Raw genomic sequence first — 54,468 nt, forward strand, 5'->3', positions numbered from 1 at the left:
CAGTTGCGTCCCAGACGCGAGCTTTGAGCGGTGCTTTCTGTCGTTTCAGATTTCTTCTCCCCACAATAAAACCACCCCCCCTTGTTAAGGGGGGCTAGGGGGGATCGAGATATGTGCAGCCTCATAAAAAATTGGTATTAGTTTTATATCTTAGATTCATCTGTGGAGTCAATTCTTTAATCTAAAATCTAAAATCTCAAATCGATGGGATCGGAAGAAGTCGCGCTTTCGCCGGACAACTCCGACTGCGATTGGCTGCTGTAAAACCGCTGGCTCATCCCTAAAATTACTTGTTTCATTACCCAATACAAAGCAGCAATTACTAAAAAGGTTACAGCCATTACTAAAACCGGACGCTTGCCAATCAAATCGTTCATTACGGTGTTAACCAGCGCATCGGGGTTAGTCAGAATGTCCCAACTGTTGAAGCGGATAAATCGCCCTAAATAAATGCCGATCGCCGAAAGTGCGTGTATAGTTATCTCCGTTGCCAGGATAAACTTACTCCAACCCTGTTGCTTCAAATAGTAACCCAAATTCATCACCGACAGCACGTAAGCTCCAAATCCCGCCAGCATAAACACCAAATATTGCGGAATCAAAGCCAATGTAACCACCCACACCGAGTTCCCCTCTTTAATCTGCTCGATCAGGTGAATGATATCAGTTAAAACGTAGGGCGCATTGGGCAAAAATGCGATAAACGCGAAAAAACCGCCCCACCAGCGGAGAGAGCGAACTCCGCGCTGCCGCAGTACCCAGATATCTACAGCCATCAGTGCGAGTGTAATGACGATCGCCCCCAAAATGTAAGTTTTGCCCACATCTTGCACAATGTGCTTCAGATAGGCCAAAAAATGGCGCGTGCTGGGCAAAAAAGTAGCGCCTAGGAGAATGCCCGTAGCCCACATCAGCCAGCGCGATCGGGGTTTGCGGAACAGCCAAAAACTCAGGCCCAGCGGTACTAAAGCCAAAAACAAATTCCAAGACATCCAGCGGACATTGTGTCCCATTGCTTCCAGCGCTTCCAGGATTAATCCCATCATGTCAATTTTTATACAGTTAAAGGTTTGATGCAGCACCGCTTCCTTAGCAGCTTCAATCTATCTTAGTCGTTAATTTGTAGGGTGCGTCAGCTTATGGCTCCTGGCTGTGCGCCTGAAAATCAAGAACTGCTGACACAGCCTAGCAGTGTGGAGTCAATCGATTTTAGATTTTAGATTTTAGATTTTAGATTTTAGAATTGAAGCATTGACCCCACGGATAAATTCGGGGGCGCCTTTATCGGATACAGGTTTTTTATTTCTGGACGGATGAATCCGGGGGCTTGTACCCTAGATGCTTTCGGTCAATCTCAAATCTCAAATCTCAAATCGACTGACGCACGCTACTACTTATACACTTTGTCGATCGGAATCTGAATCCTAAAAGTCGTTCCGCATCCTATGGACGAAATACACTCAATCTTGCCGTTGTGCTTTTCCACCACAATCGAGTGCGCGATAGACATTCCCAACCCCGTACCTTTCCCCACAGCTTTTGTAGTAAAAAACGGGTTGAAAATTCGATCGACTATCCCCTCTGGAATGCCCGTACCGTTATCGGAAATTTCCACCATTACAGTGTTCTGGGCCGTTACAAAAGTGCCAATAACAATCCGACCGCTCTTTGTCTCTGATTCGGGAACCGATAACTTTTGATATCGTTCTTCAATAGCATCAATTCCATTAGCAATAATATTCATAAACACCTGGTTCAGTTGGCTCGCATAGCACTCCACCAGCGGCAGTTTCCCGAACTCCTTAATTATTTCAATTTCCGGGCGGCTGTCCCGACTCTTCAAGCGGTGCTGCAAAATTAACAAAGTGCTTTCAATTCCCGCGTGAATATCGACCGGCTTCATTGCCGATTCGTCCAGCCGCGAGAAATTTCTGAGAGACAACACAATTTGCCGGATGCGTTCGGTTCCTACCTGCATCGAACCCACCAGTTTTCTTAAATCCTCAGCCATGAAACCCAAATCAATCTCTTGAATGCGATCGACAATTTTTGAATTAGGTTCGGGATACTCCTGTTCGTAAAGAGTCACCAGATCGAGCAACTGTTTTGTATACAGGTTGAGATAATCAATGTTAGCGTGAATGAAGTTAACGGGATTATTAATTTCGTGAGCAATGCCAGCAACTAATTGCCCCAAAGAAGACATTTTTTCAGTTTGAATGAGCTGAGTTTGAGTAGATTGCAATTCTAGCAGCGCTGACTCTAAATCTCGAGCTTTTTCTCTTTCTCGCGACTCGCTTTGTCGCAGTGCTTCCTCTGCTTGCTTCCGAGTCGTAATATCCTGGGAAACTCCAATTATTACCTTAACCTGAGCGTCCCCATTCCTACTAAAAATAGTATCCCGACTTTGCAGCCACAAAAATTGACCGTCTGCTGCCAGCATCCGGTACTCAATTTCCCTAGTTTCGCCATCTTCAATTCCTGCAAAGCTGGCGTGATATTTCACGATTTTAGGCAAATCTTCGGGGTGTATTAACTGAGGTATGAGTGACGAATCCATCGCTGTAATTTCGTCGCTGGTATAGCCCAAAAGCGCGAGCAGTGAATTATTAGTGTAGATATTCCGCTGTTCTTCCAAGTCGTAGAGATACAAAATACCGGGAGTAGCATTGGCTACTTTTTGAATGAACTGCTGGCTTTCTTGCAAAGCTAATTCAGCTTGTTTGCGATCGGTAACATCAACGGTGATGCCGTCCCAAAGAATATCGCCGTTTTCTTTAGCTTCAGGACGCGAATTTGTTTGAAACCAGCTAATCTTTCCTGAAGGCAGTACCAGCCGTCCTTCCCACTGCCAAGGTTGCAAAGTTTGCGCTGAAATAACGACAGATTCGTCATAATTTTGGCGGTCTTCGGGATGAACCAAATCTATTAGCAAAGCCGAATTTTGCATAACAGCTTCTGGTTCTAACTCAAACATTTCTAGGGAACCAGGACTCATGTAAGGGAAGCTAACAGAGCCATCTGCACGCAGCAAACATTGATAAATGATTCCCGGCAAATTTGCCGACAGCTTTTGGAATCTTGCTTCGCTTTCCCGCAGTGCTTCCTCTGCTTGTTTGCGCTCAGTAATGTCAGTAATTGAACCAACCATGCGGACTGCTTTTCCAGATGCGTCCCACAAAGCTTGTCCCCGACTCAATATCCATTTGTAGGCGCTATTGTAGCACCACAAACGGTATTCGGTGATGTAATGCGGTGTTTTTCTCTCCCAGTGTTCTTGAAGGAGTTGCTGAGAAATAGCTAAATCATCTGGATGTAAACTCTTCTGCCATTTGTTATTGTAATCGCTAATGTCACTATCTTCGTAACCAGTGATTTCCTTAAAGCGATCGGACACAAAAAGTTCTTTTGTTTGTAAGTCCCAGTCCCAAATGCCGTCATTGTTGCCTTTGAGCGCTAACTGCCAGCGTTCTTCAGTTTGCATCAATTGAGCAGTTCTATCTTTGACTCTATTTTCTAGTTCGTGATTGAGCTGTTTGAGACTTTCTTCTGCCTGGTTGCGTTCGATCGCAATTCCTGCTAAATTCATGGTCGCTTCTATTAGTTGCAGATCGATAATTGGGGGGTGGCACGGTTGGGAATAATACATTCCAAAAGTTCCTAAAACTTGACCCTGAGATGATAAAATAGGAGTAGACAAGCAAGCTCTCAGTCCAAAACTCAAGGCTAAATCTCGATAATTTTCCCACAAAGGATCGCTGGCAATATCTGTAACGAGCACCTGTTGGCGGGTAAAGGCAGCAGTGCCGCAGGAGCCTGCATCCGGGCAGATGGCTCTGCCATGAATAGCAGCATTGTAACTGTCGGGTAAACTGGGCGCGGCTCCGTGCAGCAAATGTTTGCCGTCTGGAGCTAGAAGCAATATCGAACCGATGACATCTCTAGATTGCTGTTCGATTATTTCAACTAAAGTATTTAAAGTATCGCCCAGAGGAGCGCCCTTAGCAATCATTTCTAAAATTTGTTTTTGACCGGCCAACCAACTTTCAGCTTGCTTGCGCTCCGTAATATCGCGGGCTATCCAAATAACAGTGTTTTCCTGCATTGGCGAAATGTTAGCGACAAACCAAACTTCTTGGTTGTCAATTTGCAGGCTGTATTCTATGGAATGGGTCTGTTTTTTGTCGGCGGTAAGTTGAATTTGACTGAGGAAAAAATCTGCTGTTTCTGGTGGCAGGATATCGTGCAAAGTTTTGCCTATAAGTTCCGCCGACGGTTTGTATAAAAATTCTGGATTTGTGGGCACAATTTTCAGATAACGTCCCTCAATATCAATGACAAAAATTACGTCGTTCATGGCTGCGAACAAAGCCCGCAATTCTGATTCTGAAGCTTGCAGGGCGATTTCAGCTTGTTTGCGATCGCTAATATCCGTCCCGATACCAAGCAGTCCTGCCAAATTTCCCTTCGCATCTAGTAAAGGTTTATTTGTCCACGCTATCCACGCCCTTTCTCCATTGCGGCGGATGTTTTCATTTTCGTTTTGGAAGTATTTTTCCGGCTGTGCCAAACAGTCTCGAATCATTGCCGCGAGGTCACTTTCGGATAAATCTGTTTCCGGTATAATTGTGCCGATCGCACTTTTGCCGATAATTTCTGATTCTGAATACCCGAAAAAAGTTTCAGCAAACTCGTTAAAAAAAGTAATCTTGCCTTCACTGTCTAACTGCACAATCATGCTGTTAGCATTCTCAACGAGTTGTCGGTACTTAGCTTCGCTCGAACGCAGTTTCGCACGGCCGTACACCCAGCTAAAAACCCCCACCCCGCTCAAAAGTGCCAGCAAGTCGCCTCCAAAGAGCAGCCACCCCCGAAACGGCGAATTCGCAGGCCATCCTCCCGCCGGAATTGCTGCCAACTGCCAGGAACCGTTGGGCAAAGTCACTTCCAGCAGCACGGGATTGTCCTGAAAAATTGACTCGTCACCGAAAAACACAGGGCCGGATGCTCCCTTCCCGTCTTTGCCCCGCAGAGCGTATTGCAGCTTCGCTGAGGAGTCGTTGAGTCCTGCTTCCTCAATCAGGGAATTTTTGTCGATGATCAGGGCTGTCAAGCCCCAGTAAACTCCTGTTTCGGGATCTGCACCGGAGGGTGTGAGAAAAATGGGCGATCGGCTGACGAACCCCACGCCCCCCCCTAATAATTTCACCGGCCCGGCAAGCAAAGTTTTTCTGCTGTTGAGGACATCTTTGACCATTTGCCGCTCTTCGGGTAGCGCCGTCAAGTCAACCCCGATCGCCGATTCATTTCCCTCCTGCGGATAAATGTAAGCCACCGTCGTGCCTTTAACTAAAGTTATGGCGCGAATGCCCGATTGCTGTGCTACCAGAATTCTCGCCGTCGCTGCAAACTCGGCTTCGGTGATGTTTGGGTTGTTGGAAATGTAAGCCACCAAACCCCGCATCAGAAATAGCCGGGAATTTAAAGAGCCTTCTAGCTTAGAACGGACTGTGCTGAGCCGATCGAGCGTGGTAGTGCGGTTGTGCTGCAAAAATCGTTGTTGTTCCGATCGGTCTAAAATGCAAACTCCGACCAAAATTGCTACTGATGCCGAAATTGCTGCTAAATACGGTGAAATTTGGAATTTTTTAACCTTAAAGTATTCCATCTGCCGGCAGTTAAAGTATATTTTTAAGTCTTTAGATAGATTTAGTTTAGTTTGATTTCTCTACGCAAGTGCAAGATTCCGACCCTAACGGGCTTTTGGCAAGCCCGCCCGAGTTTTGTGTGCTGTGGAACGCCCGTCGCCGATCGCTGGGGATCGGGTAGGATGCGCGCACCGGGAGTACGGTTCCGGCCCGATCGCGCACCCGAAAAACGGGATTTATTGGTTAAAATAAGGTGAGCAATAATTTTTTTCAGCCCTGGGCGCGAATCATTCATAGAGGCAATTTAATGCAGGAACAGTTGATGGAAGCGATCGCACCTTACCGCGATCGCGTAGATTATCTAGAAGTTCGGCTCGAACAAAGCGAGTCAACTGCAATTAGTTTTCGCGGCCCTCAGTTAGATGCTGTCAACCGCAGTTTCAGTCTCGCCGGCGGCATCCGCGCCTGTCACAAAGGCGGCTGGAGTTTTGTAACTTTTAACGGTTTAGCTGAGTTAAAAGATCGCATTGAAGAAGCTGTCGTTCAGTCTCGTTTGGTTGGCAGCGAAAAAACTCTACTAGCAGATGTCACCCCGATTCAAGATTATGTAGCGGTGGAATTGGGCCGCGATCCCCGCTCTATTACTTTAGCAGAAAAACGGAAATTGCTCGAATCTTACAACCAGTTGCTGTTAGATTACGACCCGCGAATTCAGACGACAATGGCCGGTTACAGCGACAGATTCGGCATTACTTATTTTGTGAATTCTCAAGGTACTTGCATCGCTCAAGAGCGCTTGGACGTGACGGGGCGTTTCGGGGCGATCGCCCGCGGCGAGGGCGGTGTCGTCCGCCAAGGGTTTGAGTCGATTCACTCGCGATCGGATTACGATGTCTTGACAAATATTGAAGATCGTGTTAAAAGTGCTGCCGTTCGAGCTGTAAGCCAACTAGAGGCAAAATCGGTGAAAGGCGGTCAGTATCCGGTGATTTTAGACCCTTATTTGTCGGGGGTTTTTATTCACGAAGCTTTCGGGCATTTGTCGGAAGCAGACGGCATTTACGAAAACCCGAAAATGCAGGAATTGTTGACTTTGGGCAAGCCTGTGGCGATCGAACAATTGAATGTAATAGACGACGCAACTGTGCCGGGATTGCCGGGAACTTTGAAATACGACGACGAAGGTGTGCCGGCTCAGTGCAAGCATTTAATTAAAAATGGAGTTTTAGCAGCGAGAATGCACAATCGCGAGACTGCGGGCAAAATGGGCGAAAGTCCGACGGGAAATGCCCGGGCTCTGAGCGCTACTTTTATGCCTTTGGTGCGGATGACTAATACTGCGATCGAGTCTGGCGAACATTCTTTTGACGAAATGGTTGCCGACATTGACGAAGGAGTGTATGCAGTGCGGATGTTGGGAGGACAAACCAACGGCGAAATGTTTACCTTTGCCGCGGCTCAAGGGTTCATGATTCGCAACGGTAAATTGGCCGAACCGGTGAGCGATGTCACCTTAAGCGGTAATGTATTTCAGACTTTAAAAGATATTGAGTCGATAGGAAACGACTCAGTTTATGCCTACGGCGGTTGCGGCAAAGGCGGCCAAAGCGGTTTGCCCGTAAGTGTCGGCGGCCCCCATTTGCGGATTAAAAATGTCGTCGTCGGAGGAAGATAATCCTTAGTCATTAGTCATTAGTCATTAGACCTCTTGCAAAAATAATTAGGACGGGCAAGATGCCCGTCCCACAAAAAACATTTTTCCTTGTGGAACGGGCATCTTGCCCGTTCCAAAATTTGATTAAAAGGACTTTTGCAAGAGGTCTATTAATTATTAGTTCAAAACTTACGCAACTGGCACGTGGTGAAGGCGCGATCGCGCCCTCACCCATCACCTTAACCAGTCCGAGACATTAGACCTCTTGCAAAAATCCTTTCATCAATTGATGGAACGGGCTCTCCGGCCCGTTCCACAAGAGTTGTTTTTTCTTGTGGAACGGGCCGGAGAGCCCGTTCTAATTATTTTTGCAAGAGGTCTATTGACAAGCTGACAACAACTCAAAATTTACTACTGTCTTTCACTCGCGCTGAGTGCGATGCCGTTACCAAAGGTGTAAATTTCCGCACATCAATTCGCACAACGAATAAGCTTAACTTTTACTGATTTCCCGTTCTTTTAGCCAATTTTATTCCCCTTAACTCGCCTTCATTTGTACCCGCTCGCGTTGCCTAATGGGAATCTCAATCACAAATTCTGCACCCCCATCTGGCTGCGATAAACACTTCAAATCTCCGCCGTGCTTATCCACCACAATCTGATAGCTGATCGATAACCCCAAACCAGTTCCTTGACCCACAGGTTTAGTTGTGAAGAAAGGACTAAACAGCCGCGTTCTTACCTCGCTCGTTATCCCCTGCCCATTATCTTTAACACTTATTCTTACCCAATCGCGATTCAGAATAGAAGTACGAATCGTAATCGTACTAGGCTGGTTTTTTATTTGCTCCGGGCTGCGTGTTTTATCATAGTGATTCAAGGCATCAATTGCATTGCTCAGCAAATTCATAAATACCTGATTCAACTGACTGGCATAACATTCTATTTTAGGCAAATCTCCGTATTCTTGAATAATTTGAATAGGTGGACAATCAGGCTTAGGCTTGAGCCGACTCTGCAAAATGACTATAGTGCTGTCGATTCCCTCGTGAATATTAACGGGTTTCATGTCAGCTTCGTCAAGGCGCGAGAAGTTCCGCAACGTCAGCACAATCTGACGGATACGTTCAGCCCCTACTTTCATCGAAGATAGCATTTTAGGCAGATCCTCTCTGATAAATTCCAGCTCTATTTTCTCAATTAAAGCTTCGATTTCAGGATGATTATAGGCATCATGCTGCTGGTAAAGCTTGATTAAATCCAATAGATGCTGAGTGTACTCATTAACATAAGTTAAGTTGCCATATATGAAGTTAACAGGATTGTTAATTTCGTGGGCAACACCGGCAACAAGCTGTCCTAAGCTAGACATTTTCTCAGTCTGAATAAGCTGAGCTTGGGTGCGCTGTAAATTTTCGAGTGCCATTTCTAGTTGAATAGCTTTTTCTCGCTCTCGCGCTTCCGATTGCTGCAATTTCTCCTCTCTTTCTTGGCGGGAGCGCTCGTTTTCCTTTAGCTGTTGTACGTGGGACAATGTTTTGTTAATTGTAATTTCTAAATCCTGAAAATTTATAGGCTTAGTCAAAAAATCAAAGGCTCCGGCGTTCATCGCCTTTCTAATATTTCCCAAGTCGCCATAAGCCGATATAACTATTGTTTTGACTAGGGAAGCTATCTGATTAAGTTTCTCTAGCAAAGTGATACCATCCATAACTGGCATATTAATGTCAGTCAGCACAATGTCTATATCCGGTTGTTCTTGTAACTTTGCCAGCGCTTCTACGCCATTATACGCAAAAAAAACCTGGTATTCTTCCGCACGGATCTTTTTTCTAAATTTCTGGCAAATTAGAGATTCTAAATCTGGCTCGTCATCCACAAACAGTATTTTTGCTGACATATTGCGATATTTTTCGGTCGGATGCGACATTTTTTGCCCCTTGCATTGATTAACTTATTTGAGTAATATTTATATACTTTAAGTTTATTATATATTATTGCAATAGTCATGAAAAAGCTGATTTCTACAATGGCAAACCTAACGGCTGTAATAGGCTCTGAGTTTGGTAGAGGGCGATTTATTAGCTCAAATCGAGTTCAGCCTTAGTTTGTCTGATTGGAATTTCAATCCAGAACTCCGCTCCTTCCCCCACCTCTGAAACACATTTCAATCTGCCCCCATGCTTTTCCACTATAATTTGGTAGCTGATATAGAGACCCAAACCAGTACCCTGACCTACAGGCTTAGTAGTAAAAAAAGGTTCATAAATACGGTCTTTCACGTCTGCGGCCATTCCCAGCCCGTTGTCCCGAATTTTAATGACGACACGGGAATTTTCCTCTAGCAGAACAGTGCGAATAGTAATGGCGTTCTGGACATCCGAGATGTCATCTAGTGACCGTTGTTTATTGTACTCATTCAAAGCATCAATCGCATTAGAAAGAATGTTAATAAACACCTGATTTAGTTCTCCAGCATAGCATTCCACTAAAGGCAGATGGCTGTACTCCTCAAACACTTGAATCTTTGGACGCGATGCCGTTGTTTGAAGTCGATTATCCAAAATCAGCAGGCTGCTTTTGATCCCTTCGTGAATATCAACAGACTTTATGTTAGCTTCATCCAGCCTTGAGAAGTTACGCAAAGACAAAACAATCTTGTGAATGCGGTTAACGCCACATTTCATCGAAGCCAGAGTTTGGGATAAATCTGCTATCATAAATTCTAAATCTATGGCTTTGATTTCAGCTTCAATCTCAGAACAGGGTGGGTTGTAGTGCTGCTGATAGAGATTTAGCAGGTGGGTTAGGTTGTTGATATAATCACTGACGTGGCTGATATTGCCATAGATAAAGCTAGCAGGGTTGTTAATTTCATGAGCAATTCCCGCAACCAGTTGACCCAAAGAAGACATTTTTGCGGTCTGAATTAGTTGAGCTTGGGTCTTTTTTAGCTCTTGCATAGCTTGTTGTAAATCCTGAGCTTGTTCTCTAGCACGAGCTTCTGATTCCCGCAAGCGCTGGTTTTCTTTTAAGTGTTGCACCTCACGCAGCGTTTTGTTGATGGTAATCTTTAAATCCTCCAAATCTATCGGCTTGGTTAGAAAGTCAAAGGCACCTAATTTCATGGCATTTCTGATATTTTCCATGTCGCTATAGGCTGATATAACTATTGTTTTCAGGTGTAGGTCTATTTGATTAAGTCTAGATAGTAAAGTCAGGCCATCCATTTCAGGCATATTAAGGTCGGTCAATACTATATCGATATCCGGGTGTTCTTTCAATTTTTCCAGCGCTTCTACACCATTACGAGCAAAAAAAATCTGCCATCCTTCCGTGCGGATATTTTTTCTAAATACCTGGGAAATTACATATTCTAAATTTTCTTCGTCATCTACAAACAGTATTTTTGTTGACATATTAGTCTCTCAGTTGCTAGTAGAACCCTGAAGGGAGAAGGAGATGATGGGAAGGGACCAATTGCCAATTACCAATTATGTTTTATGGTGAATTTACTCCAAATTGATTATTTTATTTTTCAGGCTATCAAAATTAACGGGTTTAGTAATATAGTCATCAGCTCCATAAGCGATTGCGGTTTGGTAATTTCTTTCATCTCCATAAGCGGTAATCATAAAAACTTTTAGATCGGGAAACTTTTCTTTGATAATTCTCAGCAGTTCTATGCCATTCATTCCTGGCATATTAATATCGGACAAAATCAAAACAATCGACGCTTCTTTATGATTTTCTAAGTAGTCCAATGCCGCCTCTGCTGACAGGGCAAAATAAAAGTGGATTTGCCCTGCTTTGATTTCTTTTCTAAATTTTTGAGTAAACAAAGACTGAATATCTTCCTCGTCGTCTACAACCATTACTTTCATTTTTTTACTCCTGAATCTCTGCTATTTTTTTCGGCAATGTGATGATAAACTCTGTGTAATTTCCTACTTCTGTTTCGACTTTTAGTTCTCCGCGATGTTGCTGGACGACAACATCGTGACTGATAGAAAGACCTAAACCAGTACCTTCTGCTGGTGGCTTTGTCGTAAAAAATGGATTGAAAATTTTATCGAGTACCTCTGGCTTTATACCTGCGCCATTATCGCGAATGCGGATTTCAATTCGACCGTCCAGATTTCGAGTTTTTACGTCAAGTATAGGTGAAAATTCTGACCCCATTTCTTGTTGCTTTTTATGGGCTGCATAGCAAGCATTGCTAATAATGTTAAGAAACACCCGACCTATGTCTTGTGGCACGACCTCTACTTCGCCAATGTCATTGTCATAGTCGGTTTCTATGGTAATGTTAAAAGCTGTTTCTTTAGCTCGCATCCCGTGATAGGCTAGATTGATATATTCGGTCAATAAGCTATTGATATCTGTGGCTTCCCAATGACCGCTTTGTCCCCTTGAATGCAACAGCATATTGCCAACGATTTTGTCTGCTCTTTGACCGTGTTGATGAATTTTTTTAAGATTGTGTTTGAGATCGGTTAATAGCTCGGAAATATATTCATTGGTTTCCGGCTCTAATCTTTCTCCTTGATTTCCCAGTTCTTCAAATAGTTCTTCGGTTAATTCAGCAGAAACTTCTGAGAAATTGTTGACAAAATTTAAGGGATTTCTGATTTCGTGGGCAATCCCTGCTGTTAAACTACCCAGAGAAGCTAGTTTTTCTTGGACGATAATCTGATTTTGCATCGCTCTGAGATTTGCTTCTATCCGCTGGCGCTCTTGAATTTCATTCTGCAATTGCTCCACAGTGTGGGTGAGTTCAGATGTACGCTCCTCGACTTTGATTTCTAGTTCCTCATTAGCCTTTTGCAGGGCTGACTGGGCTTGCTTGCGATCGGTGATATCGCGGACGATCGCCACATATTCTTGCAGATCCTGATTGTTTATCGAAGCGCTTTGAGAGAATCGGTCTGAGATGGCAACTTCTAGAATGCGCGAGTCGCGATCGGGTTGGTTGAGAGTTTGTTCGCTGCGACTGAGCCACCGATCGGGCTGAGAACCTAATCCGGGTAGAAATTTGTTGAGGTAAGACCCAATTAGTCTAGTAGAATCTATTCCGAAGACGCTTTCAGCAGCGGGATTAGTCTGGCGAATTACACCATTTTCATCCAGCACTACGATCGCATCTAGGGCAATGGTAAATAGCTGTTCTGCTCCCTCTCGTGCTTCATCCATTGAGACGACTTGGGGTAAACTCGTCCAGCAGGCGATCGCCACCGCCACAAAAGCAACTAACAAAAGCAGCACCAGCAAAAGATTAGAACCAACACTAGAGTTAGCGTTTAATCTGATCCCAGCACCCCAACCGATCGCCACAGCGCTACAGACCAGTAAAATCAGGATTACCACCTGAAACGTTACAAAATCTGCGACCAGGCGATTGCTCTGCGTCCTGTAAAGTTTAATCCACCACTCCGCATGGAAGGGGGGAAAGTTTATGCGTCGCATCGCCCCATCCGCTGCCCACAAGACGATCGGACACAGTAGACCCAGGATGAAATCTTGCCACCCCCAAGCCAATCCGCCACAAACCAAAACAACCGTCTCTACCATAAAGAAGCCTAGAGACCACCACGGCCACAGAACCTCTGGCCGCTTTCTTTGCAGCCACAGTGCTAGATGGACTGCCATAATCGAGACCAGGTAACTAATACCTGCCACGACTACTATATGAGCTAAGTCCCCCCAAATTAGAAAGAACAGGCTGACAAACAGCGTAGCCATCAGGGCCGGGCCAAAAACTCCCCGTCGAGACACCACAGCGAAGACGGGGGAAATCTTTCCGTCTACGGCAAGTTGATACAAAATGCGGGGACTGATGGAAATGCAAGTTGTCGAAGAAAGCAGCCAGCCGGAGATTACTAGGAATGTTACGAGCAGGGGGGCTGAATCGCCCCAGAAAGGTCGGGCTGCTACTATCAGACTTGAGAACGGATTGGCGGCGAGCTCTGGAGTAATGGGCGCTCGCATCACGATCCAGGAAACACCCAGAAAGGCCAGAGGCATAAAACCCGTCGAGATTCTCAAAAACCGCAGCGTTTCCCCAGGACGGCGGCTATCGGCGACAAATGAAGCAGCCGCTTCACAGGCATAAACTATAATCGTTGCAAAGAAGTACCATTTTACCCAGTCCAAAAAGCTGATGCTCGGCACGGTGGTGGGAAAAAAGCCCGGACTGTTTGGAGAGAAGGCTAACCAGCCCAACCCTTGAACGGAAAAAGTAAATAAGAATCCAATCGCCGGGATGATGAAAAATAAATGCAGGATGCTCAACGCCCTAGTGCCGCTCCAAGCCACAATCAGGGGTAGCACTGTAAATCCAATTTGCAAGAGCCGCTTCGGAAAAGTAATCCCCAATGGCTCCAGGTTAGTGGCGATCGTGTCTGTGAGCAGGATGGCGTAAAACGCCCCACCACAAGCCCAGCCTATGTAATATCCCAGGGCTGCATAAAGTCCTATAGCCGGGTAGTTTTTTAGCAGTCGAGTGGTATAGTTGGGCGTTCCTCCGGCTACGTTTGGCCAATGCTCGCCTAAGCGCTTCATTTGCAAGTTCAGCATCATACCGACGAGCATTCCAGGCAAGCAGACTAAAATCGCCCCTGTTCCGAGAGCGCCTTGGATCGCCGGCGCAATGCTCAGCCAACCGAGATGAGAAACCAGGCCAAAGCCCCAAGTTTCTAGGGAACTGAGGGTTCGCTCCAAACGCATAGGCGATCGGCTATCAAGATTTTCTCTTGGGGAAGGCTGAGTTGGTTCAGAGTTGTAGCCGTTTTCCGGCTCGTGTCGGATGCCGATCGCCATAAATTTTACCTATTATTTTTTTGGATTTTGCAGTCGCCACCCCGATCTTCCGCTTTTGAGAGTTCAACTTTTTTCTGTTAAGTATTTTTGCTTATCTTAAATTTTGGCAAGCTGCCTTTCCCAGTCAACCAGGAAAATCTATCTCAATCCATCTTCAATATTACATTTTATTTCTGACTTCTGGCTTTTACTAATTTCGCGTTCTTTTAGCCATGCCGTTTAGGGCTTCGGCTAAGTTGTTGGGTGTTTAGGGACTTCAGGCATTACAGAGAAATTGGGCCGGATTTACGCAACTGTTACAGATCCGCGTACCCGCACCCAAAAAATTAGACCGTAAACATCGAACGGGAAGTTTTAGTTGCTCACTTAAATAATTTGATAGCAGCTCGTGTTTAATTTTATATTGTTTGACCCGTTTTATCGGCTAAATTTTTGAGCGCCAACCCACACAAGTTCACGGCAAGCAATACGAGCTATTTGAGGCGTTGCTTAATCAGGGTATGAAAAAAATCAGTTGAAAATCCCCAAGCTTTGTCGATACTGGTTTCTATGACTGGCCTATTTAGCCTTTCATACCGTAAATCAGCAACGCCCAAAAATCCTTTCAATCAAATTCTGGAACGGGCAAGATGCCCATTCCACAAGAAAAAAAATTTTGTGGGATGGCCCCAGAGCCCGTCCTAGTTATTTTTGCAAGAGGTCTAATCTTCTTTCTTCCTTCTAAATAAAAACCCCGGTTTCTTGAGGAAACCGGGGTTTTTTCTACCAACTAAGAGAGGAGTCAAAACTTAACAGGTAGCGGTTGCCGGAATTCTGCTTTTTTGCACAACCGTCTCAACCAAACTACGGGCAAATTTTAGTGGCAGCTTCTTACAACTGTCTCATTTCGTCTTCCAGCACCCGAACCAAATCTTGGTTGCCGCTGGCCCTAGCTACTTCGATGCGGTGGATCAGTTGCTTGTGAATGTTAGCGCGGTGGGTTTCAGCTATTTTTTTTACGTTTTGGCGATTTGTGTTCATGGTGGACGTTCCTTATATTTAATTTGGTGTACCTGCTACTTCTCTAATATAGCGCTAAATTTCAAAAAGTATCTAAATTTACAGAAAATTTACAGTTATTGACCGATCGACCACAATAGTCTACAATCACCGCCATAAGTCAATAGTGATATCTTGACAATTTCCAGTCAATAGTGCCATCTGTAGGGACTTAGGCGTTGCCACGTCCTCCACAAGAGCTTCAAAATTAATGTGGGTCAGGCATCTTGCCTGCTGGAAACAATATAATTCCCCAGTAGGGAAAGGGCATTGCCGTGTCCAACCCAGATATGTGACTTTTAAGCGTCAGGTGTGCATGGAGCACCCAACATTACATTTAGTCAAGCGGTGGGCGGTGCGCACCCAAAATTTACTCAAAACTCAAAACTTTCCCCAGCGCCTCTACCAACTGCTGAAGGTGTGCGAGCTCGTGAGTTGCCATCAGAGAAATCCGAATTCGACTCACACTTACAGTCGGAGGCCGAATCGCGGGAGCAAAAATACCCATCTCCTTGAGTTTGCTGCCAACTGTTAAAGCTGTGGCTGCATCTTTTAACGGAAGACTGAAAATTGGGGAGAGGGAATTGCTAATGGGTAATTGGCGATTCGCAATCGCGCAATATTTGAAAGTTTCAATATTTTGTTGCAACCGCACTCGGCGTTCTGGTTCTTGCTGGACAATTCTCACAGCTTCCAAAGCAGCCGCCGTGTCAGCAGGGGTCAATGCTGTAGTATAAATCCAACTCGCAGCTCGATTGCGCAGAAAGTCAATTAAAGCAGCAGAGCCCGCAACGTAGCCGCCCAAACTTCCTAAAGCTTTGCTGAGGGTGCCAACTTGAATTAGCGGCAATCCCGTACACCCGAAATGTTCTGCACAACCGCCACCCCTAGTACCGAAAACTCCTGTAGCGTGAGCTTCATCTACTAATACCATGCAGTTAAATTGTCCGGCTAAAGCTAACAACTGCGGCAGCGGACACAAGTCCCCATCCATGCTAAAGACACTATCGGTAATAATTAAACACTTGCGATATTTCCCGCGATTTTGCTCTAGCTTGGCTTTTAAATCCTCAAGATTGCAGTGACTGTACTCTAGCGCAGTTGCACCGCTGAGTGCGGCTCCGTTTTTCAGGCTCGAATGGTTGTACTTGTCAGATAATATCAAATCGCGCTTGCCGACAAGGGATGCGATCGCCCCTAAATTCGCCAAATATCCCGAACTGAATATTAAAGCATCTTCAGTTTGTTTTAAATTAGCAATAGCAACTTCTAGCTGTCGGTGCAAATCGCGGTGTCCGCCCACTAACCTCGAACCCGTCGCACCCGTACCAAATTCCTTAGTTGCAGCAATAGCGGCTTGAATTAACCTGTCATCGCCAGCTAGTCCCAGATAATCGTTGCTGGCAAAGTTAATCAGCCTCCGACCTGCTAACTTTACCACAGGCCCGGGGCAACTTTCGATCGATTGTGGCGATCTATACCAGTGAGCCCGGCGAATAGTGTCCAGGGACTTCTCTATCCAAGCGTAAGGGTCTGCGTTCATATTGTCCAGCGATCGGGTAATACGTTATATTATCTGGTGATCAGTCCCTCGCCACCACCGAAGCATATGCCACTCACTAAAAAATACAGATTAGTCACCCGCAGCGATTTTGACGGTCTTGTCTGTGCCGTTTTGCTCAAAGAACTCGATATGATCGACGAGATTAAATTCGTACATCCTAAAGATATGCAGGATGGAAAAATCGAAATAACAAATAACGATATTAGCACCAATTTACCCTATGTTGAGGGAGTTCATCTAGCTTTCGATCACCATTTCAGCGAAACTCTCAGACACGAAAAAATCAAAATCAACCATATCATCGACCCCTATGCAGCTTCCGCAGCTAGGGTGCTGTACAAATATTATGGAGGTCGAGCCAAGTTTCCTGATATTTCTGAGGCGATGATGGCGGCAGTTGACAAATCCGATTCCGCTCAATTTGCCATAGAAGAGGTTTTGCATCCAAAAGAATGGGTGCTGTTAAACTTCATAATGGACGCCCGAACCGGCTTGGGAAGGTTTAAAGAATTTACGGTTTCCAATTATCAGTTAATGATGCAGTTAATCGATTACTGCAAAAATCATACCATCGCTCAAATCTTGCAGCTTCCAGATGTTAAAGAAAGAGTAGACCTTTACTTCGATCAAGAAGAAAAATTTAAAGAGCAAATACAGCGCTGCGCCCAAGTTTATAATAATTTAGTCGTTTTGGATTTGCGCAACGAAGATGTGATTTATGCGGGAAATCGTTTTGTAATTTACGCTTTGTTCCCCGAGTGCAACATATCGATTCACGTACTTTGGGGACTGAAACAACAAAATACTGTTTTCGCAGTTGGGAAGTCAATCTTTAACAAAACTTCTAAAACCAATATTGGGGAGTTAATGTTAAGATATGGCGGCGGCGGGCACCAGAATGCCGGAACTTGTCAGATTGAGAATGATAAAGCTAGTAAAGTTTTGAAAGAGTTAATTGCCCAGATCGAGCAAAATGGTTAAATTTGCTCATCTTTGTTGCACATTCCCGGACACACACTCTCTCTATCTGTAAAGTGCGCACTGCGCACCTTAGCCCTTAAGCAAAATAGTTAAATTGGCTTGATTTTTTTTTCAGTCAGGACTTGAGTCTTTGATTAGACCTCTTGGAAAAATCCTTTCATCAATTGATGGGACGGGCTCTCCGGCCCGTCCCACAAGAGTTATTTTTTCTTGTGGGACGGGCCGGAGAGTCCGTCCTAATTATTTTTGCAAGAGGTCTAATATTTGAATTTTCAGGACTGAAGTCCTTACTGCGAACGGGGATTTTCAGGACTGAAGTCCTTACTAAAAACGGGAGTTTACTCCTCAATGTTTTGAGCTTCTGGGTTCTGGGGGTTGAGATTTTCTGAACTATTGCCTTTGACTCGCGGCAAATGGTCTACCAAACCCATATCAAAAGCGACATCCGGCAAGTCAGCAGCGTTATATTTTCCTGGTTCAAACAATCGCCCGGGAGTAAAACAAGGCTGTTTTAATTGTACCACTTCGGTCGGTAAAAACATTCCCCTAAACATTTTGCGTTCGAGTCCCATAATTTTCGCTCCTAAAACAACTCTCGCATTAATCTTAGCAATTTTTGAGCTGCAACTTCCCAATTAAATAAATCTGCCGTCTCTCTAGCTTTTTGAGCTACCTGAAAACGCATCGGGTCTTCAACAATTTTTCGCAACTGCTGGCGAACAGACTGAAGATTTGGTTCTGCCCAATGAGGAGCATTTCTGATTTTTAGATACTGAGTATCGTAACACTCTCCTACGGGAATTAGATCGTAAGCAAGGGGATAGCAGTTAGCGGTATTGGCGTACTCTGTCGGGCCGCCGTACATAGTCATAGCGACGGGTAAACCCGCAGCAAAGGCATCCAAAATTTTAATCGCAAAACCCTCGCCGCGAAACGGAGCTAAAAAAGCATCTGCTGACAAGTATAAATCAGCTAGTTCTGCTTTAGTACAAAATTTAGGTCTTACTTGAATTTTTGACTTTAATTTGCCGATTTTTTTTTCGATATTTACGATATGTTGGACTATGGCATCAGGATTTTTGCCGCCATCTTTGATAATTAACTCTACGTTGGCATCCTCTTTAAATTCTTCATAAAAAGCTTGAATGGCTAGATCCGTTCCAAATCTATACAAATCATAAGAATTGGTCATGTGCAGAATATATTTTACATCTTTTTGCGTTTTTTGCGGTCTGGGAAAATAGAGTTGCGAGATTAAAGGATTGAAGCCGAGAGGCATAACTGATACGTTTTTAGCCGGACATCCAGCTTTTATTAAGACGTTTTTAGAATATTGGCTGACGGCTAGTTTGTGGGATGAATTGTTGACAGCATCGTAAATCCAGTAATCATAATCATCATGGTTTTTTGCGAATTCGTAATTGATCGCAAAAAGTTCTAAGTTGAGATGTCCTTTGAGTTCTTTTAAAAAATAAGGTTTCCAGTAATGAGACCATTTTATTTGGAATAAATCTGATGGTGCGGTGTTCATCCACTTCGCTAGCAGGTCGTTTTCTTCTGCTGTGGAATTGCGGGTGACGTGAGAGGCAATTTCCGAAGGTTCGACCGAAATAGGAATTCCCATTTGGTCTAATGTTTTCGCCAGGGATAGTGTAATGTCTGCGAAAGAATTAAAGTGTTGAAAGCCAACGTTAAAGTGAACCATATTTATTAGTCATTAGTCATCAGTCATTGGTCATTAGTCATTAGTTATTGTAGGGTGCGTCAGGTCAGAAGGTTTTGACTACAGACTCAGAATTTTTTCCCTGACGCACCCTACAGGCGTGTTAGTTATTGAAAGAATGTAAATGTAGGTAAGCCCCAAACGCATATCTAGTCAGTTATTTCCGATCGCAAATGGTATGGTTTTGCTAAGAAGCCGATCGCACTAAAATGACTGTACAGTCGCACCCGCGCGCCACAGCTTCCGGGATGTTCCCCTGAATCACCTGCTTCAGCAGCCCTTCGCGGCTCGCTCCCAGGACGATCGCATCGCACCGATCGTTCTGAGCCAAATCAATTAAAGCATCAGAAACCGATTTAGCGCAAACCGAAGTCGCTATTACCGAACAGCTAACCCTGCGCTTGATAAAATCCGCCGCTTGTTTTAATTCGCGGCGATCGGGTTCTGCAACAGAAGGCTGGTGAACCTGACACAATTTAATCTCCGGTACAGCACTCGCAGCCACCAAAGCAGGTAGCAGCCGCAAAGCCGCAGCTTGCTTGTAACTGCCGCGAATAGGCACCAACCAGCGGTGCAAACCCATCAGCGTGTGCAGTCCCAATTCTGGCGCCAGAATGTCTGCATTCGGCGGGGAAAGTTCCGTCTCTGGAGTCGCTGGTGAATCAGAGGCGATCGCCAATGCGGGATTATCTGCACCATCAACTCCTGCGGGCTTTAACTCCCATTCTACAGACGCATATTTCCGCCCGCTGAAAGTTGCGGAAAACTCATTTTTCTTACGTGTTGCTAATAGTTTTTCGCTCCATTTAACCAAAATCACCTCGCAGCCTGCTTGCCGAATTACGGTATCAACCACATCGCCAAAAATGCGTTCTTTCGTGGATATTTCGCCTTGCCAGCCCATCAAAATTAAATCGATATGTCGCTCCTTAATTGTCTCCAAAATCGCGTTAGGCACGTCGTGAGCTACCCGTATTTGGGTGTGGACTGGCAAGTTCCAATTGCGAACAATTCGCTCGGCTTGTTGCAGCAGGCGGCGGCTTTTTGTTGTCCGCACTGCGCTTTCTGAGGGGGAACTGTTGCGCGGTACTAAGATGATTTGCAGGCATTCTAATTCGTAATTGCGATCGCGCGCGATCGCCGCCGCCAGCCGCAGCAAAGCGGGTGCTGTTTGGGGGTTGGAAAGCGGCACTAATAAGCGGCCGTTTCCGACTTGCGGAGCCCTAGTTTGATAGACAACATAAGAAGGCTCTGGATGCGGGCCCTGGGTTGTTTCTCCGGTGAGGCGATCGGATTCAACTCGGATAATGTCGCTGCGGGTAATAATTCCCACCAAATGGCGGCCTTCTACGACCGGCAAGCGGCTGATATTGTAGTTGTTGAGCCTGTACAAAACCTCGCTTAAAGTATCCCTTGCTTTGACTGCGATCGGCTGTGGAGTCATAAATTCTTTGAGCAGGGAGTTGCCGGACAAATTGCGCTCGCTGGCATTTGCCAAATCGGTTTGACTGACAATTCCGACTAATTTGCCATCTTCAACTACTGGAAATCCTCGGTGGTGCGATCGCGAAAAAGCCTGCATCACTTCATCGAAAGTCAGCAGACTAGAAAGAGTTTCAACTCGGCGCTGCATCACGTCATCTGCGTGCAAGTCGCTCAAAGTATTGCTGGCAGCTTTTACCTTTGTCAGTTGAATGCCGTTAAAATCCAAAAGGCGATCGTACAGCGAGCCGCTCTCTACCTTTTCTGCCATTAAATAAGCAACTACAGAACAGATCATCAAAGGCAGCACTAATTTGAAATCCGCCGTAATTTCAAACACAATTACTACCGAAGTAATCGGCGCTCTAGTAACCGCGCAAAAAAACGCTCCCATTCCCGCCAAAGCGTAAGTTACCGGCGAACCAACGCCCAGGGAATCTGCCTGCACAATGCCCACCATGTGACCGAGTGCAGAACCCATAACTAGGGAAGGGGAGAACAATCCTCCCGGAGCTCCAGAAGCAGCGGAAATAATTGTCAGAAAAAAGTGTGCTACAAAAGCAATTAAACTCGTTATGCCGCTTGCTTCACCGGTCAGCAGAAACTCCCGCAAACCCGTATTGTTGCGGAAACTTTCTGGGAGAAAAGCTATTACTGAACCGCAGATTAGGCCAGCTAGAGCCACTCGCGCGGGCAAAGCTAATTTGAGCGATCGCCTGTTAAATTGCAAGCTAGCAACAATCCCTTTCGCGAACAAAGCTCCCAGCAATCCCGCTAAAACTCCTAGCAGTATGTAGAAGGGTATTTCCTGAGCCTCAAAACTGCTTTGGTACTCGCGAAGGTTCAAACTTAAACTATCGCCGCCCAAAAGCTGCGAGACAACTGCACCGATAAATGAAGCGATAATTGCAGGCCCTAAAGTCAATCCCGAAACGTCGTGCAGCAGTTCTTCAACTACAAACAAAACTCCTGCAATGGGAGCATTGAAACCAGCAGCCAATCCCGCAGCAGCACCGCAAGCAATCAATTGGCGGCGGTAATCTGGAGAAGTAGGCATCAAGTGACCGATCCAGCCGGCCAAAGATGCTCCTATTTGCACAGTAGGGCCTTGCCTGCCTAAAGTTAAACCTGAACCAACTGCTAAAATAGTGGTCAGAAGTTTGGCAACAGCTACTCGCAAATCTAAGGAAAGATTGACGCCGCCGAGAGCAGCTTTGACGTGAGGAATGCCGCTACCGGCAGTTTCGGGAGCAAAACGCTCAACCAAGAAACCTGTCAGCAACCCGCCTAATAAACCGAAAGTCGGAAGTAAAATCCAAGCGGGAATTACTGTCGATGTAGCAACTCGCCAACTGCCGAGCCATCCGACTCCTGATTTGAGTACAACGCCAGCGAGTCCGGCAACCAAGCCGATCAGACAAGCTTCAAAAATAGCTAGGCGTTTCGGTCGTAAAAACAGTTGAGATTTGATGACCCTGGAAGGTTCCCTAAGTTGTTGAGGGATAGTAATGTACGGCATAAATAGGGTTGATTGCCTGAGAATTCTCTGCTCGATCGCACTTTAGCAAAAAATCGTTCGACTTAGCAAAATATAACTAATTTTGGCGTTGCTGAATTAGGGTATGACAGGAGCCAAAATACGGGAGGGGAGTCGAAAATGATTTCCGAGATTTTGATGGGAATTGGAACATCTCCAAATTTTAGATAATGAATTAGTAATTTAATTGAATACCATAGCACTTTTCACACTTAGAATAACAAAGAGTTTTTCTTTTTAGCCGAGCCAAGTAATGTCTGAGTCTTGTATTTTCACCTTCAACTCTTGTCATAAGCTGTTGTGCATTTAATTTGTATGTTGAGGGCGGGCAGGATGCCCAACCCCTACTCCCCACAAGAGGAAAAATTTATTTGACTGTGCAATTTAAATGCGGATTAGCTTATAGGTTTTGCTAATAATTTGGTCTCCATCCGGAATAAAATTTGGGTAAACTTTCCAGCCATCTGTTACATAAAAGTAGCATTTCCATTTACTAACCTCCGCCCATAGTGGTTCAAAAGTTTTGGCACTGTGGTCGCCTAAAACCCATCCTACAATACCTGGCTTAAAATGGTCTACCGCCGTCGATTGCCAGGTTTTGTTTTTTTTTTAACCCACAAATGTTTGTAATTCATCTAATTCTCCTACTTCGGGATTTGTTTCCGGTTCGTAAAAATTTGGCAATAGTTTTCCGGCTTCTTTTACCCAATTAATGATTGTAGTATGATGTACATTCTTGACTCTTTCAATTGCTCGAAAACCCAGGCCATTAACATACATTTTGAGACATTCACGTTTAACTTCTTCTGGATATCCTCTTTGAATTTTATAATCTATAAATTGTCTTTTGCATTCGACACAAATATAATTTTGTTTGCCTTTTTTGTGACCATTTTTATTGATATGAGTTGAATTGCATTCAGGGCATTGCATAATATTGCTTTTAAATGTGTGTTATTTTTAACGCTCCGAGGACAACCTTATAATACCATAGTTCAGCAACGCCAGGAAATGATACTATTGCGGGTATCGATCCGATCGCTACTAACCCTGGAGTTGGGGAGTTTGATACTTTGATCGGCGGGGAAGGCAGTTACCGTTTCCTGTTGGGAGATAGCGATAAAATCTACTACTCTGGCGACGGTAATGCTGCGATTAGTGACTTTAATTCTGCTGAGGATGCGATCGTCCTTTTGGGAGTTAAGGACAATTATTCGCTGTCGGTTTCGGGGAATGTGACTAGCATTTTCCTGAAAAAACCCGGTCAGTCGGACGATCTAATTGCGACGGTGCAAGGGGTGACGGATTTAAATCTCGATCGACCTTATTTCACTTTCATCTAAGAGAGATATAGCCTTTATCGGGTAGATAAGGTGCGTCGCCATCTACGGATGGCGGCGCACCTTATACCAATTTTAAAAAAGAATGCAACAGTATTCTTGTTCCCCCCCTTAGCAAGGGGGGGCTAGGGGGGGTCGAAGAGTGTTGCACGATTTTAGAGAAATGGTATTACTTATTAGAAGGTTGTGTGTACCACCTATACAGGGAATATGCTGTATATCCACATCAAACGATCGATCCAGAAAACTCGCCCCGGCTCAATCCTCGAACCGTATCATCCAAACCAAAAATCCTAAAATTTGTTCTACGGGCGGTAAGGAGTAAATATTCAGGTCGATAGTTACTTCGGTTCCAGTAAGCTTAAGAAATTGCCATTGGAGGCCATTAGTAACAGAACCATAGAGGATGGGCAATGGTTTTTGTTTGGCGTCATTAAATTTTTGTGCCGCCACCATTTCTGCAACACACTGACCGATTCCTGTTTTCAAATCTGCCTGTTTTGCCTCTACAATGACAATTGCTGGTGCTTCAATTGCTAATTGTTCGGTGGAACGACTGATGAGAAAGTCACAGCGTCCATTCAGTCCCAGCGATTCATCTACGTTGAAATCTTCACCAGAAAACATACTAATTTGACGGTTAAGAATGCGTCTAATTTCTACAAGAACTGGACTAATAATTAGCTCCGATCGGGCTTTTTCGCTGCCTGTGGCTACAGCAAGCGGTAGAGTTTCTTCAAGAGTTGTGGCAAGAGTGTTGCTGGGTTGGATGGAGGCAATTTCAGGAAAAAACCTGACTCCTTCTACTGTGGTTAAATTGAAGGCTTCTTTAACTTTGGTAATGGTGGTGAATTGACTGTATGGCATCTGGTTTGCGTTGAGTTTTGTAGTAGTAATATCATTTCTGCGTTAATCTGGGGTTTTTCACCCTATAACTTCCACTAATGTTTTTAAATCGGGGACTTCCAAGTCTGGCTGGCCGCTAGCCGGCAGTGTCGCCCCAAATCCTGTTTTGTCGTGTCTTCGATTTACCCAAACTGTTGAGATTCCCATAGATGCGGCCGGTACAATGTCGTGATAGATGCTTTGAGCAACGTGCAGGAGTTTGTCAGCAGAAATTCCCATTGTTTCTAGGGCGATTTCAAAGTTGCGAGTTGACGGTTTGTACGATCGCACTTGTTCCGCAGTAATCAACCAGTCGAATTCAACTTTTAAGTGTTTGGCTGTACCAGCAAACAAGTCGCCGTCAATATTGGAAATTACTGCCAGTTTGTATTTCTGTTTGAGTGCTGACAAGGCTGCAACTGTATCGGGAAATGGCTGCCAATTTTTGATGGAATCAACCACACAGTTAAGTTCTGTTGCTGTCGGCTCAAAATTAAATCTTTGACCGATTTTTTTAACTATTTGTTGCAAAATTTCACGGTATCTTATATAATGATTATTCTGGTTTTCTAGTTCGGATTCAAATTCAGCAAAAAGCTCTAAAGTTCCGTCATCGCTCAAATCAATTTCCCGATTTGACAGCAATTCTTTTAATACTGGCAATATGCCTCTTTCCCAATCTATAAGAGTGCCGTAGCAGTCAAAACTCACAACTTCAAATTGATTAAAATCTAACATCTGTCATCGCTCCTATTCTACGGTTGATATTCAGCAAAAATTTCAATTTTTCCGACTATATTGCGGTTAAACTCTACCAATTCTTCTGCCGGAATCCAATATTCTTTATGAATCGAACTGCCGACAGTTTGGACTGAATATTTTTTTAAGAATTCAGCCAAAACTCGAAACTGAGTTACATAGCCGAAATATCCCGATGCTGCATCTCTTGTATTCCAATCTCGTGCAATTTGTATGGCATAGTCTTTGTAGAGTACGGGATAAAAAATAGGCTGAAAAGACAGTCGCGGTGGAAATGCCATAAAATCGCTTTCTTTAATCAGTTCCATTTCTTTTTTTCCGACGGCTCGGAACAGCGTTACTGTCTCTCCATCTGATATATTGATATTTTTAAACCAAGCTTTCCAACCGTCCCAATTGTGAACTATTTTAGCTAATTCAGCGTAACCGGCGGCGCGGGGATGGGAACCGTCATTTTCGGTAAGTTCTTTTTGCCAAATTTCCGATTTTTGCAGGGGAGTGCAAACCTCTAGATAAGGCACTTCTAATTCGCTGCAAACTTGGGAAAACTGTTCGGATAAATTGGCTATTCTGATTGTGCGATCGGCATCAATAACTGGCGGCGGGCCTATCATTAAAACTGGAAATATTTCTTTGGCTGATGTGAGAATATCTCGGGCATTTTCAATTGATTTTTCAACTTCTATGCGAATTTTTTCGTTTTCTATGTAAGTGTCGTTGACGCCAAAGGAAAATACTATTCTGCCGTCGCCGTAGTGAGGTAAGCGGCAAGAAACTTCGCTGAACCAGCGAGTTTTTATATCGGTACTGGTTTCTCCCCTTATTCCTAAATTGTAGTAGGTAATATCGTGTCCTTGTCCGCAAGCGGCCGCGCAAATCCGTCCTGTCCAACCGAGACATTTTAGATCGCCCGTACCGTTTACAAAAGAATCGCCGATAAAACAAATACGCATATTACCTGTGGGAATTGGGAATTGGGAATTGGGAATTGGGAATTGGAAATTGGGAATTGGGAATTGGGAATTGGGAATTGGGAATTGGGAATTGTTGACTGTTGACTGTTGACTGTTGACTGACGATCGATCGCAACTAACAACTGACAACTGACTACTAACAACTGCCAACTGCCAACTGCCAACTGCCAAATGACTTTAATTCTTGCCGATGACGGACAATCCCTCTACAATTACAGACGGTGTGTGGAAAGAACCGTTCCATTCGGAGTCTCCTCCCAATTCTACTAATTGTTTGAGGACGCTGTAGACGTTGCCGGTTACCATTGTGTCTTTGATTCTGCCGACTATTTGACCTTTTTTGACTCGGTAGCCGAGATCGACGTTAATCGAAAAATCGCCGGAAATTCCGGCACTGCCGCCGAGCATTTGATCGACTACAATTCCGTCGTCTAATTGAGCGATTAAATCGATTAGCGAAAGCGAACCTGGTTTAATCAAAACATTGAACAAACTCGGCGTGGGATAGCTGCCCAAACCCGGGCGAAATCCGTTGCCGGTTGTGCCGCTACCCAAGGCTCGACCGGTGGTGCGATCGGTATAAAATAGCTGCAACACTCCGCTGTTGATAAAGACGATCGCCCGAGTGGGAGTACCTTCGTCATCAAAAGGACAGCTATAAGGCCCGATATCCGGCTGCTGCCAGAGGGTGACAAGCGGCGATGTCACTTGGGAACCCAATCTATCGCTCCAAGGCGAAGCGCCTTCGAGTACCTGTTTGCCGTTCAACGCCGCACAGACAGTCCCCCACAGCAAGTCGGCGGCTTTGGCTGTAAATAGCACCGGCACGCGGCCAGTGGCGGGGGCTACATTGTATGCGGCCCATTCCAAACGCTGCAAAACCCGCTTGGCGCTGGTGTTCATGTCGAGGGTACCGCGTTGGGTTTCGCCTTCCCAAATGTTGAGGAAATCTTCACCCCGCACTAATTCTGCTGATAAGTAACCGCTGAGGGTGGTGTCGGTGTGACCCGAATCCAAGCCTCTGGTGTTTACCAAGCGGGTGCTTTCGATTTCGCAGTCGAGTTCGGCGGTGCAGAGGCTTTCGGGATAGGCTTCGCGGACGATCGCGATCGCCTCTTTTCCCCAGTTTACTAGCTCCCCAGCCGACACAGACACTCCGAGATCGGGATAAACAACTTTCTCACCGGTGCCGAGTTCGATGGTTTCCGGTTCGTTGAGTTGCGAAAGCGCGATCGCCCTGTCCACCAAAATTTGCGGTTCCACGGGCCCGTAAGCCACCGCCAAACCCGGCCGCCCGTCCCGCCACAGCCGCAGAGCAATGCCTTCTGCTTGGGCGGTTTCTAGCTGTTTGAGGCGGTTTGCTTCAAAAAAGACCGGCCGCGAGAGCGATTGCGATTCCAATACCTCAGCAGCTTCAGCACCTGCTTTGGTGGCTAGTTCTAGCAGTTGTTCTGCTGATTGGTCATTGGTCATTGTTGTCGGTGGTTGGTAATGGGCGATCGGGAATTAATTGGTCATTAGTCATTAGTCATTAGTTATTAGTCAATATACCTGTTAACTCTCTTTCTAAATGACTGTAAATTAACTGATGACTGATGACTGCTGACTAATGACTGATGACTAAATATTTAGTTCGTGCAGCAGCCAAAATCCGGCGAAAGATTCCGATTCTGGATTCGACTGAATTGCTAAGAAATGTACTTGTTTTGCTTGTTTTTTCGCTGCTTCAAATGCTTTGCCTTCTTTCTCAGTTGCTGCGTCTCTAAGATTAGCTAAAATCCAGCGATCGTTAGCTCCGGTATCTAATACAAGCTTAGCGGGCGGGCCGCTTTCAAATTTCAGAAAAGCCAACTCCAAACCCGACATCCAACCGGCCAAAGCGTTTGCTCTCGACGAGTAGATCATCAGCCCCGGAATTTGCGTTTCCGGGCCCAGGCCTGTCATCGGCAGCCCGAAAGCTTCGCCAAATCCGATATCCCACTCGGACATTTCGTCAAAAGCTGCGATCGGCAAACTCACAAACGCCCATTTTTCGCCGATTAAAGCATCCGGAAGCGCCACAGGCGTTTCGGGTACAAATTGAACGGTCGGGTTCGGAGCGGCTTTATAGCCCGGTTCGGCGGGATAAACGTCTTGCATCCGTTCTTCCAGCCACAGGCTGAGGGCGAGGGTGCGGCGGCTGGAGGCGGCGGGAATATCCAACTCCTCGCAGGCTTTGGTAATCATGTTCGCCATTTGGCGGCGGAAAAAGCGGATTTTTTCGGGTCGTTTCGGTGAGATTGCGATCGCCTCTTTAATTGCGCCAGCCAGCCACAGGGAATTCACGGTTGTACTGGGGCAGAATTGCGAGTAGCGAAACAGAGATTCGGCCTTGTCGCTTACATTCAGCGGGCTTTCGCAGATCAGCACTTCCCATTTTTTTTTCTCTCGCTCGTCTAGGATCGGACGGCTGTAAAAGTCGAGTTCCCAAATAGTTGCCATGCCGCGCTGTTAAAAATTAATCCTTTCTCATGTTACCGGACGGCGGGCAAGTTTCTGATTCTGAAAACTTAAGACAGATTTTCAATCGCGGGCGATTTTGCCGGAATACGCGGGCGATCGGATGTCAGGCATCTTGCATTGCATCTTTGATGCGCCGATCGCCCGCCCACAATAGGTTATAAAATTTTTACAACCATAAATTTAGTTTTAGCTAGTTGCAAATCTCATAGAGATTATGCAGCTTTTGCACTTCCGGCACCCAACAATAATTAGTAAAAACTTCGGTGCGGACGGCGCTCTAATAATTAGTAAAAAGTAGGTGCTGCTGAACACCATACGGCGTTGCTTAATTAGGGTTTGAAAAAGAACCAGGCAAAAATCCAGAAGCTTTGTGGACAATGGTTTTTATGATTTGCATATTTAACCGTTCATACCCTAAATCAGCAACGCCGAACTTTATCAAATTTTGACTGTGTAGTTTAAATGCCGCAACAGCTTAGCACTTTTAATAGACCTCTTGCAAAAATCCTTTCATCAATTGATGGGACGGGCCCCAGAGCCCGTCCCACAAGAGTTATTTTTTCTTGTGGGATGGGCCCCAGAGCCCGTCCTAATTATTTTTGCAAGAGGTCTAATACTTATAGTGCTGGGCGCATTGGAGCCTAGAAACCGGGTTTTTTTACGAACAGACGTGTTGTAGTCCACAGATTCGGTATAAAAACCCGGTTTCTGACTACCCGTGCGTCCAACACTGAGTTAATAGCCGCTTGTGCTGCGGATTTTATTGGCGCTTTGCTGGCTACTGCCTTTACAGAATTGGCGCTACAATCAAAAGTAATAGTTTAGTTTGATTTCATGAGAAAAATCCTTCTCGAAAAGATTGTTTCTACCCTACAACCTTTAGATTTTGTTCTCGGTTTGTGGCAAGGAGGTTCAGCAGCCCACGGATACACCGACGAGTGGTCTGACCTCGATATTGCCGTTGTGGTTGAAGATAACTGCGTGCAACAAACCTTTGATATTGTTGAAAAAGCTCTAGCCGAAATTGGCGAAATCGAACTAAAATATCGAGTTCCAGAACCCGCTTGGCACGGTCAGTCGCAGTGCTTCTGGCGGCTCAAAGAAACCCCGCCGTTTTTGCTAATTGATTTTGCCGTTTTCAGGCGCAGCAGCCGCAACGATTTCCTGGAAATAGAGAAACACGGAAAAGTCCCGGTCGCCTTTGACAAAGCCAATCTAATTGTACCCCCTCATTTGGATACAAACAAGCATCTTTCCCAAATGCTAGCCAGATTCAACGAAATTAAAATCCGTTTTGATTTGCTGCAACCTCTGGTAAACAAAGAGATTTATCGCGGACATTTAGTAGATGCGATCGGCAATTATCATGAGTGGACGCTCTTACCCTTAGTCGAACTGTTGGGCATGATTTACCGTCCCCACAGATACGACTTTGAACTAAAATATTTCAGCAGAGATTTTCCGCCAAAAATAGTCGATCGCGTTGCACCCCTTTTCTGCATTGCAAATCTTGAAGATTTGGCAGCAAAACAGCAAATAGCCGAGGCTTTTTTTGCAGAAACCTTACCGCTGGTAGAAGCTAAGTTTTACTCTAATACAAATTATGAAAAACGATATCTGTAGAGACAAAACCGTGCCGTTTCCGGCGCGGGAATCATGGACGCGGCAGTGCCGTTTTCATGCGATATGCGATTTTTAATAATTAATTAGTAAGAAATAGAGGACTGTAGCAAGACTTTGTTGAATTAATATAAGAATGCCCTAACAGCACCGTAAGGCGCTAAATGTTTCGTGAAAGCGATTAATATAGTAGCAGCAACCTTAAAGATTAAAATCCCATGACAAAACTCAGCGTCAACATCAACAGAATCGCCCTCCTCAGAAACTCTCGAAACATCGGCATCCCCAGCGTTACCGAAGCCGCAAAAACAGTAATTGCCGCCGGAGCCCACGGCGTTACAGTCCATCCCCGCCCCGACGAAAGGCACATCAAAGCTGCCGATGTTTACGAATTAGCCAAAATGCTAACCGTAGAGTTCAACATCGAAGGAAATCCGTTTCAGCCCCCATTTATGGATATAGTTTGCGACGTAAAACCAGCCCAGTGTACCTTAGTCCCGGACGCTCCCGACGTGCTAACTTCCGATAGCGGCTGGGATATTCCCGAAAATCGATCTCGCCTCTTACCAATCATTGAAAAATTAAAAAATAACGGCATTAGAGTTAGTCTGTTTATGGATGCAGATGCTGCTCTCATGCCGCTAGCAAAAGAAGTTGGAGCAGACAGAGTAGAGCTGTACACCGAACCCTATGCAACTGCTTTTCGCGAAGGCAAAGTAGAATCGGTTTTTCAACAATATGTCTTAGCGGCTAAAGCGGCTCAAGATGCCGGTTTAGGAGTGAATGCCGGACACGATCTAAACTTGCAAAACTTAACCCACTTTTGCTCAATTCCTGATATTCTAGAAGTATCGATCGGCCATGCTTTAATTGCCGAAGCGCTAGAAATGGGCTTGTCCAACACGGTAGAAGCTTACCTAAAGATTCTCTCAGGTTCCTAGTACAAATAAACCTCGCGGGGGAAGCCCGGTTTTGCACAATAATCGTAACTACATCTGCCCTTAGAAATCCTAAGCTGTCGCGCATTTAAATTGCATATTCGGGGCGGGCTAGAAGCCCACCCCACAAGAGTTTGATTGTTTTTTGACAGCCAATTTAAATGCAGAACAGCTTACTAGCTTCTAAGCCTGTAGGGTGCCACGGGTAGAACACTTACGCTTACAAGGGAAACGAGAAAGGAGCCGTGGCACCCTACAATACTATTTTAAATGCGTAACAGCTTACTAGCTTCTAAGTGCTAAGGTGCGCAGTGCACACCCTACAGAAGCTAGTGCGTGCGATCGCGAACTGATAATTAGCCGATCGCCCGCAACCAGGTAAGAGTAGAGGCCGTCACCCCCTACGGGTGATAGCGGTTTTTAGCTAACAAGGCAAATCCCGGAGCCAACACACCGCGTTTTTTGGGTGTTGGCATTTTTTTTAGCCAACTCCTCGACAAAAGCTTTAATTTTCATTGACCAAATTACTAATATTTTCGATGATATTATCCTGTCAGGAGTATCATTAAAATGTCACGACAAACTGAGGCGACTGCGAAAGCTCCCGCACTGTAAATCTGCTACCAGTAGGTTTTGTGCAAGTACGGGAAATTTATGTGTATCCTCCATACTGCTGTAGCCGATCGCGATCCGCCAGATTTAATCCGGTGAAAACAGGTCAACACAAGTAAACATATACAAATCCTTACCCCCCTCCCAAGTGCGACATGAAAAAACTAATTTTACTGACTGGAATGCTACTGATGATGATGGCAAAATCAGTATTTGCCAGCCCTGTAGCCCCAAAAATTGAACCGGGCGATCGGATGGCTGCCTCGGAAATTACAGAAACCTTTAACAAACCCGCTACCTCTTCTGCCACAGTTCCAAACCTCGAACCCATCGAGCGAATGTCAACCTCCCAAATTAGAGAAACCATAAACCAACCCACCACCTATATTTTTGAAGGCGTCAAAGGGCGAGAACTCACTCTCTCCCTGTGGGCGGGACAACTGACAGCCGAACTGTACAGTCCCAACGGTCAGAATATGGGAGTTATTGAAAAAAACGACAATCAGTGGATCGGCCAGTTGCCAGAATCCGGCATCTACCGCGTGCGAGTTACCCCGAAAGGTGAGACTACCAGCTTCGTGCTGGGACGCGACTTTAACGCCAAGTGGACTTATAGACCCGATCGCGCAATTCCCATAGCATTCGGGGAAAAAGAAGCTACAGTCAAACTCAAAATGTCCGGCTATCAAATCCAGCCCCTCACAGTTCAGGGGAAACAGGGACAGACAATCAGGGTGAGTGCGAGCAACAAAAATCTCGATGTGGCGATCGAATCTCCGTCGGGACAACTCTTGGATCAAGGTGAAGGTCAAACTTTTGCTCAACTCCCCGAGTCCGGAACCTACCGGGTGCTGATAGTTGCCAACAGGCCCGTCAAGCCCTCCATCAAAGTTTCCGTGCAATAGCAAATATGGCAAAAATACTGTCGGGCGATCGAATTTCCGTCGCCCAAGTACAAAAGCTCGCCCGAAACGCGAGCTTTTTTTTGCGTAAAATCAAATCCGGTGGCATCGGAATTAATATTAACCGCAATCATGATAAGGCACTGCCGTGTCCCTACAATTAATCGGGCGATAGTTACATATCTGGAGAGCGCTATCAATTAGACCTCTTGCAAAAGTCCTTTTAATCAAATTTGGGAACGGGCAAGATGCCCATTCCACAAGAAAAAACTTTTTGTGGGATGGGCATCTTGCCCGTCCCAGCTATTTTCGCAAGAGGTCTATTGTTTTGCGGTAGGGACACGGCCTTGCTGTTTCCTCCCAGTGCTCGTGCAACCCGAAGGGATCTAAAATCCACCTTGGATCAGCGCTTCAAAACGTTCTTGTTTCCAAATATAGCTTAAATCCGAGTCAGCTAAAGCTAGCTCTCGATATAAGATAGGCATAAACTCCACAGCCCGCTGCAAATTGTCAAGGGCCAAATCCGCAAAGCCCAGCAGCGCATAACAGCAAGCTTGATTGTAAAAAGCATTAGCAAAATCAGGATTTATTTCTAAGGTAGTTTCGTAGCAAACAATCGCCTCCGAGTAGCAACCTTTTCGCGCCAATTCCACACCCCGGTTGTACCAAATCAAATAATCCTCAAAGGGACACTCAGATGTGGAAGGGAACTTGGCATTTTTCTGATTTAAAGCTACTAATTTTACCAAAGCAACTCTCCGTTCGCCTACAGCTTCGGCTATGCCCGGTTTCAGAGCGAGCGATCGGCTAAAACTAGCTACTGCTTGTTTGTAAAGTCCCATTGAGTTCGCAGCTAGACCGCGATTGTACCAAGCCTTCGCATCGTCTGGATTAAACTCGATCGCCCGATCGAAACTGTTGAGCGCCAGATAGTAAAGTTTGAGTTCCAACAGAACATTACCTCGGTTGTACCACACCGCAGCAACGTCCGGCTGCAAATGTAAAGAGCGATCGAAACTCAGAACCGCCTTATGGAAAAGCCCCATATCGATCAGCGTCAGTCCTCGGTTGTGCCAAATACTCGCCTCGCACGGGTTGAACTCCAGAGCCCTGTCAAAACTGTTGAGAGCCTCCAAAAAGCGCCCCAACTTTCCTAAAGCAATAGCCCGGTTGTGCCAGCCAAAGCTCGCATTCGGCTCCACCGCCAAGGCCTCATCAAAACTTTTCAGGGCATCTAAGTGCCGTTCTAAATTCCCCAAAGCCATACCTCGTCCGAACCAAGCTTTATAATGATCCGATTGCAACTTCAGAGCTCTGTTAAAGTTTGCCAGAGCACCATCATGATCGTTAGCTTCGAGGTGGCGCGAACCCAGGTGGTAATACCAAGCCGCTTCCAAGTTTTGGATTAAGTTCATAATACTTCGCATCTATCTTAGGGATGATTGTACAGGAACAATGCCCGGAGTTAAACTGTAATTCCACTAAAAATCTGAAAATTTTGATACAAGGCGATCGCCCGTACAAACTGCCAGTCACAAGCTCAATAATTGGCGATCGAAAATAACTATTTTCCTCTGGCAAAAAGCTCTTTCAGCTAACCGCACTCATCGCTTTGTTGGCTCTGCTGCGAATCTCAAATCAGCCTGAGTCACGCAACTATTACCGCATCCCGAATCAGGTTTGCAGTTATACAAAGAGCGCAAATCCCATAGTGCGGCTCCAACTTCTGCTTGCTTTCTTCAAGCAACCACAACCGCTTTTTGAGCAGTCTCGTTCAACAGCAACTTGCCAGCAGCATCAATACTAAAATCCTTCCCCAGCACAAAACCCTTGCCCATCAACCGCTGGCAAACAACCAGCGCAGTAATCCGGCGAATTTCTTCCATCACGTCAGCCGGAATCAAATAACTCAAACTCCAGATCACCGACTCGCAGTCAGACCAAATCAAACGCTCAATACTGACAATCATCAAAGCAGCTACACTGTCAACAGACAGCCGCCCTCTGAGATCCGCAATCAAGTCTTTACCAATTAAGCTATTGCGAGTCATCATCGCTCTAGCCATCTTCCCAATTTCTTGTTCGAGTTCTAAATTATTCATGATTGGCACTGGCTTTGATATTTTTAAACCACTACTAAGAGTAAAAACAGTAGACGCTACCAGGCTCTGCCCTAGCGTAGCTGACCCAGGCTCTACCGCAACTCTTTTAACAAAGTATACCCAAAGAAAGATTAAAAATGTATCTAAAGGCAGATACAAAATATTTTTTAGCAAAAATAACTGAACCAATTCCCACAAGAGTTTTTGCGAGCAGCGAAGTAAGTATTTGTGCTCGCTGTGGTACTGAATAAAGTCAATCGATTTTAGATTTTAGATTGAAGAATTAGACCTCTTGCAAAAATAATTAGGACGAGCAAGATGCCCATCCCACAAGAAGAAATAACTCTTGTGGAACGGGCATCTTGCCCGTTTCATCAATTGATGAAAGGATTTTTGCAAGAGGTCTATTGGAGAATTGGAGAAAGCTACCTCACGGATGAATCCGGGGGGGTTGTACCGGGTTCCTTTCGGCCGAAGATTGGTAAATTCGATACTTGACACTCCCCGACCTGAAGGTACGGGGATTCTTAATTCAGCGACTGACCTTAAAGCGTTGCGTCCTTTCGGCAATACTCAAACTTTTTAACCGTGGTATACCACCAATTAACGAGCCTGATTCGCAGCCACCCCAGCGGGTCTATCTCCAAAAGCGTACTAGGATATCTGACCTAGGGTTTGGGTATGCCCTACCCTACCTAACCATACTGAAATAGTTTGTTTGCTGGTTGGGAACCTACTTTTTTCAGTTCTTAGCTGTTTAAAGAGTTTTCGCCGCTCTGTGTCCCCAATTTATGCCTAAAAGTGTGTCTTTGTTTCACGATGGCAAAGGAGTTTAACCTCGACTATTTAACTATACCATGTTATCCTGTCTTGTCTGGGTTTTTCTAAACTAAAGCCGTCCTATAAAGACAAGGTTTTAAACCCATTTTTCTGATAAAGTAGTTATCGAGCGAGAGAAAAAAACAATGGCTGCAAACCAGCCAGACATCGATATTGCCCCCTTTATCGACTACGGCCTGATTGACCCCACCGCCACGCCTGAGCAAGTAGAAAACTGCTGCCAACAAGCAGATAGATTTGGCTTTGTCACAGTTTGCGTGTATCCCTGCTACGTCCGACAAGCAGTCGATCTGCTGCACGGCAAGCGCCCGAAAGTCTGTACAGTCATAGGTTTTCCAACCGGTGCAACGACATCGACTGCGAAGATTTACGAAGCCCTAGAAGCAGCAGATAATGGAGCCGTAGAGTTAGATGTCTCGGTTAATTTAGGATTGCTGAAAGCTGGCAAAATCGACGAATTCCACCGGGAATTAGCCCAAATTTGCGAAGAAACCAATCTCACCATCAAAGCAATTATCGAAAGTTCGCTGCTTTCGGATGCCGAAAAACAATTAGCGGCCCAGATTTGCATGGAGGCCGGTGCCGCCTACATTAAAACCAACACTGGCTTTTTTGGCGCGGCGACAGTTGATGATGTGCGACTGCTGAATGAAGTTACTAAGGGCAGGATCGGGATTAAAGCCGCCGGCGGAATTCGCACTCACGAACAAGCTTTAGATTTGATCGTCGCTGGTGCAACTCGTTTGGGGACTTCCCGCGGCCCGGAATTGATCCGCCAGCGAGATAATTTAGATAAAAGGTAATTGTTGCTACTGTGGAGTCAATCTAAAATCTAAAATCTAAAATCGAGTGACTCGAACTTACAAAGCAACTGGAATCAATCTTAAGAGTGCGCCGATCGGCGAATCCGATCGAGTGCTGACTGTTTTGACGCGGGAATTCGGCTTAATTCGAGCCGTAGCACCGGGTGTTCGCAAACAGCGATCGACCATTGGCGGTAGAAGCGAATTATTTGTTGTCAACGAATTGCTAATTGCCAAAGGCCGATCGCTCGACAAGATAACCCAAGCCTCCACAGTAGAATCCTATCCGGGTTTGAGCCGCAACCTCGGAAAACTCTGTGCCGCCCAATATCTGGCAGAATTGGCGATCGCCAGCGCCCTTTCCGACGAGCCCCAAGAAGAACTCTTTTTCTTGCTGGGCGAACACTTGAGCCGTTTGGAGCGTTTGTCCGACCGCACAGAAATCCAATCCGCCGCCGTGCTTGTCGCCCACCTCAGCCACGGCATTTTTCACTTGCTAGCCTTAGCCGGCCTCGCGCCCCAAGTCCAAGTCTGCTGCGCCACCAGACACCCGCTGATCCCAAATTTCAGCGATCCGAACTGGCAAACCGGGTTTAGTATACCCTCTGGGGGAACCTTCAGCTTGCCCGAGCTAGCTAACCTAGAGGCAGAACTCTCTTCAGAAATCGGTAGCTTGTACAAATCCGCCTCCCGTTCCCGCCAAATGAATAGCAGCAAACACTTGACAAATTTCCACATTAATGCTAAGGAATTAGCAGCGCTGCAACAGTTGGCCAGTCCAGAACTAGGAGAGGGGATTGCCGATCGAACAACTTGGGTATCTGTCGAAAATATTTTGCGGCAATATGCCCAGTATCATTTAGGTTGCACGATTAGATCGGGAAGCTCGATCGACACCTACTTAGAGAGTTTTGAGTTTTAAATTTTGAGTTAAATAGGTGAACGGGCGATCGTACATCTCACCCCCAGCCTGCGGGATACCCGAACCTGCCGGCAATTTCAGGTAAATTCTCAAGATTGTTGCGACATCAGATAATAGATAAAGTTACGAGTTATTCATAAACTTAGGGGTTAACCCGTCAATTTGAAATTCACATTCCCCCCAACCTCCACCATCCCAGGCCATCCACCCCAAATTGTATGATGCGACTGTCCGATTCTGATTTGAGAATACCTGTTTTAGCTGTGACCCACCACAAGATGGAAGAACGAGAAAATTTTCCAGATTTTCAGTCCAATCCTGTTATGGCCGATCGACAATGGAGCAACGCCCAAGACCCAGAAATGGATAAATATCCCGCACAGAAAGAAACAGAGTCCAGCAACGGCAAAAGCCAACAACCAGCAGCAATCCCCCTGCTGCCAAAAGCAGATATCTCAGAAGCAGTTGCCGAAACTCCCGAAAAAGAAACAGGATTTCTGCCAGTTCTGAAAAACCGAAATTTTTTAGCCTTGTGGAGCGGGCAAATTTTCTCCCAACTAGCAGATAAAGTTTATCTCGTACTGACGATCGCCCTCGTAGCCAGCCGCTTTCAAGCGCCAGATCAAACCATCAGCAGGTGGGTATCGGCAATCATGATCGCCTTTACAATTCCCGCAGTGCTGTTCGGGGCCGCAGCGGGCGTATATGTCGATCGCTGGTCGAAAAAAGCAGTGCTAGTCGCCACAAACCTGCTGCGGGGAGGCTTCGTTTTAACATTGCCCCTGCTGCTGTGGCTCTCAGACGGGTGGGAACTCGGTCAACTGCCGCTAGGATTCTGCTTGCTGCTGCTAGTGACATTCCTCGTTTCGACTCTAACTCAATTTTTTGCCCCAGCAGAACAGTCAGTGATTCCCCTAATTGTGGAACGCCGCCACCTGCTATCGGCAAACTCCCTCTACACCACAACCATGATGGGTTCGGTGATTATTGGCTTCGCAGTCGGAGAACCCTTACTAGCCTTAGCTGACACCATATTTTCCAACCTCGGCGGCGGACTCGGCATCGGCAAAGAATTAGTAGTAGGCGGAAGTTACGCCTTCGCCGGAGTGCTGTTGCTGTCGATGAAAACAGGCGAAAAAAACGATGCCGAACACGAAGCGCCGCACCCGCTAGCGGATTTAAAAGACGGCCTGCGTTACATCAACGCTCAACCGAAAGTCCGCAATGCTTTAATTCAACTAATTATTCTATTTTCCATTTTTGCAGCCTTGGCAGTTCTAGCGGTGCGGCTGGCAGAAATCCTCCCCGGTATGAAAGCATCGCAATTTGGCTTCTTGCTGGCTGCGGTGGGCGTGGGGATGGCTGTTGGGGCGACAACTGTCGGCTATCTCGGTCACAAATTTTCTCATTCCCAACTGAGTTTAATTGGATCGGTTGGCATGGCACTTGCTCTGCTGGGCCTTTCTGCATTTACACACCATTTGTGGATCTCGGTGCTTTTTATTACCCTGTTGGGTTTATTTGCCTCATTGGTAGGAGTGCCGATGCAGACGACAATTCAATCAGAAACCCCAGAAGAAATGCGGGGAAAAGTCTTCGGGCTGCAAAACAATGCCACTAATATCGCTTTGAGTTTACCGTTGGCTTTGGCCGGGGTAGCGGAAACATTTCTGGGTTTGCCTGCTGTGTTTTTGGCTTTGGCTGGATTGGCGATCGCAGGTGGCGTCTTAACCTGGTATATTTCCCGTAACAGCAATACTAAAGTCGATCGACTCCAATCAAATAAGTAAATCCACCTAATTAAACGTAAGATACAGATGGCAATAAAGCTTGCTATATAAGCACTCTTCCTTCTTCCTTCTTCCTTCTTCCTTCTTCCTTCTGCTTAACAAACTCTGATTTACTCGAATGCACATCGCTTGGCTAGGAAAAAAATCACCTTTTTGCGGTAACGTCACTTACTCCAGGGAAGTCACCAACGCACTGTTAGACCGGGGATACCAGGTTAGTTTCCTGCACTTTGCCCAGGAAGCCGGCCCGCTGGACAGGAACACTGCGGCGTGGAGCATGGCAAATGGTTCATGGGGAGCGGCAATTGCTCAAACCTCACATACCGCTTCGCTCTCGCCCGCGAGTTGCAACGAAGTATCTTTACCCTGTCACTACAAATCGCAAATTTATACGATTCCGACTCTCAAGTCCCGCACAGTGTTGATGAAATCTCTGCGGCGGCTGAAACCCGATGTTGTTCACGCTTCCCTGACGCTTTCGCCTCTAGACTTTCTGCTGCCGGAAATTTGTCAAGAATTGAATTTGCCTCTGGTGGCGACTTTTCACCCGCCGTTCGATCGCAAATTGCGGAATTTGACATCGGGAACCCAACACCTGATGTATCAACTCTACGCTCCTTTTTTGGCTCACTACGACTCGACGATCGTATTTTCTTACATTCAGCGAGATATTTTGGTGCGCTTGGGAGTGCCGGAAGAACGGGTAGCCGTGATTCCCAACGGAGTAGACGCGGTTAAGTATTCGCCCGGGCCTTCGGGGTTGAAGTCCCAATTAAAAGCCGATCGAATTTTTGTGTACCAAGGCCGCATTGCCCCGGAGAAAAATGTCGAGGCTTTGCTCAAAGCCTGGAAACTGTGCAATTTTGGCCCTGGCAACGTGTTGGCGATCGTGGGCGACGGGCCCCTAGCCGCGTCGCTGCAACTGTCCTACGGCGAAGATGATGGCATTGTGTGGCTCGGATTTGTGGCCGAGGAGGAACGGCGGATCGAAATTCTGCGCGGTGCAGACGTATTTATTTTGCCTTCTTTGGTGGAGGGACTGTCGCTGTCGCTGCTGGAAGCGATGGCCTGCGGTTTAGCTTGTTTGGCAACCGATGCCGGTGCTGACGGCGAGGCTTTGGAGGAAGGGGCGGGGATAGTTTTAAACACTCAGCGGGTGCGGAGTCAGTTACAAACTTTGTTGCCGCTGTTTTGCGATCATCCTGAATTAGGAATGCTGCTGGGCCAAAAAGCTCGACAAAGGGCGATCGAGCGGTACACTCTCAGTCAGAATATAACTGAGTTGGAAAAGCTGTACTCAGAGGTTTTGCAAAAGCAGCGCGTACCAGTTCGGGGTTTGGCTTGATAGGGGAAGGAAGTTCGGCAACGGATTTTGTAGCGGATGTAACGGATGTCAGGAGGAAGGTTTTCCCGTATCCTCTTCGATATTGGTGAGGAATAATATTAGACCTCTTGCAAAAATAACTAGGACGGGCTCTCCGGCCCATCCCACAAAATTTTTTTTCTTGTGGAATGGGCCCCAGAGCCCGTTCCAGAATTTGATTAAAAGGATTTTTGCAAGAGGTCTATTAAACGGCAAATTAACAGATACAAAAGAAAAACGTTCCACGGGAGCATCTCATTTTTGTAAAAAGCATTTTTTTCTGATAGTGCGAGCGTCCCCGCTCGCGTATCGTATAATAGACCTCTTGCAAAAATAATTAGAACGGGCAAGATGCCCGTTCCACAAGAGTTATTTTTTCTTGTGGAACGGGCCGGAGAGCCCGTTCCATCAATTGATGAAAGGATTTTTGCAAGAGGTCTAATATGCGAGCGGGGACGCTCGCACTATTAAATGCAAAACTGAGATGCTCCCCGTTCCACATTACTCATCCTCTTGAGCTTTCGATTGCTTTAAAACTTCCAGCATCGTCTGTGCAGCATCAAACGCATTATAGGGAGACCAAACTTCACACACCGCACCTGATGCGATCAAATCCTGTTCCTGATTCTGCATACATCCCATCAGCATTTGCAAGGTCACTTCCTCCACAGAAAGACCGCGCCGCTCAGCAGACTGCAAGAGGTACTGCTCCAATTCAGGTGATAGATTTAGCGTCAAATTCATAAACTGCTCCTATTTGTTTGTAATTGCTGTGTTAAAACCTTCAATCTAATACCAATTTTAAAAAAGAATGCAACAGTATTCTTGTTCCTCCCCCTTAGCAAGGGGGGGCTAGCAGGGTGGTTTTATTGTGGGGAGAAGAAATCTGAAACGACAGAAAGCACCGCTCAAAGCTCGCGTCTGGGACGCAACTGTTATATTAATAAAGGTACGTAGTTGGGCTTTAGCCCTCTTTATATATACGTCTAAAGAGGGCTAAAGCCCAACTACGTACCTATTTCTAGGATGACAATTAATCCACCCTGCTTAGCAAGGGGGGGCTAGGGGGGTCGAAGAGTGTTGCACGATTTTAGAGAAATGGTATAAGATCGCCTAACTTCCCGGGCGCAAATAGTCAAAAAGCCGATCGCCCGAATCAGCCCGAATCAAAGCAACAACAACTTCCGGCAAACTTCCCAAACTCGGATAAACAAAATAACGGGGTTCCCACCGCGGCCCAAACTTATCTTTAAAACTGTGCAGTCCTTTAAAATTATAAAACTTGCTCAAGTGATCCGAAAGATAAATTAAAACCTTTTCCAACCGCCCGGATTTCTCAGCTTCTCCAACTCCCGCCAAGGCCGACAAACCCAAATCAAATTCTTCATATCCCAATTCTTGACAGTGCTGCAACATTGAAGCAAACAAACACTCCATCGTGCCATTTTCCACCTCAGTGCGGCGCCGCATTAAATCAACTCCAACCACTCGATCTCCCCCCGATATCATATTAGCAAAAGCACTAATTTTACCGTCGGGAGTGTGGATGGCAACGGCGCGGCTTTCCCGCAAATATGCCTCCTCAAACCAACCCACAGAAAACTGTTTTTCCGCACCCTGAACCATTTGCAGCCACTCGTCGCTGACGAGTTTCATTTGCAGCATCAATTCCGAACTTAAAGGAGGTTCGTAAAATTTGACTTGATAGCCGGCTTTTGTCAGTCGGTTGATAGCAGTTCTCAAGTTTTGATTGGCTTTGCCTTTGAGAGTAAAAGTTTTGAGATTGACAATAGCTGCTTCGCCAATTTGCACCACTCGAAAACCGAGAGTAGAATACATTTCTACATCGTCGGGCAAAGTTTGATAAAATGCTGGATACCAATCGTTGCGATCGCAAAATTCTTGAAACCCCAGAATTGCTTCTTTGCGGTCTTCTGCGGGCCCGATGGGGTCTCCCAAAGCGATCGCGCCTCTACCTTTGGGGACGTAGGCGATCGTACTTTTGCCAGAATGACTAAAATAATAAGATTTATCCGGAAGCAACGCCAGTCTCGCTAGCGTTGTCCGCCCGTATTTGGCTACAACTTCTTTAGCTTTATTCCGTTCCGAAATACTTGCGGAATCTCGCAGCAGCACCGGCCGCAGCAGCATAAAAAGTGCGTAACCAAGCGTTACCGTACCCACAGCATAAATCGAATCTGTGAAAAAGTTAGCAAACCGAGTTTTCGCAACCACACCCGCGTCATCCGCCGTAAAAAACATGGCAAAAGTCTGGAACAAAGCTGTGTCTAAATCAAAATTAACCGCTTCTCCTTTAACTTCAAAACTCCCATCCAGAATGTAAAAACCTGCTGTCCCGTAAGCCAGCGTAAACAGCAAAGCGCCCAGCAAAACTCGGATTCCTTGAGCAATTGAAGGGCGATCGGATTTAGCGGTAAAACTTTTCCGCATCACCAACAAGTGAAACAGCAGCACCCCAGAAAGCAAGCTTTCTTCAACATCCAATCCCTTGACTAAATGAATTACAATAGAAACGATTAACAATCCCACCGTCAGCAACCAAGCAACCCGCTTGCGCCGCAACAAATTAGTTGCCAGAGTTAGCAGCATAAATCCGATCACTGCTGCAAAAAAATGGCCGCCCGCACGCACGGGAAAAGGAAAAAACGGCTCCAACCAATTTCGGCGATCGGGTAAACTGGGAGTTACAGCAGACAGCAGGTTAATAACTCCAACCAATCCGGTTAAAAATGATGCAGTCCAGAGTCCAATCCTAGTTTTTTGGGATAACACAGTTTCACCTTTCTATTTGCTATGTTCTAATTTTTCTGTGCGGCCAGTGATATTTTAAACTGTTTTCCAACATAACTCAAAGAATCGGCTAAATGCTTGTGCCAATAATTCCAACCAACATCGGGGCCGACAATCCCGTGTCCTCCCGGAAATTTGTGAAACTCGTTAGCAATACCCAAACTGTTTAATTGCTCGTGAAACTGTTGAGTAGAAGTCAGAAAGTCTGCGTCTCCTTCCCCGGCATCCAAATAAGCGCGCAACTGCTGTTTATCTTTAACACTAAGTTTTTCCACTAAATATTTAGGACTGTTAGCCTGGCCGCTTCGATCGGTAAAATAACCGCTGTGGCTGAACAGAATATTAAAATTATTCAAGTAGCGCAAACCGATATTAAAAGCTCCCCAACCCCCCGAAGATTGTCCTCCCATTGCCCAGAATTTGGGGTCTTGCAGCGTTCTGTAGCGCGATTTTACGATGGACGCTAACTCGGAGCCGATCGCGCTTCCCACCTTACCGTTCGGCCCGTCAAAATACTGCGGGTCCCAAAAAGGACTCGTACCCCGATTGTCGTTCCCGTCAGGAGTAATTATAATTGATGGCGGCAATCTTTTGCTTTTATATAAATCGTGAAGCACAGAAGTAACAGCAGCTTTGTCCTGATAAGCGCGCGCGTCTCCGTGCCCGCCGTGCAGCAAAAAAATCACAGGATAGCGCTGTTTGGGATTTTTTGCGTACCCAGGCGGCAAAATTAAGCCGTAGGTGCGCTCTGAATTCATAGCCGCACTTTTATATGTTTTGAGTTCAAATTTTAGCTCGGCATCGGCTATGATTTTCGGAGGGTCTAACTGAGGTGCTCCGGCAATAAAAACGTACCAGTATCCAGTCGCACCTAATAGGAGGATTGTACCCGCACCGATACCTAAAACTTTTCCCAACCACTTAGGCATAATGTTAGTTGACAGTTGACGGTTGACGGTTGTTAGTTATTTGTGATTGATTATATGTTACATATAAAATCATTAATTTTTAAAGCCCAATTCCCAATGCCCAATTCCTAGTATGCTGAAGTCAGACTTATTTTAACCAAACTCGTGACATACAAAAATCCTACTCCTACAGTTGATATTATCATCGAATTGGTCGATCGCCCCCACCGCCCGATCGTACTCATCGAACGCCGCCATATTCCCTACGGCTGGGCAATTCCCGGCGGCTTTGTCGATTACGGGGAAGCGGTAGAAACGGCGGCCAAACGCGAAGCTTTAGAAGAAACAAGCTTGAATGTAGAATTAATCGAGCAATTTTACGTTTATTCCGACCCAAATCGCGACCTCCGGCAACACACCATCAGTATTGTATTCTTGGCTGCCGGAACGGGCGAACCTCAAGCCGCCGACGATGCTAAAAGTTTACAAATTTTTGAATCTTGGCAGATTCCCCATCAATTGTGTTTCGATCACGATCGCATTTTGCGCGATTATTGGCGTTACCGTCATTATGGATTGCGGCCGCGTTTGTAGGAGAAGAGTTTTTAACCGCAGATGCACGCAGATTAACGCGGATTAATTGCTATGATTTATCTGCGTTGATTTGCGTGCATCTGCGGTTTCATTCATAACAACTAAATTTTATGCCAAGTTTAACAATATTAGGCGGAGGTGCTTGGGGATCGGCACTGGCAAATCTGGGAGGCAAAAAAGGCGATCGAGTTAATTTGTGGTCGCGCAGCAGTTCTTTTAGTCTAGAATCAGTTATAACTGGCGCGGATGTTGTTGTTTCGGCAGTTTCGATGAAAGGAGTTGGAACAACGGTCGATCGGCTGCTTGCCTTAAACTTAAGTCCCGATACAATTATAGTTACTGTCACCAAAGGTTTAGACCCCGCGACTACCCGCACTCCGTCTCAAATTTGGCAAAATGCCTTTCCTAACAATTCAATTGTGGTACTTTCGGGCCCTAATCTTTCCGAGGAAATTCAGCAAGGATTGCCGGCTGCCACGGTAGCGGCGAGTTTGGATTTAGCAGCGGCCAAGCAAGTGCAAAATATTTACAGTTCCGATATTTTTCGGGTTTATGTGAATGAAGACCCGCTGGGGACTGAGTTAGGTGGAACTTTGAAAAATGTATTTGCGATCGCCGCTGGTGTTTGCGACGGTTTACAATTAGGAACTAATGCTAAATCTGCTTTGCTGACTCGCGCTTTGCCGGAAATGATTCGGGTGGGAGTTCGTTTGGGCGCTCGCGCCGAAACTTTTTACGGTTTATCTGGTTTGGGAGATTTGCTTGCTACTTGCAACAGTCCTTTATCGCGCAATTATCGGGTTGGTTTCGGATTAGCTGAAGGCAAATCTTTAGAGCAAATTTTGCACGAATTGCAGAGCACTGCTGAGGGTGTCAATACTACTAATGTGTTGATTGATTTGGCTAATAAACGTGGCATTGAAGTTCCTGTTTCTCGTCAAGTTTACCGCTTGTTGAATGGGGAAATTACTCCCGAACAAGCTGTTTTATCGCTGATGGAACGAGCTTTGAAACCCGAGTAATAACCAAAAAAAATGTTTGCTATCCCCTTCATGATTCGGCGGTTGAAACCGCTACTACACAAACAAAGTCCGCCTGCGCGGACTCAGAAATAAAGCGGAATAAATGTTATCTATTTCGGGCCGTAATAAAAGGCAATTTCTTTCTCTTTCAGCGGTGCAAAGTTGGCCGCCACCAGCATTTTATCGAGTTCCTCTTGTCCGATGTGTTTGACACCGATTCGGACAATGCGCGATCGCATGGTATTTGACACGCCACTGCGCTGTCTCCCGGCTTCTAATCCCATTACTTGCTCGTAGAGGTCTAATTTTGCCTTGGGAATCGGAGTGCCGTCAAAGTCGATTCCAGAGGCGATCGCCACATCGATCGCATCTGCACCAGTTGTAGATTGAGCCGCTGAGTTTGTTTCTGAAGACATTGTGCAAATTAAATAAAAAGGACGATCGTCATAAAAAGTAGTTTAGTCCTAAAAGTGCCACAGTCGATCGCCCAACTCTAGCACAGCTCAAAACAAGCTAAACAGTCCGCCCCACAGTGTTCGATTAGTGTTCGATTAAGAACAGTTTGCCGCAAGGGCGATCGCACTTAGCATTTCTTCAAACAACGGATTGCCAAAACTCATCAATTGCAGCGAAGCATTTTCCTCAAAGATATCCGGGTAAAATGTGATATAATAATCGCGACTTTTATAGTTAAGCTGCCAAGTGCGATTTTCAGAGCGATCGAATGTCGCGCCAATCTGCTTTAAACTCAAAGAATTGACAAACAAATCTTCGATGGTTTCAGGAAACAGAGAAGTCGGCGGCAAAGGTTGACGGATTTCTTGCAAGTCTGATTCTACATCCATCGCTACCATTTCATCAAGTGCAGGGCCGGGAGGCGGCGCGTCTAAAATGCGATCGAACTCTCCCAACAAAACGCCCTCTTCTTCGGGATCTGCACTCATTACAGCCTGTTCTATGAAAGTGGGAACTCTCGCGAGAATCGGTTGCAAATTGCCGACAACGGTTTGAAAAGCATCGATGCGATCGCGCAATTTCTTGTAAACCTTCGCCTCTACCGTCCCGTCGTAATAAAAATTGTGTATTCTTACGGTATCATAAATCTGTCCGATGCGATCGAGTCTGCCGATTCGCTGTTCGACTCGCATGGGATTCCAAGGCATATCGTAGTTGATTAAAACACCGCAAGTTTGCAAATTTAGTCCTTCTGATGCGGATTCGGTACAAAGTAAAATTTTGATGATTCCTTCTCGGAATTGGGTTTTGATTTGTTCTTTCGGAAAAGTTCGCCATTGGCCATTTTGATACAATTCTCCGCCGCGCCCGGAATAGCAAGCAATCTGAGCACCATATAATTGTTGTAAAGCAGTTCTGAGATAATCCATTGTGTCGGTGTATTGCGTGAAGACGATCGCACTTTCGCGCTGGATTAGTTCTTGACGCAAAATTGTGATAAAATGCGAAAGTTTGCTATCTTCGCCTGTATTCTCAAACTGATAAAGTAAATCTTCTAAATATTTAATCTCTTCAGGATCTGCTGGTTCAAAATAAGATTCCATTCCTTCCAAAATCACATCATCCGCATCATCTAAATCCTGAAAGTCATCTTCAGTAATGCTAATTCCTTCGAGGCGGCGCTGTAAAGATTCGCGGATGGCATAAAACGAACTTGTCAGGCGTTTGCGGTAAAGAGTCATCAAAAATCCTAACGCTTTGCGGTTGTCTTTTTGCGCTAGATTGTAAAAGTGGCGCACGTAATTGCTGACGGCGAGATAAAGCGGCACTTCGCGGTTATTTTCTAAAGTAATGGCATTATCTCTGACGGCGCGGTGGGGAATATCGCGATCCAATAATCCCCGCTGATAGTATTGGCGCAAGGTGTCGCGGGTGTGGCGGAACATCAAATCTTTGAGGGGAGTATTCACTGTCAAATATTGGCGGGAAGCGGCGATAAAATCCGTGTCTTCAGCAACTTGTTTTAAGTTGACTCGCAGGTTTTTTTCCCAGACATCGCGTAACTTATAATATAGTAGTCGATCGCCCTTCTGTAAATATTCCTGCAACCGATTACAGGGCGAACCCCCTTGGTGGAAGTAATCCACAGACATCTGCTGCAAAAAATGCAAGGTTTGCCGATCGGGCTTTTCCGACAATGTGCTAAAATAATTGCAGAAATTCTCACCGTAAGACCAATGTCCCCGGAGTCCGAGAAGTTGCAATAAATCGAAAACTTCGATCGCGTCAATCTGCATCGGCGTGGCGGATAATAATAAGAGCGATCGGGTTTTTTCTCGCAACTGCTGCATTAACTGTAACAACCGATTCGGAGTTTCCTTGCGGTTTTGCGGGCTTTGGCGGCGGGCGTGATGCGCTTCATCCAGAATCACCAAATCCCACGGTTGCGCGTCTAGGAGTTCTTTAGTACGATCGCTCCGGCGGACTAAATGAGATGATGCTAAAATCAGATTTTGGGAATTCCAAATATTTTCTTCCCCTGACTGACTTTTCTCCCCATACGGATTTTTTAATTCACCTTTGCTGTAACTCCAAAAGTGCAAATTAAATTTTTCGCGCAACTCTTCATGCCATTGCGGCTGAATGCTAGCCGGTGCTAAAATTAACACGCGCTTGACTTTTTGGCTGACAAGCAAATAACGCAAAATCAACCCAGTTTCGATAGTTTTCCCCAATCCGACTTCATCTGCAATTAGGAAACTTTTCGGAAAATTTGCCGCCACTCTACGCAATATCTTAATCTGATGCGGCCAAGGTGCGATCGGAATTGATTTTAAACAATAATCGAGACAACTTGGCGAAGCGTACAAATTGAGAAGCGGTTCAAACTTAGCATAATCTAAGGATAATTCAAAATCCCCAACTCCTCCTAAATCCCAACTCCTAACATCCGTTACATCCGCTACATCCGTTACAAAATCCGTTGCCGAACCTTCCCCATCCGCTACATCCGCTACAAAATCCGTTGCCGAACCTTCCTCCCGATTCCACACAGGTTTACTGCTAGGCGCATAGCTGAGCAGCTTATTTTTCACCGCTTCCGGCACTTCAAAAACGCGCACATTCGGCGATAAATCGTTCCACAACTGTTCAAACCGAAAATTTTCTTCAGAAACTCGTTCCGCATCTCGGCCGCCTTCCCAAGCACAATAAACGTGGAAAGATTCAACGTTACTTTCCCAACCGCTGAGAGATTCATTATTGGAACCGCTAAAAGCTAATTGTGCGCCGTTACTGTCGGTAAAAATGCCGACTTTTTCGTGAAAAATATGCTGCCGATCGAGTAAACTTTCAGTATCGACTGGTAAGCCGTTAGATTTGAGGGGAACGGCGATTTTAATATCGAGATAACTGTTTTGAATCAGCCAACTGAGGATTTCAAAATGTTTGAGTTGCGCGAAAGTTTTGGGCGGCTGTAAATCCGTATCGAGGCGCATGGTAACAGCATCTCGCAGCGCGTAACCTTGTTGGATAGCTTGCAAATCCTGCGGGCTAAACTGACAGCCCATGATTAACCGCATCCGCCCTTGATTGTGCAGCATCGCGCCCAATCCCTGCGCTACTTTACTGAGGATAGCGCTGTTGAAAAAGCCGGATTTACGATCGTACTGTAGAGCACATTCTAGCGCGGGAATGTAGAAATCGGCGATCGGGTTATTTTCATTGCTAGAATAACTAATCCGCCAGGCATAATCTGTTAAATTCATGTTATTATATATTCTTTAAGGTACGTAGTTGCGCTTCAGCGCCGGCCGGATCGTAGCGCAGGCAACTACAAACTTATTTTAATCACGACTTACGCAAAGGTGGAATCTCATCAGCCGAAAGTGTCACGACTTTTCCATCTTGCCAAATACTAATAGATTGTCCGAGTTTGCGGTGTTTCTCGATCGCCTGTGCGATCGCCATTTTAACACCAGCATCGATTTTTTGATGTAGAGGTGAGAGGGCGGGTTGTTCAGGATTCATCGATACCTCCAGTAATTTGGTTCCAGATTTCCGATCGATAAACAATTGGATCGGCTGTTACACTATTATTATAACTAGCCACCACTTCAGAGATAGAAGTTGAATTATCGTAAACGATACAAGTATCAGTTAAAGGTAAATACAATTCTAATAAATTTTTGCGTCCTCTTTCATAGCGACGACGAATCACATCTTCAGGAATATTATGCCCCCCACTTTCTACCCGCCGCCGCACCCGATAAACAGCTAATTCCGGGCTTTGTAACCAAAAATAAATTAAATTAACAGTATAACCTTTTATTTTGCATTTCCGCAAAAACCGGACATAATTACGAGAGGCGAGAGTTGTCTCAAAAGCAAAATCAGCACCGGCATTTGATAGCGAGTCTAACCGTTGCAGCATCAATCGCCCCGCTTGCATCGCCACAGATTCGGGATTGAAAGGTGAAAGCCCAACAGCTATTTCATCAGCATTGACATACTCAAACACATTGAGAAAATGCGGCAACAACTGCATCGCCGTAGTTGTCTTTCCCGAACCATTACAACCTCCTATCACATAAACATCCGGCATAATTGTTATTAGTAATTTGTTATTAGTTATTGGTTATGTGCCACAATCTTCGATCCCCCTAAATCCCCCTTAAGAAGGGGGACTTTGAATTAAACTCTTGTCCCCCCGTTCTTAAGGGGAGTAGGGGTTGACTTTGAATTAAACTCTTGTCCCCCCCTTCTTAAGGGGGGCTAGGGGGGATCTCTTCTCATTCTTTCAACCACCTACATTCAAATCTAAACTCAACTGCCCCTCAAACGGAATATCCATCTGTTGATAAACAACCTTCGCCTTAATCTCATCCATCACCAACCATAAATCCGACAAAGCCTTCTCCTCCGGTATCCGCTTCTTCTCATCCCCAATCCGGGGAATAACTTTCAGCGCCACTTCAATCGCCCGCATGAAATTATCATTATCCGTCAAATTAGCTTTCTTCATAAACTCGCGCACGATTTGAATATCTCCATCCTCTTGATACAAAGCGATAATCGCGTGCAATCCATCCACTAAATATGTCATCGAAAAATCTTGCGGATTCACCGAAAAAGCTGATTTTTTCAGCCGCTGTTTCGGTGTCAAAAGTTTGCAAGTGCCGCTAACCGAGTCAATCAATTTGTATTTTTTTGCTAAATCAACGACATCGAAACCGCCGACGGCGAGGGCCAGTTGTCGCGCTTCATCGAAGGGGAACTCGACAGCGCCAAAGGCATCCCACGCGAGGAAATACCATTGAGTCAGCGCGTCAAATCCGGCGGTATCGGTTTGTACGAGTTTGCGGAAACGGTAGTTTGCAATCGCTTTTCTGGCTTCCGCAAAAGCAACTTCCGGGCGCACTTCTTCGCCGCTGCTGTTGAGGATGGGATAGGAACGGCTGAACACATTTAAAGCCGGGCCAAAGGCGCTTAAATAAAGGTCGATACCTTTGATGTCGTTGGCTTCAAATTCCGGGGCGCGAAGTTCGACGAGATTGGCGACTTCGGGGCGCAAATCGTCCCACCAAGCTTGGGCGGCGTTAGGATCGCGTTTGCGACAGACGAGTAAGACGGTACTGGAAACGGAGTTTTTCTGCGCTTGGTGCAAGTTTTGCGGGTTTTCGGTACTGACGGCCCAGGATGCGGTAATCTCGAAACCGGCATCGATGAGGGATTTTGTGAGCACGTCCCACGCGCCGGATTCTTTGTGGTTGAATTGGACTGTCATCACGCCGTCTTCGCGCAAAACTCGGTAATATTCGCTAAAAGCTAGGGCCATTTTTGCTTCGTAATCTTGTTTGGCGAGTTCGTCGGGGGATGTGCCCATATTGCGGAAGCGCGACGGGTTGGCCACGGCTTCTCGATCTTTGTCGGTGAGTTCTGAGTAGAATAAATCGGGGAATATATCGCCTAATGTGCGTTTTTGCCAGACATAGAAAAAGTCGGAAAGTTCGGCATATTGGATGGTGGAATAGTAGGGCGGATCGGTGACAATGGCATCAACAGAATTGTCAGGAATGTGGTAGAGGCTATCGGCGGATGCGGAATTGATTTGAATGGTTTTGGGGTCGTATTGTTCAATACCGGGTAAGCCTGTTGAGTGGGGTTTGGTGCCGAATAAAGAACATAGTTTTGGGTAATCTGATACAACATCAGCACACCAGTACCATAATTTCCCACTACCATTAAATTCAGGATAATTCCACATTAAGTTAAGGGAATGTTGAACCGAGGCTTTTTGTGCTACTGCTACAGATGAATCCCAGCATGATAAGCGTGAATTTTTATCAATACATCTATCTAAAAGTAGTGTCAAATAAGTTGCGATAGCCTCTACTTTCTCCGGTTCGTACTCAGCCTGTAGCAGCGCCTTTGCTTCGTTGATAATTTCCACATAAGTGACAAGCGTTAGCAACTGACGGGTATTAAAGCAGTTTTCATATTTTCGCAAGCCATACTCATAATTGCGAGGTGAGTCATGCAATCCTGTACTGGTAGCTTCAATTGGAATGAGATTAGCGATAGTTAAATCCGCATAGTTTTCTTTTAATAATTTTTCAGCTTTTTCGATTGCTTGAAAATCCATTTTCTCAGGCAATCTAAATTCTAAATTAGATTTTCCTTTTTTATAAGCTACTGCATAAAGCTGATGTCCCAAATCGTTAACTGATGAATAAGCCTTAATTGCTTCATCTTCAATCACACTGCCACAATTCGGACATTTACCAACACCCCGACTGAGAGTAACTGTATCACTCGGATCGTACTCACTCGCATCCATTTTAATAGTCGATTCCTTGCCTTTCTTCCCCTTCACCAACTCAAAATCAACCCGCTTATGTTCCAAGTTAGGAATCGGTTTCACCGCACACCATTTATGTAAATTCTGCTTTTCCGGGCGCTTATACAACCACCAATTCGGACTCAAAGGCACAACCGACTGACAACTCGGACAAACCACCGTATGAGCCCACAAATAATTCTGCACAGTTTCCCCCGGTAAAGAAGGGAAAAATTCAGTTAATCTTTTCTCAGCTTCATCCCCCACCCATTTCACCCATTTATCAATATCCTCCTGCAAATCCGGGCCAAATTTCAGCGGATATTCCATAGCGGCCTTCATCGTCACCACCGCCACCGGATTGAGATCCGACGCCAACACATTCAACCCGTACCGCGCCGCCTCAAACGGAATGCTTCCCCCACCCGCAAACGCATCTAAAATCGTCGGCGTGCGATTCCCCCACACCTTCTCGCAATAATCGTGAACTTTTTTAATTCGCACCGAAGACGGGGGAGTTTTGTAGAGTTTAATTTCCTTCCCCGGTTCCAATCCCAGCAAATATTCAAACTCTTCTAAAGAGATATCTGCGGGTAAAATCGACCCCAACACCGAAGCGCGAGAAAACGATAAAGGTTTGCGCGAATACCAGCGATGCAATCCTTTAAATGGATTGCCGCCGTGTTCGTAATGAACCTGCTGGTTTAGCATATTCACCGGCATGATTTTCTCGATAAACAGTTTGGGGCGCATGATTTTTGGGTTTTTGGTTGTTGTTTTTAGGAACAGGCAAGATGCCTGTTCCACAAAGACTTAATTCTATTGTGGGGAGTAGGGGTTGGGCTTCTAGCCCGCCCGGAACAGGCAAGATGCCTGTTCCACAAAGACTTAATTCTATTGTGGGGAGTAGGGGTTGGGCTTCTAGCCCGCCCGGAACAGGCAAGATGCCTGTTCCACAAACTGCAATTTGCATTGGTATTATCCCAAAAATTCTTAGATCAATCTTCAAATACCTCCGTCTTTTCAATGATAAACCATTCGTGGTACAATACTGCTAAGAAAAACTCTTCTCCTTTTGGGCGATCGCACACAGCCATATATCCCGATACAAACATATCATCGTCAAAAGTTGTATCCTTGAGAAACACAGTCAGCGAGTTACCATCCGCACTCCAAATCGTCCGCAAAATTGTAATATTTTGGTGTCGGGATGCTTCAACCGGCAATAACACCCACCGCCCCTCAATTTCCATAAATTCCGGTTCCCCGTATCTAAACTCCGACTCCCATCTCTCCGGCCCTTCATGCTTCTCAATAATTCGATCCCACCGCACTGTTTTAATCTTGGCTAAAGTTTCGTTTGACAAATCAGCTACTTTCATAAAATTAATCTCCCAATAAATTTTGCTTGTTTGTATCGAAGTCTCGATCCCCCCTAACCCCCCTTAATAAGCAGGGTGGTTTTATTGTCATCCTAGAAATAGGTACGTAGTTGGGCTTTAGCCCTCTTGAGACGTATATAGAAAGAGGGCTAAAGCCCAA

General features: G+C 45.6%; 42 protein-coding genes and 2 pseudogenes. 14 read left to right on the forward strand and 30 right to left on the reverse strand.

Translation table 11 applies throughout. The annotated features are described in order from the left end of the window. Positions 1–188 precede the first annotated feature (188 nt). Both QUB70_RS12530 and QUB70_RS12535 read right to left on the reverse strand, forming a co-directional pair. Complete coding sequence (locus QUB70_RS12530; RefSeq protein ID WP_332980681.1) at positions 189–1,046, reverse strand: DUF1361 domain-containing protein; 858 nt, start codon at positions 1,044–1,046, stop codon at positions 189–191. A gap of 344 nt (positions 1,047–1,390) precedes the next feature. Next, on the reverse strand, positions 1,391–5,668 hold the full coding sequence (locus QUB70_RS12535; RefSeq protein WP_332980683.1) for a PAS domain S-box protein: 4,278 nt from the start codon (positions 5,666–5,668) through the stop codon (positions 1,391–1,393). Between the two features lie 287 nt (positions 5,669–5,955). Between QUB70_RS12535 and QUB70_RS12540 the strand changes: the two genes are divergently transcribed. Then, positions 5,956–7,323, forward strand: a complete 1,368-nt coding sequence (locus QUB70_RS12540) for a TldD/PmbA family protein (RefSeq protein WP_332980752.1) — start codon at positions 5,956–5,958, stop codon at positions 7,321–7,323. 517 nt (positions 7,324–7,840) lie between these two features. Here the strand turns inward: QUB70_RS12540 and QUB70_RS12545 are convergent. The 6 genes from QUB70_RS12545 to bioF all read right to left on the reverse strand — a co-directional run bounded on the left by QUB70_RS12545 (position 7,841) and on the right by bioF (position 16,702). Further along, positions 7,841–9,202, reverse strand: a complete 1,362-nt coding sequence (locus QUB70_RS12545) for a hybrid sensor histidine kinase/response regulator (protein ID WP_332980686.1) — start codon at positions 9,200–9,202, stop codon at positions 7,841–7,843. Positions 9,203–9,383: 181 nt separating this feature from the next. Beyond that, entirely contained in the window at positions 9,384–10,721 is a 1,338-nt protein-coding gene (locus QUB70_RS12550) for a hybrid sensor histidine kinase/response regulator (protein WP_332980688.1), read from the reverse strand. Positions 10,722–10,814: 93 nt separating this feature from the next. After that, complete coding sequence (locus tag QUB70_RS12555; RefSeq protein WP_332980689.1) at positions 10,815–11,177, reverse strand: response regulator; 363 nt, start codon at positions 11,175–11,177, stop codon at positions 10,815–10,817. Positions 11,178–11,190: 13 nt separating this feature from the next. Beyond that, positions 11,191–14,121: an ATP-binding protein gene (locus QUB70_RS12560; protein WP_332980690.1), complete on the reverse strand. Its 2,931-nt coding sequence runs from the start codon at positions 14,119–14,121 to the stop codon at positions 11,191–11,193. An 870-nt stretch (positions 14,122–14,991) separates the two neighbouring features. Further along, complete coding sequence (gene pirA, locus QUB70_RS12565; RefSeq protein ID WP_332980692.1) at positions 14,992–15,141, reverse strand: arginine synthesis PII-interacting regulator PirA; 150 nt, start codon at positions 15,139–15,141, stop codon at positions 14,992–14,994. Positions 15,142–15,529: 388 nt separating this feature from the next. Then, positions 15,530–16,702, reverse strand: coding sequence for an 8-amino-7-oxononanoate synthase (bioF, locus tag QUB70_RS12570; protein WP_332980693.1), 1,173 nt, complete (start codon positions 16,700–16,702; stop codon positions 15,530–15,532). Between the two features lie 66 nt (positions 16,703–16,768). On the opposite strand from bioF, the gene QUB70_RS12575 reads away from it, so the two are divergent. After that, positions 16,769–17,704, forward strand: coding sequence for an exopolyphosphatase (locus tag QUB70_RS12575; protein WP_332980695.1), 936 nt, complete (start codon positions 16,769–16,771; stop codon positions 17,702–17,704). Between the two features lie 338 nt (positions 17,705–18,042). Here QUB70_RS12575 and QUB70_RS12580 read toward each other — a convergent pair whose 3' ends face one another. From QUB70_RS12580 to QUB70_RS12600, 5 genes and pseudogenes are all read right to left on the reverse strand, one after another. Beyond that, the gene (locus QUB70_RS12580; RefSeq protein ID WP_332980697.1) at positions 18,043–18,276 is read right to left on the reverse strand and encodes a hypothetical protein; all 234 of its coding nucleotides are present in this window, start codon (positions 18,274–18,276) and stop codon (positions 18,043–18,045) included. A gap of 11 nt (positions 18,277–18,287) precedes the next feature. Beyond that, positions 18,288–19,409, reverse strand: coding sequence for a glycosyltransferase family 4 protein (locus QUB70_RS12585; protein WP_332980699.1), 1,122 nt, complete (start codon positions 19,407–19,409; stop codon positions 18,288–18,290). A gap of 205 nt (positions 19,410–19,614) precedes the next feature. Next, a complete protein-coding gene (locus QUB70_RS12590; protein WP_332980701.1) occupies positions 19,615–22,428 on the reverse strand; it encodes a chloride channel protein in 2,814 nt (937 codons plus the stop codon). Positions 22,429–22,490: 62 nt separating this feature from the next. Next, positions 22,491–22,738: pseudogene (locus tag QUB70_RS12595) on the reverse strand (hypothetical protein); the annotation flags it as partial. 110 nt (positions 22,739–22,848) lie between these two features. Continuing rightward, positions 22,849–23,379 (reverse strand): annotated as a pseudogene (locus QUB70_RS12600) (IS1 family transposase); the annotation flags it as partial. A gap of 140 nt (positions 23,380–23,519) precedes the next feature. On the opposite strand from QUB70_RS12600, the gene QUB70_RS12605 reads away from it, so the two are divergent. Continuing rightward, on the forward strand, positions 23,520–23,789 hold the full coding sequence (locus tag QUB70_RS12605) for a hypothetical protein (RefSeq protein ID WP_332980703.1): 270 nt from the start codon (positions 23,520–23,522) through the stop codon (positions 23,787–23,789). 255 nt (positions 23,790–24,044) lie between these two features. Here the strand turns inward: QUB70_RS12605 and QUB70_RS12610 are convergent, their stop codons facing one another. From QUB70_RS12610 to QUB70_RS12630, 5 genes are all read right to left on the reverse strand, one after another. After that, complete coding sequence (locus QUB70_RS12610) at positions 24,045–24,653, reverse strand: hypothetical protein (RefSeq protein ID WP_332980705.1); 609 nt, start codon at positions 24,651–24,653, stop codon at positions 24,045–24,047. 57 nt (positions 24,654–24,710) lie between these two features. After that, complete coding sequence (locus QUB70_RS12615; RefSeq protein ID WP_332980707.1) at positions 24,711–25,409, reverse strand: haloacid dehalogenase type II; 699 nt, start codon at positions 25,407–25,409, stop codon at positions 24,711–24,713. Between the two features lie 17 nt (positions 25,410–25,426). After that, complete coding sequence (locus QUB70_RS12620; RefSeq protein WP_332980710.1) at positions 25,427–26,554, reverse strand: GDSL-type esterase/lipase family protein; 1,128 nt, start codon at positions 26,552–26,554, stop codon at positions 25,427–25,429. Between the two features lie 27 nt (positions 26,555–26,581). After that, the gene (locus QUB70_RS12625; protein WP_332980713.1) at positions 26,582–27,877 is read right to left on the reverse strand and encodes a TldD/PmbA family protein; all 1,296 of its coding nucleotides are present in this window, start codon (positions 27,875–27,877) and stop codon (positions 26,582–26,584) included. 147 nt (positions 27,878–28,024) lie between these two features. Continuing rightward, positions 28,025–28,885 carry a Tab2/Atab2 family RNA-binding protein gene (locus QUB70_RS12630; protein ID WP_332980714.1) on the reverse strand — a complete coding sequence of 287 codons (861 nt, stop codon included), beginning with the start codon at positions 28,883–28,885 and terminating at the stop codon, positions 28,025–28,027. Positions 28,886–29,740: 855 nt separating this feature from the next. Here QUB70_RS12630 and QUB70_RS12635 point away from each other — a divergent pair. The 4 genes from QUB70_RS12635 to QUB70_RS12650 all read left to right on the forward strand — a co-directional run bounded on the left by QUB70_RS12635 (position 29,741) and on the right by QUB70_RS12650 (position 33,142). Beyond that, positions 29,741–30,529, forward strand: coding sequence for a nucleotidyltransferase domain-containing protein (locus QUB70_RS12635; protein WP_332980715.1), 789 nt, complete (start codon positions 29,741–29,743; stop codon positions 30,527–30,529). Between the two features lie 215 nt (positions 30,530–30,744). Next, positions 30,745–31,467 carry a pyridoxine 5'-phosphate synthase gene (locus QUB70_RS12640; protein ID WP_332980717.1) on the forward strand — a complete coding sequence of 241 codons (723 nt, stop codon included), beginning with the start codon at positions 30,745–30,747 and terminating at the stop codon, positions 31,465–31,467. Positions 31,468–32,231: 764 nt separating this feature from the next. Then, positions 32,232–32,981 (forward strand): hypothetical protein, encoded by a 750-nt coding sequence (locus QUB70_RS12645; protein WP_332980718.1) that lies wholly within the window; start codon positions 32,232–32,234, stop codon positions 32,979–32,981. A gap of 5 nt (positions 32,982–32,986) precedes the next feature. Then, positions 32,987–33,142 (forward strand): hypothetical protein, encoded by a 156-nt coding sequence (locus QUB70_RS12650; RefSeq protein ID WP_332980719.1) that lies wholly within the window; start codon positions 32,987–32,989, stop codon positions 33,140–33,142. Between the two features lie 222 nt (positions 33,143–33,364). Here the strand turns inward: QUB70_RS12650 and QUB70_RS12655 are convergent, their stop codons facing one another. Further along, complete coding sequence (locus QUB70_RS12655) at positions 33,365–34,393, reverse strand: tetratricopeptide repeat protein (protein ID WP_332980720.1); 1,029 nt, start codon at positions 34,391–34,393, stop codon at positions 33,365–33,367. A 324-nt stretch (positions 34,394–34,717) separates the two neighbouring features. After that, a complete protein-coding gene (locus QUB70_RS12660; protein ID WP_332980721.1) occupies positions 34,718–35,080 on the reverse strand; it encodes a hypothetical protein in 363 nt (120 codons plus the stop codon). Between the two features lie 318 nt (positions 35,081–35,398). On the opposite strand from QUB70_RS12660, the gene QUB70_RS12665 reads away from it, so the two are divergent. The 5 genes from QUB70_RS12665 to QUB70_RS12685 all read left to right on the forward strand — a co-directional run bounded on the left by QUB70_RS12665 (position 35,399) and on the right by QUB70_RS12685 (position 40,780). Next, positions 35,399–35,578 (forward strand): hypothetical protein, encoded by a 180-nt coding sequence (locus QUB70_RS12665; RefSeq protein WP_332980722.1) that lies wholly within the window; start codon positions 35,399–35,401, stop codon positions 35,576–35,578. Positions 35,579–36,045: 467 nt separating this feature from the next. Beyond that, a complete protein-coding gene (gene deoC / locus QUB70_RS12670; RefSeq protein WP_332980723.1) occupies positions 36,046–36,723 on the forward strand; it encodes a deoxyribose-phosphate aldolase in 678 nt (225 codons plus the stop codon). 46 nt (positions 36,724–36,769) lie between these two features. Continuing rightward, complete coding sequence (gene recO, locus QUB70_RS12675; RefSeq protein WP_332980725.1) at positions 36,770–37,645, forward strand: DNA repair protein RecO; 876 nt, start codon at positions 36,770–36,772, stop codon at positions 37,643–37,645. Between the two features lie 218 nt (positions 37,646–37,863). Beyond that, positions 37,864–39,435 (forward strand): MFS transporter, encoded by a 1,572-nt coding sequence (locus QUB70_RS12680; RefSeq protein ID WP_332980727.1) that lies wholly within the window; start codon positions 37,864–37,866, stop codon positions 39,433–39,435. Between the two features lie 118 nt (positions 39,436–39,553). Continuing rightward, positions 39,554–40,780 (forward strand): glycosyltransferase family 4 protein, encoded by a 1,227-nt coding sequence (locus QUB70_RS12685; protein ID WP_332980729.1) that lies wholly within the window; start codon positions 39,554–39,556, stop codon positions 40,778–40,780. 519 nt (positions 40,781–41,299) lie between these two features. Here the strand turns inward: QUB70_RS12685 and QUB70_RS12690 are convergent. The 3 genes from QUB70_RS12690 to QUB70_RS12700 form a co-directional block, all read right to left on the reverse strand. Then, positions 41,300–41,542: a hypothetical protein gene (locus tag QUB70_RS12690; RefSeq protein WP_332980731.1), complete on the reverse strand. Its 243-nt coding sequence runs from the start codon at positions 41,540–41,542 to the stop codon at positions 41,300–41,302. 369 nt (positions 41,543–41,911) lie between these two features. Further along, complete coding sequence (locus QUB70_RS12695) at positions 41,912–43,591, reverse strand: bifunctional lysylphosphatidylglycerol flippase/synthetase MprF (RefSeq protein ID WP_332980732.1); 1,680 nt, start codon at positions 43,589–43,591, stop codon at positions 41,912–41,914. A gap of 26 nt (positions 43,592–43,617) precedes the next feature. Then, complete coding sequence (locus QUB70_RS12700; RefSeq protein WP_332980733.1) at positions 43,618–44,538, reverse strand: alpha/beta hydrolase; 921 nt, start codon at positions 44,536–44,538, stop codon at positions 43,618–43,620. Positions 44,539–44,682: 144 nt separating this feature from the next. Between QUB70_RS12700 and QUB70_RS12705 the strand changes: the two genes are divergently transcribed. After that, positions 44,683–45,111: an NUDIX hydrolase gene (locus tag QUB70_RS12705; protein ID WP_332980734.1), complete on the forward strand. Its 429-nt coding sequence runs from the start codon at positions 44,683–44,685 to the stop codon at positions 45,109–45,111. Positions 45,112–45,221: 110 nt separating this feature from the next. Next, on the forward strand, positions 45,222–46,133 hold the full coding sequence (locus QUB70_RS12710) for an NAD(P)H-dependent glycerol-3-phosphate dehydrogenase (protein WP_332980737.1): 912 nt from the start codon (positions 45,222–45,224) through the stop codon (positions 46,131–46,133). Between the two features lie 110 nt (positions 46,134–46,243). On the opposite strand, the gene QUB70_RS12715 is transcribed toward QUB70_RS12710, so the two are convergent. From QUB70_RS12715 to QUB70_RS12745, 7 genes are all read right to left on the reverse strand, one after another. Beyond that, entirely contained in the window at positions 46,244–46,549 is a 306-nt protein-coding gene (locus tag QUB70_RS12715; protein WP_332980739.1) for a small RNA NsiR4-regulated ssr1528 family protein, read from the reverse strand. 135 nt (positions 46,550–46,684) lie between these two features. After that, positions 46,685–49,855, reverse strand: coding sequence for an SNF2-related protein (locus tag QUB70_RS12720; protein ID WP_332980740.1), 3,171 nt, complete (start codon positions 49,853–49,855; stop codon positions 46,685–46,687). An 82-nt stretch (positions 49,856–49,937) separates the two neighbouring features. Continuing rightward, on the reverse strand, positions 49,938–50,117 hold the full coding sequence (locus QUB70_RS12725) for a hypothetical protein (protein ID WP_332980743.1): 180 nt from the start codon (positions 50,115–50,117) through the stop codon (positions 49,938–49,940). Next, complete coding sequence (locus QUB70_RS12730) at positions 50,107–50,691, reverse strand: zeta toxin family protein (protein WP_332980745.1); 585 nt, start codon at positions 50,689–50,691, stop codon at positions 50,107–50,109. The genes QUB70_RS12725 and QUB70_RS12730 overlap by 11 nt, the downstream gene beginning before the upstream one ends. Before the next feature lie 195 nt (positions 50,692–50,886). Next, positions 50,887–53,637 carry a DUF1156 domain-containing protein gene (locus tag QUB70_RS12735; RefSeq protein ID WP_332980746.1) on the reverse strand — a complete coding sequence of 917 codons (2,751 nt, stop codon included), beginning with the start codon at positions 53,635–53,637 and terminating at the stop codon, positions 50,887–50,889. Further along, entirely contained in the window at positions 53,591–53,899 is a 309-nt protein-coding gene (locus QUB70_RS12740) for a hypothetical protein (RefSeq protein ID WP_332980747.1), read from the reverse strand. The genes QUB70_RS12735 and QUB70_RS12740 overlap by 47 nt, the downstream gene beginning before the upstream one ends. A 25-nt stretch (positions 53,900–53,924) precedes the next feature. After that, positions 53,925–54,308 carry a hypothetical protein gene (locus QUB70_RS12745; RefSeq protein ID WP_332980749.1) on the reverse strand — a complete coding sequence of 128 codons (384 nt, stop codon included), beginning with the start codon at positions 54,306–54,308 and terminating at the stop codon, positions 53,925–53,927. Positions 54,309–54,468 lie beyond the last annotated feature (160 nt).

Origin of the sequence: Microcoleus sp. A003_D6, from assembly GCF_036702825.1 — a bacterium.
Taxonomy (GTDB): domain Bacteria; phylum Cyanobacteriota; class Cyanobacteriia; order Cyanobacteriales; family Microcoleaceae; genus Microcoleus.

Bases quoted from the DNA above. Each gene is read 5' to 3' on its own strand.
- QUB70_RS12530 (WP_332980681.1), bottom strand. From the start codon at position 1,046: ATGATGGGATTAATCCTGGAAGCGCTGGAAGCAATGGGACACAATGTC.
- QUB70_RS12535 (WP_332980683.1), bottom strand. From the start codon at position 5,668: ATGGAATACTTTAAGGTTAAAAAATTCCAAATTTCACCGTATTTAGCA.
- QUB70_RS12540 (WP_332980752.1), top strand. From the start codon at position 5,956: ATGCAGGAACAGTTGATGGAAGCGATCGCACCTTACCGCGATCGCGTA.
- QUB70_RS12545 (WP_332980686.1), bottom strand. From the start codon at position 9,202: ATGTCAGCAAAAATACTGTTTGTGGATGACGAGCCAGATTTAGAATCT.
- QUB70_RS12550 (WP_332980688.1), bottom strand. From the start codon at position 10,721: ATGTCAACAAAAATACTGTTTGTAGATGACGAAGAAAATTTAGAATAT.
- QUB70_RS12555 (WP_332980689.1), bottom strand. From the start codon at position 11,177: ATGGTTGTAGACGACGAGGAAGATATTCAGTCTTTGTTTACTCAAAAA.
- QUB70_RS12560 (WP_332980690.1), bottom strand. From the start codon at position 14,121: ATGGCGATCGGCATCCGACACGAGCCGGAAAACGGCTACAACTCTGAA.
- pirA (WP_332980692.1), bottom strand. From the start codon at position 15,141: ATGAACACAAATCGCCAAAACGTAAAAAAAATAGCTGAAACCCACCGC.
- bioF (WP_332980693.1), bottom strand. From the start codon at position 16,702: ATGAACGCAGACCCTTACGCTTGGATAGAGAAGTCCCTGGACACTATT.
- QUB70_RS12575 (WP_332980695.1), top strand. From the start codon at position 16,769: ATGCCACTCACTAAAAAATACAGATTAGTCACCCGCAGCGATTTTGAC.
- QUB70_RS12580 (WP_332980697.1), bottom strand. From the start codon at position 18,276: ATGGGACTCGAACGCAAAATGTTTAGGGGAATGTTTTTACCGACCGAA.
- QUB70_RS12585 (WP_332980699.1), bottom strand. From the start codon at position 19,409: ATGGTTCACTTTAACGTTGGCTTTCAACACTTTAATTCTTTCGCAGAC.
- QUB70_RS12590 (WP_332980701.1), bottom strand. From the start codon at position 22,428: ATGCCGTACATTACTATCCCTCAACAACTTAGGGAACCTTCCAGGGTC.
- QUB70_RS12610 (WP_332980705.1), bottom strand. From the start codon at position 24,653: ATGCCATACAGTCAATTCACCACCATTACCAAAGTTAAAGAAGCCTTC.
- QUB70_RS12615 (WP_332980707.1), bottom strand. From the start codon at position 25,409: ATGTTAGATTTTAATCAATTTGAAGTTGTGAGTTTTGACTGCTACGGC.
- QUB70_RS12625 (WP_332980713.1), bottom strand. From the start codon at position 27,877: ATGACCAATGACCAATCAGCAGAACAACTGCTAGAACTAGCCACCAAA.
- QUB70_RS12630 (WP_332980714.1), bottom strand. From the start codon at position 28,885: ATGGCAACTATTTGGGAACTCGACTTTTACAGCCGTCCGATCCTAGAC.
- QUB70_RS12635 (WP_332980715.1), top strand. From the start codon at position 29,741: ATGAGAAAAATCCTTCTCGAAAAGATTGTTTCTACCCTACAACCTTTA.
- QUB70_RS12640 (WP_332980717.1), top strand. From the start codon at position 30,745: ATGACAAAACTCAGCGTCAACATCAACAGAATCGCCCTCCTCAGAAAC.
- QUB70_RS12645 (WP_332980718.1), top strand. From the start codon at position 32,232: ATGAAAAAACTAATTTTACTGACTGGAATGCTACTGATGATGATGGCA.
- QUB70_RS12650 (WP_332980719.1), top strand. From the start codon at position 32,987: ATGGCAAAAATACTGTCGGGCGATCGAATTTCCGTCGCCCAAGTACAA.
- QUB70_RS12655 (WP_332980720.1), bottom strand. From the start codon at position 34,393: ATGAACTTAATCCAAAACTTGGAAGCGGCTTGGTATTACCACCTGGGT.
- QUB70_RS12660 (WP_332980721.1), bottom strand. From the start codon at position 35,080: ATGAATAATTTAGAACTCGAACAAGAAATTGGGAAGATGGCTAGAGCG.
- QUB70_RS12665 (WP_332980722.1), top strand. From the start codon at position 35,399: ATGCCCATCCCACAAGAAGAAATAACTCTTGTGGAACGGGCATCTTGC.
- deoC (WP_332980723.1), top strand. From the start codon at position 36,046: ATGGCTGCAAACCAGCCAGACATCGATATTGCCCCCTTTATCGACTAC.
- QUB70_RS12680 (WP_332980727.1), top strand. From the start codon at position 37,864: ATGATGCGACTGTCCGATTCTGATTTGAGAATACCTGTTTTAGCTGTG.
- QUB70_RS12685 (WP_332980729.1), top strand. From the start codon at position 39,554: ATGCACATCGCTTGGCTAGGAAAAAAATCACCTTTTTGCGGTAACGTC.
- QUB70_RS12690 (WP_332980731.1), bottom strand. From the start codon at position 41,542: ATGAATTTGACGCTAAATCTATCACCTGAATTGGAGCAGTACCTCTTG.
- QUB70_RS12700 (WP_332980733.1), bottom strand. From the start codon at position 44,538: ATGCCTAAGTGGTTGGGAAAAGTTTTAGGTATCGGTGCGGGTACAATC.
- QUB70_RS12710 (WP_332980737.1), top strand. From the start codon at position 45,222: ATGCCAAGTTTAACAATATTAGGCGGAGGTGCTTGGGGATCGGCACTG.
- QUB70_RS12715 (WP_332980739.1), bottom strand. From the start codon at position 46,549: ATGTCTTCAGAAACAAACTCAGCGGCTCAATCTACAACTGGTGCAGAT.
- QUB70_RS12720 (WP_332980740.1), bottom strand. From the start codon at position 49,855: ATGAATTTAACAGATTATGCCTGGCGGATTAGTTATTCTAGCAATGAA.
- QUB70_RS12725 (WP_332980743.1), bottom strand. From the start codon at position 50,117: ATGAATCCTGAACAACCCGCCCTCTCACCTCTACATCAAAAAATCGAT.
- QUB70_RS12730 (WP_332980745.1), bottom strand. From the start codon at position 50,691: ATGCCGGATGTTTATGTGATAGGAGGTTGTAATGGTTCGGGAAAGACA.
- QUB70_RS12735 (WP_332980746.1), bottom strand. From the start codon at position 53,637: ATGCTAAACCAGCAGGTTCATTACGAACACGGCGGCAATCCATTTAAA.
- QUB70_RS12740 (WP_332980747.1), bottom strand. From the start codon at position 53,899: ATGCAAATTGCAGTTTGTGGAACAGGCATCTTGCCTGTTCCGGGCGGG.
- QUB70_RS12745 (WP_332980749.1), bottom strand. From the start codon at position 54,308: ATGAAAGTAGCTGATTTGTCAAACGAAACTTTAGCCAAGATTAAAACA.